Here is a 54876-nt window from a genome sequence, read left to right on the forward strand (position 1 = left end):
GGCCCTGCTGCTGCTGGGGCTGTGGCTGCGCGAACGCCAGCAGCGGCTGTGGCTGCGCGAGCGCGAGGCGCGGATCATGCGCGAGGCCAACGAACGGCTGGAAAGCCGGGTCGCCTCGCGCACCCGCGAGCTGGAGTCGGCCCAGGCCGAACTGGTGCAGGCCGGCAAGCTGGCCGCGCTGGGCACCATGGCGGCGGGCATTGCCCACGAACTCAACCAGCCGCTGGCCGGGATCCGCACCTACGCGGCCAGCGGCGCGCGGTTGATCGAGCGCGGACGCGAGGCGACGGCGGCCGACAACTTCCGGCGCATCCAGGCGCTGTCCGACCGGCTGGCCACGCTGATCCGCCAGCTCAAGCTGTTCGCCCGCAAGGGCGGCGCCCGCGAGCCGGTCGACCTGGCCGCCCGGCTCGATTTCGTGCTCGAGCTGCTCGACGACCGCCTGACGCGCCAGGGCGTGCGGCTGACGGTCGAGCGCCCGGAAGGCTCGGGGGGCGGGGTGTGGGTCGCCGGCGACGAGGTGCGGGTCGAGCAGCTGCTCACCAACCTGCTGCGCAACGCCCTCGATGCCCTGCGCGATGTCGCGTCGCCGCAGCTGACGGTCACCCTGGCGGTGGACGAGGCGCAGGTGATCCTGACGGTGGCGGACAACGGCCCGGGCATCGAGGCCGAGGTGCTCGAGCATCTCTTCGACCCCTTCTACACCACCAAGGCCGTGGGCGACGGGCTCGGCCTGGGGCTGTTCATCGCCTTCGGCATCGTTCAGGATCTCGCCGGCCGCATCCGGGCCGAGAACCGTCCGGCCGGGGAGGGTGGCGGGGCGCGCTTTCATGTGGAATTGCCGTGCGCCCGGCAGGCGACGCAGCGGCACAGCAACGAGGAAGCCCAGACATGAGTGAACTGCCGATCTGGCTGGTCGACGACGACCCCGGCGTGCGCGAGTCCCTGACCCAGTGGTTCGAGCTGGGCGAGCTGCCGGTACGGACCTTCGCCGCCAGCGAGGCGGCACTGGCCGCGCTCACCGCCGGCGAGCCCTGCGGCGTGCTGATCTCCGACGTCAAGATGCCCGGCATGGACGGGCTGGCGCTGCTCGAGGCGGTGCTGGCCGTCGATGCCGACCTGCCGGTGGTGCTGATCACCGGCCACGGCGACGTGCCGATGGCGGTGGATGCCATGCGCCAGGGCGCCTGGGACTTCATCGAGAAGCCCTTCGAGCCCGAACAGCTGGAGGAACAGGTCCAGCGAGCCCTCGAGCGGCGCCGACTGGGGCAGGAGAACCGGCGTCTGCGTCAGGCGCTGCGCCAGGGCGGGCTGGCCGGCCGGCTGCTGGGCGAGTCTTCGGGCATGCAGCGGCTGCGCGAGCAGATCGCCAACCTGGCGCCGACCCGGGCCAGCGTGCTGGTGCACGGCGAGACGGGCAGCGGCAAGGAGGTGGTCGCCCGTTGCCTCCACGAGTTCGGCCCCGGCGAGGCGACGCCCTTCGTGGCGCTCAACTGCGGGGCGATCGCCCCCGAGCTGATCGAGTCGGAACTGTTCGGCCACGAGCGGGGCGCCTTCACCGGCGCCCTGGAGACGCGGATCGGCAAGCTCGAACACGCCAGCGGCGGCACGCTGTTTCTCGACGAGGTCGAGTCGATGCCGCCGGCCGCCCAGGTCAAGCTGCTGCGGGCCCTGCAGGAGGGCGAGATCTCCCGGCTGGGCAGCAACCGGGTGATCCATCTGGACCTGCGCGTGGTGGCGGCGACCAAGGCCGACCTGCTCGCGCTCGCTGCCCGCGGCGAGTTCCGCGAGGATCTCTACTACCGGCTGGCGATCGCCGAGCTGAGCATCCCTGCGTTGCGCGAGCGTCGCGAGGACCTCGCGCTGCTGTTCAACCATTTCTGCCGCCAGGCCGCCGAGGTCCACCAGCGCGGCCAGCGCGAGGCGAGTGCCGAGCTGCTCGCCGCCCTGGCCCGGCACGACTGGCCCGGCAACCTGCGCGAGCTGCGCAATGCCGCGACGCGCTTCACCCTGGGGCTGGATATTCCGCAGCTGGGGGCCGACCCGCAGGCGGCGCCGAGTGCCGGCGGCTCGCTGGGCGATCAGGTGGCGGCCTTCGAGGCCTCGCTGCTGCGTGCCGCGCTGGCCCGCCATCACGGCAACATCCAGGCGGTGCTGGACGAGCTCGACCTGCCGCGGCGTACCCTCAACCAGAAGATGCACCGCTACGGGCTGCGCCGCGAGGCCTTCCTCGACACGCCCTCGGCGAGGTGACGCCGCGGCGTTCCTTGGGGGAAGCCGCACGGGCGACCTACACTGCAGGGACCTCGCCGTGACGAGGGGCGATGCCGGGCAACCAGGGACGCTCATCGCCGAGCCATGTGGGCTCCCGTTCATTTCCTTTCGCTGGTTCCGGCATGCCGGCCCCTTGTCGATGGCATTTTCATTGGCATTCAGGGAGGAGCGGCAATGACGGATGAATTCGCGGGGCTGATGCGCGAGCGTGCCTACGTCGGCGGCGACTGGGTCGACGCCGGCTCAGAGGCGCGCCAGGCGGTCGACGATCCGGCCACCGAGCAGACCATCGGCCACGTGCCCGACCTGGCGGCGGCGGACATCGATGCGGCGATCGACGCCGCGGTGAACGCCTTCGCCGACTGGCGCGACACCTCGCCACTGGAGCGCGCCGACACGCTGCTGGCGTGGTATCGGGGCATGACCGAACACCGCGAGGCGCTGGCACGGCTGATGACCCGGGAGCAGGGCAAGCCGCTGGCCGAGGCACGCGGCGAGGTCGACTATGCGGCGAGCTTCTTTCGCTGGTTCGCCGAGCAGGCTCGCCGCGCCGACGGCGAGACGATTCCCGCCGACCGGCCCGACGTCGCGCTGGGCACCGTTCAGGAGCCGGTCGGGGTGGCCGCGGTGATCACGCCGTGGAACTTCCCGCTGGCGATGATCACCCGCAAGGTCGGCGCGGCCCTGGCGGCGGGCTGTACCACCCTGGTCAACCCGGCCACCCAGACGCCGTTCTCGGCGCTGGCGCTGGCGGTGCTCGCCGAACGGGCGGGCCTGAATCGCGGCGAGTTCAACGTGGTCACCGGCAGCGGCAAGCGCTTCGCCGAGCGGGTCTGCGCCGACGACCGGGTCCGGGCGCTGTCGTTCACCGGCTCCACCCCGGTGGGCCGCGAGCTGCTGCGCCAGAGCGCCGACACCGTCAAGCGCACCGCCATGGAGCTGGGCGGCAACGCGCCGTTCATCATCTGCGACGACGCCGACCTCGACGAGGCGGTCGAGGGCGCGCTCGCCGCCAAGTTCCAGACCAGCGGCCAGGACTGCGTGGCGGCCAACCGCCTCTACGTGCATCGCTCGCTCTACGCGGATTTCGTCGAGCGCTTCACCGCGCGCATGAACGACATGGCGGTGGGCAACGGCTTCGACGAGAACAACGCCATCGGTCCGCTGATCAACCGCGACGCCGTCGACAAGGCCCGCTCGCTGGTCGACGATGCCCGCGACAAGGGCGCGCGAATCCTCGGTCGCGACCAGAGCGAGGCGCCGGGGCCGCGCTTCTTCATGCCCACCGTGATCGCCGACTTCACCCCCGGGATGCGCGTGGCCGGCGAGGAATCGTTCGCGCCGGTGGCGCCGATCTGCGCCTTCGATGACGACGACGCGGTGATCGCGGCCGCCAACGACACCATCTACGGCCTCGCCGCCTACGTCTACACCCACCGCGACGCGCGCATCCGCAAGTTCATGCGGCGGCTCGAATACGGCATGGTCGGCGTCAACACCATGGACATCACCGGGGCTCAGGTGCCGTTCGGCGGCGTCAAGCAGTCGGGCCTGGGCCGCGAGGGCGCCGATGCCGGCATGCAGGAATACCTCGAGACCAAGTACTACTGCGTCGGCGGCGTGCCCAGCCGCTGAACCGCGTCGTGCCATCATGGAGGAGGCAAGCATGGACACCATCGAACGTCTCGAATCGCAGGTCCGCGCCTACGTGCGCTCCTTTCCCAAAGTCTTTACAGAGGCCAAGGGCAACCGCCTGACCGCGACCGACGGCACCCGCTACCTGGATTTCTTCAGCGGCGCCGGGGCGCTCAACTACGGCCACAACGACGCGGCGATGAAGCGCGCGCTGCTCGACTACATCCAGCGCGACGGCATCAACCATGGCCTGGACATGGCCACCGAGGCCAAGGAGACCTTCCTCGCCACCTTCGAGGCGGTGATCCTCAAGCCCCGCGGCATGGACTACAAGCTGCAGTTCCCCGGACCCACCGGCACCAATGCGGTGGAGGCGGCGCTCAAGCTGGCGCGCAAGGTCAAGGGCCGCAGCCGCATCGTCCACTTCACCCATGGCTTTCACGGCATGACCCTGGGCTCCATGGCGGTCACCGCCAATGCCGCGGTGCGCGGCAGTGCCGGGGTGGGCCTCGACGACGCCGTGCTGATGCCCTACAGCCACTACTACGCCGACGGACGCGATACCGCGAAGGACTTCGAGGCGCTGCTCACTGACGACTTCAGCGGCGTCGACAAGCCGGCCGCGGTGATCGTCGAGACGGTGCAGGGCGAGGGCGGCATCAATGTCGCCGACGTCGCCTGGCTGCGCGAGATCGAGCGATTGTGCCGCGCACACGACATGCTGCTGATCGTCGACGACATCCAGGCCGGGATCGGCCGCACCGGGCCGTTCTTCTCCTTCGAGCCGGCCGGCATCTCGCCGGACATCGTCACCGTCGCCAAGTCGCTGTCCGGGATGGGGCTGCCGCTGGCGATGGCGCTGCTCAAGCCCGAGCTCGACGTCTGGGAGCCCGGCGAGCACACCGGCACCTTCCGCGGCAACAACCAGGCCTTCGTCACCGGCACCGCGGCGCTCGAGACCTACTGGCGCGACGACGCCCTGGAGCAGGAAACGCTGCGCAAGGGCGAGTACGTCCGCGAGCGGCTGGCCACGATCATGGCCGAGCACCGCCATTTCGAGGCCGAGGTGCGCGGGCGCGGGCTGTTCATCGGCCTGGCCTGCGAGCGTGCCGAGTTCGGCAACGCCATCATCGACAAGTGCTTCGAGCGCGGCCTGATCATGGAGACCACCGGCCAGGAGGACTGCGTGGTCAAGGTCATGCCGCCCTTGATCAGCACCGACGCCGACCTCGACGAGGGGCTGGCGATCATCGAGGACGCCATCGAGGCGGTGCTCGACAAGCACGGGCTGCTGACCCGCCCCTGACGCCCCTCATCCCGCCATCAGTGGTGCGGCGAGCCGGTCGATGCGCGTCCGCCATGCCTCCACCGTCCGGGCCGGCCAGGGCTCGGGCGTGCCCACCCCCCACACCGGCCCGGGCCAGGCGGCATCGTCGCGGCGCCGGACGATCACGTGGAAATGCAGCTGCGGCACCTGGTTGCCCAGCGTCGCCAGGTTGAGCTTGGCGCCGCCGAGCTCGGCCTTGAGCGCCTCGCCCAGTCGGGTGGCCTCGTGCCACAGCCGCGCCTGCTCGCTCTCGCTCAGATCACTGACCTCGACGATGGCCTCGCGGCGCGGTACCAGGATCAGCCAGGCGAAGCGGGCGTCGTTCATCAGGCGCACCTGACACAACGGCAGGTCGAGCAGCCAGTGCGTGTCCGTGGCCAGGCGCTCATCGAGCGTGAAGTCGGTCATGAGGATCTCCGTGCAGGGGCGATGTCGGCAAGCGTCGGCAAGAAATGGCCGATGGCGGCGTCCGGCATCGGCCATTTCCTGCCGGCCGATGCGCGTTCGTCAGGCGGAATGTTTGCAAGATCATGATTTTCAAGGCCATCGCGGGGATGGCAAGGCATTTGCAACGGTTCTGACGCTTCACACAATAACCGCCAATTCCCAACAGGAGAAACGGCATGCACAAGCGTCAGTTCCTCAAGTCGGCCATCGGGCTGGCTACCGCAGCGGCACTGGGTGTCTCGGCCGGCTCGGCCATGGCTCAGGAATCCCACAAGTACATCCTGAGCACCGCGACCACCGGCGGTACCTACTACCCGGTGGGCGTCGCGCTGTCGACGCTGATCAAGGTCAAGCTCGAGCCCAAGACCGGCATCTCGGTGTCGGCGATCAGCTCCGCCGGTTCCGGCGAGAACCTCAAGCTGATGGACGAGGATCAGGCGCAGTTCGGCATCCTGCAGGGCCTCTACGGCGCCTATGCCTGGAAGGGCACCGGCCCGGTTCCCAAGGCCTACAAGAACCTGCGCAGCGTGTCGATGCTGTGGCAGAACGTCGAGCACTTCGTGGTCAAGGACGACATGGTCGATTCCGGCACCATCGATGACATGACCAACCTCTATGGCGAGCCGTTCTCGATCGGCGCACGCAACTCCGGCACCGAGGGCTCCGGTCGCTACATCCTCGGCCAGTTGGGCATCGACCCGGAGAAGATGGACATCGCCTACCTGGGCTACGGCCCCAGCGCCGACGCCCTGCAGAACGGCACCATCAAGGGCATGAACATTCCGGCCGGCGCGCCGGCGGCGGCGGTGACCCGTGCCTATGCCAACGTCGGCGACGACATCACCACGCTGGCCTTCACCGACGAGCAGCTCAAGAAGGTCAACAGCGAGTTCGAGCTGTGGACCCCGTATGACATCCCGGCCGGCACCTATCCGAACCAGGACGAGGTGATCCACACCATCGCCCAGCCCAACATCCTGGCGGTGCGTGCCGACGTTCCGGCCGACGACGTCTACGCCATCACCAAGACCATGTACGAGAACCTGCCGTTCCTGCAGAACATCCACCCGGCGACCAAGGCCATGGCCATCGAGAAGGCGATCGCCGGCCTGCCGATGCCGCTGCACCCGGGGGCGGCTCGCTTCTTCAAGGAACAGGGCATCAAGATCCCCGATCGTCTGATCGCCGAGTGATCCAGCGGATCGCGGGGCCGCCCGGCTCCGCGATCCGGCCCTGGACGAGCGCCGCGGCACGCCGCGGCGTTCGTCGTCGATGTTCAGCCCTTCCGTTTTCAGGAGATCGCCGTGAGCGACCCGAACCTTGACTCGATCCGCGACGAGGAGGCCCAGGAGGCCGACGAGCGCCTGACGCATCCGTGGCTGGGGCGCCTGCTGTTCGCCTTCGCGATCGTCATCGCCCTGGTGCACCTCTATTTCAATACCTTCTCGACGCTGTCCACGCTGTGGACGAGCGCCATGCATTTCGGGCTGTTCGGTGCGCTGTGCGCGCTGTCGGTACCGCTGGCGCGACCGTCCGGCGCGGGGGCGCAGCGCGCGATCCTGGCCGTCGACGTGCTGCTGGCGGTGGCGGCGATCGGCTGCGCGCTCTACCTGATGGCCTTCGAGGACGCCCTGTATGACCGTGGCGTGACCTTCAACGCCAGCGACTGGGTGGTATCGATCCTGGCCGTGGGACTGATCCTCGAGTTCGCCCGGCGCACCACCGGCTGGTTCATCCCGGTGCTGTGCCTGATCGCGCTGACCTACGTGGCCTGGTGGGGCAAGTACGTCGGCGGCGTCTTCAACTTCCCCGGCCTGAGCTGGGAAACCGTGCTGTTCCGCAGCTACATCGGCGGCGAGGGCATGCTGGGCTCGATCGCCCGCATCTCCTGGTCGTACGTGTTCATGTTCATTCTCTTCGGCGCCTTCCTGGTCAAGTCGGGCGCCGGGGAGTTCATCATCGAGCTGGCGCGCTGCGCGGCCGGGCGCTTCGTCGGCGGCCCGGGCTTCGTGGCGGTGTTCTCCTCGGGCCTGATGGGCTCGGTGTCCGGCTCGGCGGTGGCCAATACCGTCTCCACCGGGGTCATCACCATCCCGCTGATGCGCAAGGCCGGCTTTCCGGCGCGCTTCGCCGCCGGCGTCGAGGCCTCGGCGTCGACCGGCGGCCAGCTGATGCCGCCGGTGATGGGGGCCGGGGCCTTCATCATGGCCTCCTACACTCAGGTCTCCTATCTGACCATCATCGGCGTCGCCGCGCTGCCGGCGCTGCTGTACTTCCTGTCGGTGGCGATGTTCGTGCGCATCGAGGCCAAGCGCAGCAACGCCCAGCATCTCGACGACCCCGATGCGCCGAAGATCGGCGAGGTGCTCAAGAACGGCTGGCACTTCCTGCTGCCGCTGATCGTGCTGGTGGCGGCGCTGATCTACGGCTTCACGCCCACCTACAGCGCCGGCATCGCCATCGTATCGGTGATCGTGGCGTCCTGGCTGTCCAGGCAGCCGATGACTCCGAAGCTGATCATTGAGGCCCTGGTGCAGGGCACCCGCAACATGATCACCACGGCGATCCTGCTGATCACCGTGGGGCTGATCGTCAACGTGGTCTCGACCACCGGTATCGGCAACACCTTCTCGCTGATGATCACCGACTGGGCGGGCGGCAGCCTGCTGGTGACCCTGGTGCTGATCGCCATCGCCTCGCTGATCCTGGGCATGGGGCTGCCGGTCACGGCGTCCTACATCGTGCTGGCGACGCTGTCGGCGCCGGCGCTCTACCACCTGATGGCGCACTCCCAGCTCGTCGACCTGCTGGTGGCCGGCGACCTGCCGCAGCAGGCCCAGGCGATCTTCATGCTCGCCGCCCCGGATCAGGTGCAGGCGCTGTCGGCGCCGATGAGCCCGGCGGACGCCCAGGCGCTGCTCGACAAGGTGCCGGACACCTTCTCCAGCCAGCTCTACGAGCAGGCGCTGTCGCCGCACTTCCTGACCATGTCGCTGGTCGCCGCGCACATGGTGATCTTCTGGCTGTCCCAGGATTCCAACGTCACGCCGCCGGTGTGCCTGACCGCCTTCGCCGCCGCGGCGATCGCCAACACGCCGCAGATGCGCACCGGCCTGACCGCCTGGAAGATCGCCAAGGGGCTCTACATCGTGCCGCTGCTGTTCGTGTGGTCGCCGCTGATCACCGGCACGCCGCTGGAGATGACCACCGTCTTCGTCATGGCGCTGTTCGGCATCTACGCCATCGTCGCCGGCCTGGAAGGCTATCTCGAGCATGAGCTGTCGTGGTGGCTGCGGCTGCTGATGTTCCCGATCGGCGCGCTGATGCTGTGGCCGCACGGCATGCTCGCCCTCGATCTGGTCGGGGTGGCGATCTTCGCCGCGGTGTTCGCCTGGAGCGTGCATCAGGGACGAACCCCGCGTGCGGCCACCTCGTGACCGGAGGGGAAGGGCTGGCGCTGGTGGTGATCGGTGCCGCCGCCGGCTTCATCAACGTGCTGGCGGCGGGGGGCTCGATGCTGACCCTGCCGCTGCTGATGTTCCTGGGGCTGCCGCCCCAGGTGGCCAACGGCACCAACCGGGTGAGCATCGCCCTGCAGAGCGTCAGCGCGGTGGGCAGTTTCCGTCGCGCCGGGGCGCGGGACCTGCGGATCGGCCTGCGGCTGTCGGTGCCGGCGGTGCTGGGCGCCCTGGGCGGTGCCTGGCTGGCGCTGGGCATCCCCGATGCCGTGTTCGAGACGGTGCTGGTGGTGGCCATGAGCGGGGCCTCGGTGATGCTGCTGCTGCCCCGGCCGACGCTGGACACCCGGGCGCTGACTCCTGAGCGGCTGACGCCGGCGGTGTACCTGGCGATGTTCGTAATCGGCCTCTACGGCGGCTTCATTCAGGTCGGCGTGGGCGTGCTGTTCATCGCCGTGCTCTACCGCATGCTCAGGATCGACCTGGCCCAGGTCAACGGGCTCAAGGTGCTCATCGTGCTGGTCTACACCCTGCCGGCGCTGGCGGTGTTCGTGCTCGACGGCCAGGTGCGCTGGGCCTACGGCCTGCTGCTGGCGATGGGCAGCATGAGCGGTGCCTGGCTGGCGGTGCGGGTCAACATGGGCCCGCGCGGTGCGAAGTGGGTTCGCAGGCTGACGCTGGCGATGATCGTGGCGATCATCCTGCGTCTGGTGCTGGGTTAGCCACGCCTCTTGTGGCACGAGTCGGGATCGGCGATAACAGGCGCAACACTCGTGCGAGGAGAACGCCATGAACAAGCTAGCGATCGCCCTGGCCCTGCTGATGCTGGCGGGCCTGGCGGGTTGCAACACCATGCACGGCTTCGGTCGTGACGTGCAGAAGGTGGGCTCGGAAATCGAGGAGGCCGCTTCCGGGAAGTAGCGGATCCAGCGGGCAGAATCCGCCCGAGCCTGTTAGGCTGGGGGGTGTGACGCCTTGTCACGCACCGGAACGGGGCCCGGATGATGGTCTCGCCGGTGACTTCATGGATCCGTTAGGGAGGACGCGAAATGAAGAAACTGACGGCACTGATGTTTCTGGCGCTGGTGAGTGTCAGCGTGCTGAGCGGCTGCAACACCATGCATGGCGCCGGCCAGGACATCGAAGAGGGCGGCGAGCAGATCCAGGAATCCGCCAGCTGAGGTGTCAGCACCCACGCCCGGCGGCTTGGCCGTCGGGCGGGTCGGCTTCCACTTCCCGTTCCTTGTCCCCGGCCTTCCTGCCCCCTTTCGCTGTGTCGCTCTCCCCATCTCCCGTTCAGGCTGACGCCTCGCCGCCGATCCGATAGCGGCGCTCCAGGCGTTCGAAGGCCAGGTCGCTGACGATCGCCAGCAGTCCCACCAGTACCGCCCCCTGAATCACGTAGGCGATGTTGTCGCCCACCAGCCCGGCGATGATCGGCGTGCCCAGGCTCTGGGCGCCGACCGTGGAGCCGATGGTGGCGGTACCGATGTTGATGATCACCGAGACCCGGACGCCGGCGATGATCACCCGCATCGCCAGCGGCAGTTCGACGCGCCAGAGAATCTGCCGGGCGCTCATGCCCGTGCCGCGGGCCGCCTCCAGGGTGTCGGCGGGCACGGTGCGCAGGCCGGTGATGGTGTTCTGCACCACCGGCAGCAGGCCGTAGAGCGTCAGGGCGACGATGGTCGGCACGAAGCCGAATCCGGCCAGCGGCACGACGATCGCCAGCACCGCCGCCGGCGGAAAGGTCTGGCCGATTGCCGCCAGCGCCGAGACCAGTGGCTCGAACTCGCGGCCCGTGCGGCGGGTGACGAACAGCCCCGCGGCCACACCCACGCTCACCGAGATCAGCGACGACACCAGCACCAGCACGAGATGATCGAGGGTCAGCCGCCAGAAGCTTTCGCGGGCATAGACGGCCGTCTCCAGCTGGGGAAAGGCGGCGTGGAACAGCGGCTCGAGGCGGCCCATGAACAGCACCAGCGCCACGAGCAGCACGGTCAGCAGCGGCAGCAGGGCGTCGCGGCGCCGCTCGGGCCGGAGCAGGGCCGACATCATGGCTGACGCCCCATGACCCCCTCGAGGGTCACCTCGCCGACCAGCCGCCCGGCGTCATCGATGACCGGCAGCACGCCCACGCGATACCAGACCATGCGCGACAGGGCTTCCTTCATGGTCATGCCCGGTGTCGCCGTCCAGTCATCGGTGACGGCCACGCTCGGCGCCACGTCTGTCGTCGGGCGGCCGCCGTGCAGGCAGGTCGGGTGCCCCTGTGCGTCGGTTTCCCAGTGGTGGGGCGCCTCGCTGGACATCGTCGCCGCCTGCTGGTACTGGTGCACCCAGCGCCGCGAGAGCAGCTTGAGCCCCAGGTCGGCCTTGCCGATGAAGTCGCTGACGAAGGACTCGGCTGGGGCGGTGAGCAGCTCGATGGGCCGGTCGTACTGGACCAGGCGGCCGGCGTCGAGCAGGGCGATGCGCGAGGCCAGCTTGAGCGCCTCGTCCATGTCGTGGGTGACGAAGATCACCGTCGTGCCGGTCTGTTCGTGGACGCGGCGCATCTCGTTCTGCAGTACCTCGCGGGTCAGCGGGTCGACGGCGCCGAAGGGCTCGTCCATCAGCAGCACTTCGGGGTCGGCGGCCAGCGCCCGGGCCACCCCCACGCGCTGGGCCTGGCCGCCGGAGAGCTGGTGCGGGTACTTGTCGCGGAACTCGCCGGCATCCAGGTGGAAGAGGTCGAGCAGCTCGTCGACCCGCGAGGCGATGCGTGCGCGCGGCCACTTGAGCAGGTTGGGGACCACGGCGATGTTGTCGGCCACCGTCCAGTGGGGGAACAGCCCGATCGACTGGATGGCGTAGCCGATCCGCCGGCGCAGCTGTTCCGCCGGCAGGCGGGTGACATCCTCGTCGCCGAGCAGGATGCGGCCCTGCGTCAGCGGGATCAGCCGGTTGATCATGCGCAGCGTGGTCGACTTGCCGCAGCCCGAGGGGCCGATCAGCACGCTGAACTCGCCGCGCTCGACGCGCAGCGAGATGTCGCTGACGACCGTCTTGTCGCCGTAGGTCTTGGTTAACCCTTGAAGCTCTATCATTCCTTCGGCTCTCGGTGGAGGCGTCGCTCAGCCGGCACCGGCGGGGCGGCTGACGGCGACCAGGATCTGCAGCAGAAAGTCGGCGACCACCGCCAGGGCGATGGTCGGCACCGCCCCCAGCAGCACCAGGTCGATGGCGTACTGGCCCAGCCCCTGGAAGATGAACGCGCCCAGCCCGCCGGCACCGATCAGCGCGGCCACCACGGTCAGGCCGATGGCCTGGACGGTGACGATGCGTAGCCCCGACAGGATCACCGGCAAAGCCAGCGGCACCTCGACGCGCCACAGGATCTGCCGGCGCGTCATGCCCATGCCGCGCGCCGCCTCGCGGGTCGCCGGGTCGACGCCGGCGAAACCGGCCTGGGTGTTGCGCACGATCGGCAGCAACGAGTAGAGGATCAGCGCGAGAATCGCCGGCGCGGCGCCGATGCCCGCCACGCCCAGCGCACCCAGCCAGGGCACGGCATCGCCGAGCGCCGACAGCGGCGCCACCAGCAGCGCGAACAGGGCGATCGAGGGAATCGTCTGGAAGACATTGAGCACGCTGAACAGTATCCCGCGTGTGGCAGGGCGGCGGTGCGCCAGCAGGCCCAGCGGCAGGCCGATCGCCAGGGTCGGCGCCAGCGCCAGCCCGACCAGGGTCAGGTGGGTGACGAACTGGGCGACGAAGGCGTCCTCGATGTTGAAGTATTCCCGCAGGATCGACAGTGCATTGAAGGTGCCGGCGGCGAACAGCGCCGCGACAGCGGCGATCACCAGGAGGCCGTAGCCGCTGCGGACCCACAGCGACGCGCCCAGACGCTGGAAGGCGTCGACGATCATCAGGCTGGTGCAGAATACCAGCACCCAGAAGGCCGCGCCCTGGGAGACCCGGGCCGCGGGCGAGGCGTCCGTCAGGGCGCGCTGGGCATAGTCGCCCAGCCCGTACAGCGTCAGCAGCAGGGCCAGCGGCGCGGCCACCAGCGTCAGGCGGGCGCCGCGACGTTCGCCCAGTGGGCGGACCAGGCAGGCCAGGGCGAGGGCGCCGGCCAGCGCCGCCAGCCCCAGCACCTGCCAGGCGCGCAGCGCCGTCAGCAGCGACACCGATTCCCCCGACACCAGCCGGTTGGGCGCCATGGCGGCGAACGGCAGCAGCACCGCGCCGGCCAGGCTCGCCACCAGCAGGGTGGCCAGCACCCGATTGGCGATGCGCCGCGGCTCGTCGTGTGCGTCGAGGCCCACGTGTCAGTCGAGGAAACCGTGGTCTTTCAGGTAGTCATGCGCCACCTGTTTGGCCGGCAGGCCCTGGACCTGGATCTGGCTGTTGAGTGTCTGCAGCGTCTCGCGATCCAGCGAGGCGAAGACCGGTTCGAACAGCCCGGGCAGGTCGGGGTGTTCCTTCAGGACCGCCTCGCGCATCACCACGGCCGGCTCGTAGACCATCTGCACGCCCTTCGTATCGTCCATCACCTTGAGGCCGGCGGGCTGAATGGCGCCGTCGGTGCCGTAGACCATCGCCGCGTTGGTGCCGCTGGTGCCTTCGGCCGCGGCGCGGATGGTCGCGGCGGTGTTGCCCCCCGAGAGCACCAGCAGCTGGTCCTGGGAGAGCGTGAAGTCGTAGGCCTTCTGGAAGCTGGGCAGGGCGGCGGCGCTCTCGACGAACTCGGCGGAGCCGGCCAGCTTGACGTCGCCGCCGTTGCGCACCCAGCGGCCGAAGTCCGCCATGGTGTCGAGGTCGTTGGCTTCGGCGATTGAGCGCTTCACGGCGATCGCCCAGGTGTTGTTGGCCGGGGCCGGCTTCAGCCAGACGATGCCGTGGTTCTCGCGGTCCCAGTCGCGCACCTTCTCGTAGCCGGCCTCGGCGTTCTTCCAGGCCGGGTCATCGGTGGTGCCGCTGAAGAAGGCGCCATTGCCGGTGTACTCGGGGTAGAGGTCGATCTCGCCCTCGAGCAGGGCCTTGCGCACGATGTTGGTGGGGCCGAGCTGCAGCTTGTTCTCCACCGGGTAGCCGGCGTCTTCCAGCAGTGCGACCATCATGTTGCCGAGCAGTGCCCCTTCGGTATCGATCTTCGACGCCACGCGCAGCGGCTCGGCCGCCACGGCCTGACCGGCCGCCAGCAGCGTGCCGGCCACGAGACCCAAGACATTGCCAATCCTGACCATGAGCTTCCATCCTCTTGTCGGTGAGGGGGTGCGATGAGCGATATCGTGCCTCAATCCCACTGAGCCTAGCCATCGACGACGGATGGCTCCACATTTCAGGACCTTATCGAGGGTGCCGTGCGGCGTCCAGCGGTTTGGCCGAGGTGCCGGCCATATGTGGCCGGGGCTGCTGGGACCACGAGGGGGAGACGGGGATGAATAGGCGCACCGCGATCGGAATGCTGGTCGCTGGCCTGCTGGGCGGCTGTGCCGGCTCGCCGAGGCACGAACCGGCCTCGGCACCGCCGCCGGTGAGTCAGGCGGAGGAGGCCTGCAATGCCGATGCCCTGGCCGACTGGGCCGGGCGCGACTACCGGGCCGCGATGACGACACGGGCCCGTGAGCTCGGCGGCGCCGACCGGGTACGGGTGATCCGTCCGGGGCAGGGCTACACCATGGACTACCGGCCGGATCGTCTGAACCTGCATCTGGACGAACAGGGACGCATCGTGCGCATCGACTGCGGCTGAACGTGCCCTGGGCTGTCAGGCAACGACGGCTTGCATTGCCGGCACTACGCCTCCACCTAGGGGAGACTACGATTTCGTGAAGGAGGCAGGCATGACCCGCGCTCGAGTTCTTGCCCATGGCACGCTGCACTGTTTTCCCATCGGCCTGCGGGATGCGCAGGGCAATCCGGTCAACGCCGAGGTCTCGGCGGTGGTGCATGACGGCGAACGGCTGATCCTGGCCAGCGACAAGCCGATTCCCGGCGAGGAGCGCTCAGCGGTCTTCGCCGTCGATGTCGACGGCGAGGGGCGGCCCGACGAGGCGTCGCTGGTCTACTTCACCCAGCCGCTGATCAAGCAAGCCACCAAGTACGAGGACTTCGCGCTGACCGCCGATGGCCGCCACGTGCTGGCGACCACCGGGTTCGACCGCATCGCCGAGGACAGTCACGCACTGAACGCCTACAACCACCTGCTGATCTGGCCGCTGGGCAATCCCGATGCCGTGTCCGTGGTCGACCCCGACCCGCGCGATGGTGTCGAGGGCTCGCTGGAGCTGCGCGCCAAGCTCGACGCGGCGATCGGCACGCCCTACTACAAGATCGAGGGGCTGGCGGCGATCCCCGGCGAGCGCGGCGATGGCCTGCTGCTGTTCGGGGTGCGCGAGCAGGGAAAACACCACGACAACTTCGAGTACGTGTGCCGTGTGGTCGGCGCTCACTACCGTGTCTCGGCGGCGGGAAACCTGACATTCGTCGACGAGCTGCGCAGCCTGTATCGCTTCGATCCGGAGCGTTTCGAGGCGGTACGCCATGTCTGCGGGCTGTCGAGCCTGGAATACGATCCCTACAATCACCGCCTGTACCTGCTGACCAGCTTCGAGACCGAACAGGACGGTGTCGAGCGCATCGGCGGCTACCTGTGGGTGATGAGCCTCGACGACTTCACCGCCGGGCGCGAGCCGCAGCTGGTCGGCGACGAGAGCGGCGCGGCGCTGGAATTCGAGCACAAGGCCGAGGGTCTGGCGGTGCTCGACGCCGCGCGGCTGTTCGTTGCCTATGACAATGACCGCCACCTGGGGCTGGGCGCGATCGACGCGCGCGATGAGCGCCATGCCAGCGAGGCGCCGTACACGGTGCTGGCCATGGACGCCTGATCAGTCGTATCGGGTCTGCCAGCGCTTGGTGGCAATCTGCTCCTTGAGCAGCTCGAGCACCTCGATCAGCACCTGCTCGGTGATGCGCTCGCTGCGCCGGTCGGTGACCAGCAGGATGTCCATGCCGCTGTCGGCGGCGCGGCGCAGTAGCTGCGAGAACTCCGGCGAGCGCAGGCCGCCGACCGCCTCGTGGATCAGCCGGCTGGCCAGGTCGCTGAGCGCCTGGTCCATGGCGCCGGCAACCTGACGGCCCATCGGCATGCGGTGCAGGCGCTGGATCTCCGGACTCTCCTGCAGGGTCCGGCCCACCAGGGCACTGACGTATCGGGCGATCAGCGCGCGGTTGTCGGCATAGAGGCCGTCGATCCCCGTCTCCAGCCGTTCGGCGATCTCCTCCACCAGTTGCGCCTTGCGCGGCGCCACCACCTCATCGGCGAGCCGCTGCGACAGGGTGTTGCTGTGGCGGACCTCTTCCTGAAGGCTGCCGAGCAGGCGCACCGCGACGCGATCGGAGACCTCCTCGAGCAGGATGTCATAGTACTTGCGCACCGCCTGGAACAGTGTCCAGCGGCGCACGTCGATCAGGTCCATCCGCTGCAGGCGGTGGAGCAGGGCGAACACGCGCAGCGCACGCAGCCAGCGAAAGCCGGCCAGCGGAATGCAGCCGAGCACGTCGTACCAGTGCACGAAGGGGTAGAAGAACCAGCGATGGTAGCGGCGCTCGGCGATCGCCACCGTCCAGCCGATCAGCACGTCGAGCACGTAGACGCTGACGAAGGCCAGATCGATGGTGAAGAAGTGCGCGTGGATGGTGTCGGCGTAGGCGGCCTCGAGGCGCGGGGCGACGGCGGCGAAGGCGGCGTGCAGCGGCGGCAGCAGGTAGAGGCTGTCGAACAGCAGCAGTGCCAGGTTGACGATGACCAGGGCGATGATCAGGCCGTCCCAGGCCAGGGCGAGCCGGTCCCGGAGCGATGCGGGCGACGTCATGCAGCCTCCTTGCGATGACGGGGGTGTCGGTCAGGGCGTGCGTTGGGCGTACTGGTGGTCGTGCTCGCGGGTGGCGCGCTCGGCCTGCTTGCGCATTTCCCGGCGCAGCGTGGCCTTCTCGAAGCGGCGCTTCTGCAACGCCGTGTCAAGACGCAGCGGCGGCACCTCGACCGGCTGGCCCTGCTTGTCGACCGCCACCATGGTCAGGTAGCAGCTGTTGGTGTGGCGGATCACCTTCTCCTGAATCGATTCGGCAATCACCTTGATGCCGATCTCCATCGAGGACCGCCCGACATGGTTGACCATGGCGAGGAAGGTGACCAGCTCGCCGACGTGGATCGGCTGCTTGAACAGTACCTGATCGACCGACAGGGTCACCACGTAGCTGCCGGAGTAGCGGCTGGCGCAGGCGTAGGCGACCTCGTCGAGCTTCTTGAGGATCGCGCCGCCGTGGACCTTGCCGCTGAAGTTGGCCATGTCGGGGGTCATCAGCACGGTCATGGTCAACTCGTGCTGGCGGGGCATGTCGTCGGGAGCCATGGGGAGCCTTCGTGTCGCAGGGTTTCCCTTAGGTGTAACACGTTTTGCCTCGAGACGGGGTGTCCGGGGTACCCGGTCCGGCGGGGAAAGGGCCGGGCCGCGGCAGGCGGCCCGGGGAGGGCGGCAAGGCGTCAGGGGATGAGGCTCAGCCCCAGGGCGATGATCACGCCGGTGATGACCAGCTGGATCAGGCAGAAGCCCATGATGTCCTTGGCCTTGAGCCCGGCGATGGCCAGCACCGGCAGCGCCCAGAAGGGCTGCAGAAGGTTGGTCCAGGCGTCGCCCCAGGCCACCGCCATGGCGATGCGCGGAATGTCCGCGCCCAGCGCCTGGGCCGCCGGCAGCATGACCGGGGCCTGCACCGCCCACTGGCCGCCCCCGGAGGGCACGAAGAGGTTGACCACCCCGGCGCTGATGAACGACCAGAACGGCAGGGTGTCGGCGCTGGCGATCGACACGAAGCCCTCGGAGAGCGTCTGGGCCAGGCCCGACTGCACCATGATCGCCATGATCCCGGCATAGAAGGGGAACTGGATGACGATGCCCGCACCGCCCTTGATGGCCTCGTGGAGGCTGTCGAGCAGGCGGCGCGGCGTGCGGTGCAGCACGATGGCCAGGAACAGGAACAGGAAGTTGACGATGTTGAGGTTGAGCCCGCCGCCGCGCAGCAGGAAGTGATCGAACAGGAACAGCAGGCCCGGGATGCCCACCAGCCAGGCCAGCGACTTGCTGTTCTCGAGGTGCTCGGCGGGACGGGTGATCACCGGACGCTCCTCGCCGGCGGACGTGCCGAGCCGCTCGGGGTCGACGTACACGCTCTCGGCCTCGTCGGGCAGCATCGCCCGGTTGACCAGCGGCACCACGATGAACAGCGCCACGACGATGGCCAGGTTGAACAGCGAGAAGATCGTCTCGCTGGTGGGGACCACGCCGATCTGGTCGGCCGTGAAGTGGCCCTCGGTGGCGATCACCAGCGGAATCGAGCCGGCCAGCCCGCCGTGCCAGACGACGAAGCCGGAATAGGCGCTGGCGATCAGCAGGCGGTAGTCGACACGGATCTGGCGGGCCAGCTCCTTGGCGAACAGCGCGCCCACCACCAGGCCGAAGCCCCAGTTGATCCAGCTGGCGGCCAGCGAGACCAGCGTGACCAGCACGATGGCCCGGGCGGGGGTGCCCGCTCGGGCGGCGAGACGGGCCAGCTGACGCTGCACGGGCGGCGAGCTGGCGAGCATGAAGCCGGTGATCAGCACCAGCAGCATCTGCATCGAGAAGGTCAGCAGGTTCCAGAAGCCATCGCCCCAGAAGCGCAGCACGGCCAGCGGCGTCTGGCGTTCCACGCCGATGGCGGCTGCGGCGGCGATCAGCGTCAGCAGCAGCACGAAGATGTAGGGGTCGGGCAGATAGCGCTCGACCAGTTTCACGGCCGGGCGTGAGAGTGTCTTGAGCATGGGGGTCTCGCTGCTTGTTGGTGTTTTTGCCGCGTCGCGCCTAGCGATAGCGCAACCGGCAGGGCGCGGTCAACGCGCCGCCGTGCGTCTTTGGTCGAGCGGCAGGTGCCAGCGCGTGCGGCGATAGTGCCGGTAGTAGGCGACCAGGGTCGCCGAGCGGGCCAGCGTGAACAGCGTGAAGGCCAGCCACAGGCCGTGATTGCCGAGCGCCAGCGGGCCGGTGGCCAGCCACCAGGCGGGCAGGTAGACCGCCAGGCCGACGAGGATGCTGTTGCGCATCTCTCGGGTAGCGGTGGCGCCGATGAACACCCCGTCGAACAGGTAGCTCCATACCGCCAGCACCGGCATCAGCACCATCCAGGGCAGGTAGGTCGCGGCGGTCTCGCGCACCGCCGGCAGGTCGGTGAGCAGCGCGATCAGGCCATGCCCGCCGAGGGCGAAGACGAGCATGGCCGCGACGCTGGTGAGCAGGGAAAAGCGCATCGCACCACCCACCGCGTCGCGAAACGCCGCGCCGTCGCCGCGGCCGATGGCCCGGCCGGTGAGCGCCTCGGCGGCGTGGGCGAAGCCGTCCAGGCCGTAGGAGGTGAGCATGATGAACTGCAGCAGCACGGCATTGGCGGCGAGGATCACGTCACCCTGACTGGCGCCCCGGGCGGTGAAGAAGGCCATGGCGAAGAGCAGCCCCAGGGTGCGCAGGAACAGCTGGCTGTTGACCTGGAACAGCTCGGCGTAGGCGGTCGGGCGCCACAGGCGTTCGCCGAGGAAATGCCCGCCGAGCGTGCGCAGCTGGCGCCGGACCAGCCACAGGCCCAGGCCCAGCGCCGTGTAGTCGGCGATCACCGTGGCCCAGGCGACGCCGTCGCTGGTCATCCCCAGGCCGGCCACGAACACCAGATCGAGAGCGATGTTGACGCTGTTGGTGGTGACCATGATCGTCAGCGTCACGCGGCTGTTCTGCTGGCCGAGGAACCAGCCGAGGATGGCGTAGTTGGCCAGCACCGCCGGGGCCGAGAGAAAGCGGATGGCGGCGTACTCGCGGGCCAGGGCGGTGGCCTCCTGGCTGCCGTCGAGCAGCCACAGGCCCAGCGTGGTCAGCGGCTGCGACAGCGCGATCAGCAGCGTGCCGATCAGCGCCGCCAGTAGCAGCGACTGGCCGAGCAGGTTGCGCACCGCGGTGTCGTCCTCGCGGCCCACGGCCTGGGAGGTCAGCCCGGTGGTGCCCATGCGCAGGAAGCCGAAGCCCCAGTAGAGAAAGCCGAACAGCGTCGCGCCCAGGGTTACCCCGGCGAGGAAGCGCGACTCCGGCAGGTGGCCGACCACGGCGGTGTCCACCAGGCCGAGCAGCGGCACGGTGATGTTGGAGAGAATGATCGGCCAGGCCAGCGTCCAGACGCGACGGGTGGCGGCAGCGCTCATGGGCGGGTGCGTTCCTGTGGGCAGACGGGTGGCAGGCGAGCGGGCCGGGGCCGCCCGGCGGGGCGGCTCCTCAGGGGCGGTTCAGGCCGCGGTGATGCGTTCGTACTTCTTCATCAGCGCGTCACGGGACTCGCGATGGTCGGGGTCCAGCGGGATGCAGTCCACCGGGCATACCTGCTGGCACTGCGGCTCGTCGAAATGACCGACGCACTCGGTGCACAGGCCGGGGTCGATCACGTAGATCTCCTCGCCCGGCGAGATGGCGCCGTTGGGGCATTCCGGCTCGCAGACATCGCAGTTGATGCATTCGTCGGTGATCATCAGGGCCATGGGTCATGTCCTCGCTGCGGCGGACGCGTCACGCATCGCGCGTTGTCTCGGTGTCGAAGTGCTCGCGCAGCGCTGCCGCGACCCGGGGATGCACGAGCCGGCTGACATCGCCGCCGAGACGCGCGATCTCGCGCACGATGGTGGCGGAAATGTAGGAGTTCTCGACCGCGGGGGTCAGAAACAGGCTCTCCACGTGCGGGGCCTGGGCACGGTTCATGTTGGCCAGCTGCAGCTCGTACTCGAAGTCCGAGACCGCCCGCAGGCCGCGCAGGATGATGCGGGCGCCCTGCTGGTCGAGCAGTTCGGTGAGCAGGCCGTGAAAGCCCACCACCGAGACGTTGTCGAGCTCGGCGACCACGTCCTCGGCCAGGTTGACGCGGGCATCGATGTCCAGCGTCGGGCGCTTGCCGGGGCTCGCCGCGACGGCCACCACGACCCTGTCGAAGATCCGTGCGGCGCGCTCGATCAGATCGAAGTGCCCGTTGGTGATCGGGTCGAAGGTGCCGGGGTAAACCACGATGTTCATGGGTGAATCCTGTCGCAAGGCCGGCCGCCCGTGACGGCGGCGGTAGTCACGGCCCGGCGCCTGGTGGCACCGGGCCCCTCAGGGTAGCCGATGGATGCTGCACCGGCAATCGCCTCCCGGCGCGTCAGTCGCCGAGCCGGCCGAAGGGGTTGTCCACCGCCAGCGAGACCGCGCGGGCATAGCCGGGAATATGGATGCCGCCGGACTCGACCGTCAGCTCCGGCCCCTCGAGCACGCCCTCGCCGAAGCGGTAGATGACCTCGAAGTCGGCCGCGTCGGCGCGTGCCAGATAGGTGTCGCGGCGGGTCTGCACGGCGGCGGCACGCTCGTGCCAGGCGTCGACGGCGGCCCGGCCGTGGCGCTGGATGAGCAGGCGTTCGGTGGCGTCCGGCGAGAGCAGCAGCCCGGTGGCGTTGTTGCCGCCGAAGCCCTTGGCGTTGAGGAAGGCGGCGTCGGCGCGGAAGGGCTGCGACTCGCGGAACAGGCGCAGGCGCTCGCCGTGCACGTCGTCGGCCACGGCGTCGAGGGTGGGGATGCCGGGGATGCGCTCATGGGCGAAGCTGCCCAGGGCGCTGGCCAGCTGGTCGCCGGCGGAGCTGCCCTGGGAGTGGCCGACGAACGCCTTGACGGCGGCCACCGGCCAGTCGTGAATGCCGTTGGCCCGTGCCACGCTGTCGAGGACATGGGACTCGGTCACGCGGTTCTTGGGCGTGCTGGTGGCGTGGGCGTGAATGAAGGTGCGCTCGCGCAGGCCGCGCTCGCCGAGGATCTCGCGGCCCAGTGATGCCGCCTTGCCCAGGGTGATGTAGTTGCCGATGCCGGGGGCCGAGATCGAGCGCTTCCAGCCGTCGGCATTGACGAACACCCCGGGCACCGCGCCGAGGATCTGCGCCCCGGTTTCCAGTGCCAGGGCGTCGTCCATCAGCAGCACGAACTGCGCCGATTCGGCGATGGTGAAGCCGCAGTTGCGGGCGAAGGGGCGGCAGGCGCGCTGGTAGTCGGCATCGGTGAGCAGGCTCAGGGCGTCGAGCGCCTTGAGGCTGTCGTCGTCGGCCAGCGCGCCCATGCTGCGAAAGCCCTCGATGATCTCGGGGGTGATCGGGGCGTCGCTGGTGCCCACCATCACCACCCGGCGCACGCCGCGGCGGATCTCCTCGATGCCCTGGCGCAGGTTGTAGAGGAAGGTCGCGCAGGCGCCCTGGATCGCGCCGGTGGCGCCGACGCTGCCCAGCACGTAGGCGTTGAGGAAGTCGGCGGGCATCTGGCCGTAGCCCAGCGGCATCTGCTTGGAGGTGGCGCGGTTGCCGGAGATGAAGCTCTTGAGCAGCCCGCCCCAGCCCTCGTCGTCGAGCTGGCCGATGGAGTTGCCGGCGTAGACGGCGATCTGGTCCGGGTCGAGGCGATCGCGCAGCGCCTCCCAGTCCAGGCCGCTCTGGCCCAGGCAGTCGCTGGCGCCGAACACCGCCATCGACAGCCCGCGCGGGTGATGCACGCTGCGATACAGGCGCTCGGGCGCGAAGCCGCTGGGCAGCTGGCCGGCGGCGCGAACCTGAGCCTGGCGATGGTCCGGAAGCAGTACCTCGAGGGCGCCCGGCGGCACGCTGACCTCGACCCGGCGGCTGTCCAGGTCACGCACCTGCCAGGTCTCCGGCAGGACCTCGGGCAGCTGGCGGCGACGCATCTGGAAGGTCAGCGGCGTGTCGAGGGCCAGCTGGGCGCGGCGGTTGGCGGGGATGCCCTCGGCGTTGAAGGCCTCGTCCTCGATGCGGCGGATCAGGGTATGGTCGAGTACCGTCTGGCGAAAGCGATCGGCCACGCCAGCCGTGTCGAGGCGGTTACCGTGACTGTCCTGCCAGGAGCCGTCCTCCTGGCGGGCCACCAGGTGCATCATGGCGGCCAGGCCGACCACGGTGCGCTGCTGTTCCTCGGCGGACAAGGCATCGAGCACCGTGCGGCGGAACGCCTGGTGGCCCGAGGTTCTGCCGGCGGCATTGACACCGCCCATGCCGACAATCACCGGTAACTGTGACAAGCCGCATCCCTCGTTGTGCAATGGAGTCTACGAAAAGCTGACAGCAACGGGCCGTCAGGGTTGCATGGGCGCCGCGGGGGACAGGGGCGGGCACGCCATGCCGGGTCTGGGACGCGATGATAGCACTCGCGTTGCAGCGGCGTCATGCCGGCCGCCTTGGCGGGCAGGCGAGCCGGCTTGGTAGACTGGGCGCGTTTCTCGACCCAGAGACTGCCATGCACGCCAATTCCCGTATCGTCACCTCCCGTCAGTCCGGCCCGCACGAGGACCTGGCGCGACGCGTCGCCCGCGCCCTGGATCACCCCTGGCGCAAGCCGATCGCCGATCACACCCGGCACGCCTTCGACCGGGCGCAGGACTGGCTGGCCGCGCAGGGGCGCCCGCTGCTGCTCGATGCCGGCTGCGGCGTGGGGCTTTCCACCCGGGCACTGGCCGCTCGTCATCCGGACCGGGCGGTGATCGGCGTCGATCGCAGCGCGGCGCGGCTGGAGCGCGAGCACGGCGCGCTGCCCGACAACGCCCTGCTGGTGCGCGCCGACCTGGTCGACTTCTGGCGTCTGGCGCTGGGGGCCGGCTGGCAGCCGGAGCGCCATTACCTGCTGTATCCCAATCCCTACCCGAAGGCCTCGCAGCTCAAGCTGCGCTGGCACGGCCATCCGGTCTTCCCGGCGATCCTCGCCCTGGGCGGGCGTCTCGAGCTGCGCTCCAACTGGGCACTGTACCTGGAGGAGTTCGCCCTGGCGCTGCAGCACGCCGGCGAGCCGCGGCCGGCGGTGGTCCGCCATGACCCGCAGGGCGACTACCTGACGCCCTTCGAGCGCAAGTACGCACAAAGCGGGCAGCCGCTCTGGCGGCTGACCGCCACGTTGCCCCACGCACCGCAGCGGCTGCCCTGACCCCGCTCAGCGCGACAGCCGCGTGCTGAGTTCCGCCTCGAGCCAGCGGGCGACCGGCCCCTGGCCGGCATCGCGGCGACGCACCAGCTCCACGCTGACGCCGGGCGGCTCGGGCAGGTCGTCGAGAGTCAGGCGGCGGACCAGCGAGCGGTACATCGGGTAGTCGGCGATGTGGGTCGGCACCAGCGCCCAGCCGATGCCCTGGGTGACCAGCTCGGCGATCGCGTAGTAGCTGTTGAGCTGCCAGATGCGCGGCGACAGGCGCGCGCTGCGATTGCCGCCCAGCGGCGAGGCCACCACCAGCTGGCGATGGCGGCTGAGCGTCGACAGCCGCACCGGGGTGGCGGTGGCGAGCGGGTGGTCATGGGCGACGATGGCGGTCTGCGCCAGGCGGGCGATCTGGCGCACGCCGAGCTGGGGTGGCAGCGAAGGCTGGCTGAACAGCACGCCCAGGTCGGCGGTGCCGTCGGCGACCCAGCTGGGGATGTCGGCCTGGGCGCCGTTGAGCAGTGACAGTTCCAGGTTCGGCCAGCGCTCGGCCAGCACCAGCAGGGTGTCCATCAGCGGCGGGTAGGGCAGCGCCTCGTCGACGGCCAGGGTCAGGTGCGACTCCTCGCCGCCGGCCAGAGTGCGGGCGCGGGCCTCGAGCTGGTCGCACTGACGCAGGATCTCGCGGGCCTCGCGGACCAGCGCCTGCCCCTCGCCGGTCAGCACCGGCGTGCGGCCGCGCCGGTCGAACAGCGTCACGCCCAGGTCGAGTTCGAGATGGGCGACGGCGGTGCTGACCGCCGACTGGGCACGGCCCAGGTGGCGGGCACCCGCCGAGAAGGAGCCGTGTTCGGCACAGGCGAGGAGCACTTCCAGCTGATCGAGGGTCCAGCGCATGGGCGTCCTATCAGGTTTTCAGATGAAATCTAACTCGAATCCATCGCCATGATGCCCAGAATAAGCCCCAGGGTCGAGGCCGTGCGGGCCTCGCGACAGGATCTCGAGAGGTGAGGATGCGCTCCTGGAGGGAACGAGTGGTGCATACGCTGCTGTTCGAGGCCGGCGGCCTGGTGATGGTGACGCCGCTGGCCAGCTGGCTGACCGGTCACGGCATGGACGAGATGGGCGCCCTGGCGGTGGGGCTGGCCACGGCGGCGATGGCCTGGAACCTGGTCTGGAATCGCGGCTTCGATGCGCTGGTGCCGACACGGCGTCGCAGCGTCGGGCAGCGCTTCACCCAGGCCTTCGGCTTCGAGCTCGGACTGCTGGTGATGACCCTGCCGGTGGTGGCCTGGTGGATGGGCATCAGCCTGGAGGAGGCGTTCTGGCTGGACCTCGGCTTCATGCTGTTCTTCCTGGTCTACGCCATGCTCTTCAATACCCTGTTCGATCGGGCGATGCGCCGGCGTCTAGCGGGAGGCGACTGATGGCCTATCTGTACCTGCTGCTGGCGATCGTCGCCGAAGTCCTCGGTACCACCGCGCTCAAGGCCTCGCGGGAGTTCACCCGGCTGTGGCCCAGCGTGGGGGTGGTGGTCGGCTACGGCCTGGCGTTCTACCTGCTCACCCTGGTGCTGCGCAGCCTGCCCGTGGGCGTCGCCTATGCCGTCTGGGCCGGGCTGGGCATCGTGCTGGTGTCGCTGCTCGGCGTGGTGTGGTTCGGCGAGCGGCTCGATACGCCGGCGGTAGTGGGCATGGGCCTGATCATCGCCGGGGTGGTGGTGATTCAGGTATTTTCCCGGGTCTCGGCCCACTAGGCTTTGCCTGAAAACTGGCTGCGCTCGCCAACTTTCCGGGCCAACCCTGGGCTGAGTAGCTTTCACCGTTCACGGAGCCGTCATGTCGCGTCGTCTGTCCCTGCTGGTCGTGGTGTTGTGTCTGGTGATGCCGGGGCCGTTCGCCCGGGCGTCGGGGTTCGAGCATGTCGCGCGGCTGGCCGGGCAGGGGTTTCGCCTCGGCGCCCGGGCCGAGCTGCTGGATTCCGGCCGGGTGCTGGGCGCCATCGCGCCCCGCCGTGCGCTCTCGCCGGCCTCGGTATCCAAGCTCTACACGGCGGCCGCGGCACTCGACCGCTGGGGACCGCAGCACCGCTTCACCACCCGGCTGGTGTCGACCGGGACGATCGATGACGACGGCGTGCTGCACGGCGACCTGGTGCTCGAGGGCGGCGGCGATCCGGCGCTGGTCTCCGAGGACCTGTGGCGGCTGATCCAGCGATTGCGCCAGCGCGGCATCACGGCGGTCCGGGGGCAGCTGGTGGTCAGCCAGTGGCGCTTCGGCCCGGTCGAGTGCGTGACCACCGACCGCTGCCGGGCCGCCTCGCGGGCCGACAACGCCTACAGCGCGCGGCTCTCCTCGGCGGCGGTCAACTACGCCAGCTGGTGCCTCGACGTGCTGCCGGGGCGCGGGGTGGGCGGCGCGGCGCGGATCCTCAGCTGCAACACGGTCGAGCCCGCCACCCGCGTCGACAATCGCGTGACTACCGTCGCCCGGGGCGGCGAGTCGCGGCTCGATGCCGAACGGGTCACCGACGAGCGGGGCGACGTGCTGGTGGTCAGCGGCACCATCGCCCGGGACTCCCGCCCGCGGGCGCTCTACCGGGCCAGCTCCGACCCGGCCGAGCAGACCGCCCGGACCCTGCAGTCGATGCTCGAGCGGGCCGGGATCCAGGTCTCCGGCGGCACGGCGGTGAGCCGCACCCGGCCCCCCGCGGCGGCGACCCCGCTCGCCGAGGTCGACGGCAAGCCGCTGCAGACGCTGCTGCAGCGCATGCTCGACTACTCGAACAACTTCATGGCCGACACCCTGAGCCTGGACCTGGCCGACACGCCGCGGGCCACGCTGCCCCAGGCCGGCCAGGCGGTGGCCGGCTTCGCCCGGGGCCTGCCGGGGCACGGCCCGCTGGTGCTGCACAGCGGCAGCGGCCTGACCCCGGAGAACCGCACCTCGGCGCAGGGCGTGACCACCCTGCTGGCGGCCCTGTACCGGCGGCCGGCGCTGTTCCCGGCCTTCCTGGCCGGGCTGCAGCTGCCGGTCAACGGGCCGATGCACTTCATCCGCCGTGGCGACCCGCGGTTCCAGGACCACGTGATGCTCAAGACCGGCACGCTCAACCGGCCCGTCGCGGTCCGCGCGCTGGGCGGCTACTTCCGCACCGCGAGCGGCCGCTGGGGGGCGTTCAGCGTGCTGATCAACGGCACGGCGAGCACGCCCTACCTGGCCTGGTCCACGGTGCTGGATGCGGTTTCCGCGGACCTGGCGGCGATGATTCGCGCGCATTGAACCGCCGGCCGTCCCGCGCTTGACAGGCGCCGGCCGCCGCGGCCAACTCGGCCCATGCTGCCCCGCAGGGGCATCGCGCCACCCTGGAGGACGCCGCATGACGCAGATGCAATGGGAACGCCTGCTCGAGCCGGGCCGGCTCAACGACAAGCCGCGTGGCTCGCGCGGCGAGGTCGGCCGCAGCCCGTTCCACAAGGATCACGACCGGATCGTCTTCGCCGGCTCGTTCCGGCGCCTGGGCCGCAAGACCCAGGTGCATCCGCTCACCGACAACGACCATATCCATACCCGGCTGACCCACTCGCTGGAGGTGGGCTGCGTGGGCCGCTCGCTGGGCATGATCGTCGGCGAGCAGCTGCGCGAGCGGCTGCCGGCGTGGATCACCCCGGCCGACCTGGGGGTGATCGTCCAGGCGGCCTGCCTGGGCCACGACATCGGCAACCCGCCGTTCGGCCATGCCGGCGAGTACGCCATCCGCGACTGGTTCAAGCGCGCCGAGAGCGACGGCAGCGGGCTGCTCGAGGGGCTCACCGACACCCAGCGCGCCGACCTGCTGACCTACGAGGGCAATGCCCAGGGCTTTCGCATCGTCACCCAGATCGAATACAACCAGTTCCGGGGCGGCATGCGCCTGACCGCGGCGACGCTGGGTACCCTGCTCAAGTACCCGTGGACGGTGGAGCACGGCGGCCGCACCGGCAAGTTCGGGGCCTATCAGTCCGAGCGCGAGCCGCTGGCCGAGGTGGCCGAGACCCTGGGGCTGCGGCGTCGGGCCGAGTGGGCCTGGTGCCGGCATCCGCTGGCCTATCTGGTCGAGGCGGCGGACGACATCTGCTACGCGCTGCTGGATCTCGAGGACGGTCTGGAGATGGGCATCCTGCGCTTCGACGAGGTGGCGGGCATCCTGATCCAGATCGCCGGCGGCGAGCCCGCCGAGTACGCCGCGCTGGGCGGAGGCGTGTCGCAGCGCCGCCGTATCGCGGCGTTGCGCGGGGCGGCCATGGAGCGTGCCGTGAACGACGTCGGCGAGGTGTTCGTCCAGCACGAGACGGCGCTTCTCAACGGCGCGCTCACCGAGGACCTGCTCGAGCTCTGTCACCCCGACCTCGACTGGGGCGTCAAGGCGGCCAAGCAGCTCGCCCGGGAGCGCATCTTCCAGAACGAGCGCAAGGCCAAGCTGGAGATCGGCGCCCACACCACCCTCGGCATCCTGCTCGAGGCGTTCATCGGCGCGGCCCACGAGCTGCACCATCAGGGCCGCTCGACCTTCAAGCACCAGCGCGTGCTGGCGCTGATCGGCGAGAACACGCCGCGGCCGACCTGGCCGCTCTACGCCAGCTACCGACGCATGCTCGACTTCATCGGCGGCATGACCGACCACTACGCGGTCGAGCTGGCTCAGGAGATGGGCGGGCGTCTCAAGGGCGAGTAGTCCCGGCGACGGCGTGGTCTGTCAGGCGCCGTGTTGGACCTGTGGGCTACACAAGGGTTTATGCTGGGGCGGAGCCATGAGACATCACAGGGAGGCGATATGCTCGAGGAACTCGTCGCGTCCTGGGCCGGCATGGTCTGGGAGATCTTCTGGGGCCTGGCGCTGGGCTTTCTGCTTTCGGGGGTGATCCGTGCCTGGATTCCCGCCGAGCTGGTGGGCGACAAGCTGGGCCGGGCCACGCCGCGCTCGCTGTCGCTGGCCACGGGGGTGGGGGCACTGTCGTCGAGCTGTTCCTACGCGGCGGCCAGCATGGCGCGCACGCTGATCATGAAGGGCGCCGCCTGGGCCAACGCCATGGCCTTCATGGTCGCCAGCACCAATCTGGTGTTCGAGATCCTGATCGTGCTGTTCTCGCTGCTGGGCCTGGCTTTCGTGCTCGGCGAGCTGGTCGGCGGGCTGATCTTCATCGTGGTGATGGCGGTGCTGGTGCGGCTGCTGGTGCCCGACGCGGTGATCGCCGCCGCGCGCGAGAACGCCGGCCATGATGCCGACGGTGGCGGGCACGAGCACCATCACGATCATGGCGACCACGACCACGACCACGACCACGACCACGGCAGTCATTCCGGCCACGGCGAGAGCGCCTTCCTGCGCAAGCTGCGTACCGCCGCCGCGCATTTCCACATGGACGTGACGATGGTCGGCAAGGACATCCTGATCGGCGTGACGGTGGCGGCGATCCTCTCGATACTCGTGCCCAACGAGGTGTGGCGCTCGGTATTCCTCACCGAGGGCGACAACCCCGGCTTCGGGGTGCTGCTGTGGAACGCCGTGGCCGGCAGCATCATCGCCGTGCTGGCCTTCGTCTGCTCGGTGGGCAACATCGTGCTGGCCGCGGTGCTGTGGAAGGGCGGCATCTCCTTCGGCGGGGTGATCGCCTTCATCCTCTCCGACCTGATCACCCTGCCGATGCTCTCGGTCTACCGGCGCTACTATGGCTGGAAGGCCGCCGGCTGGATGGCGCTGGTGTTCTTCCTGGGGGCGATCGTGACCGCGCTGTGCCTGGACTACGGCTTCGCCCTCCTGGGCTGGCTGCCCGAGGGCGAGCGTCAGGTCAGCCTGGGCCGCGACGTCTTCGGCTGGAACTACGTGACGCTGCTCAACGTGGTGCTGCTGCCCGTGGCACTGGCGGCGTTCTTCTGGGGCCGCCGCCAGGGCGGCGGGCATTGCCACTGAACGCCCGGGGCCGGTGGACGGCCCGGCTCGGCCTGCTGCTGGCCGGGCTGCTGGCCATCGGCGTGGCCGGGGCGCAGCCTGACGCTCCGCCTTCGGCGTCTGCCGACGCGTTCGATCACTACACCCTGGCGCTGACCTGGCATCCGGGGTTCTGCGCGAGCCGGCGTTCGCCGCCCCGGGAGTGCCGCGAGCCACGCCTGCGCGAGGCCGCCGGCGAGGGCTTCGTGCTGCACGGGCTGTGGCCGTCGCGTCCGGAGCGGGTCGCCGAGGCCGGCGTGAGCCGCCGGCAGTGGCGGGCCGAGGGCTGCTTCGGCGAGTCGCCACGGCCCGACGGCGGCTTCTGTCGGGCGCATGCGCCCTTCGAGCTGCCCGCGTCGCTTGCCGCGCGGCTCGACCGGGCGATGCCGGGGCGGGCGAGCTGTCTCGATCGCCACGAATACGCCAAGCACGCCGCCTGCCTGGCGATCGCCCCGACCGACTACTTCGCCACGGCACTCGAGTTGCTGGCGGCGGTCAACGCCAGCGCCTTCGCCGACTTCGTGGTGATCCACCAGGGCGGTGTCGTGGCGCGCAATGACCTGATCGCGGCCTTCGAGGCGGCCTTCGGCGAGGGAAGGGGCCGGGCGTTGCAGCTGGTCTGCGCCGGTCGCGGCAACCGGCGGCTGACCGAGGTGCGCATCGGCATCCGGGCGGCGGCACTGGACGGTTTCCCCGCGGCGGGCAGCCTGGTGGCGTTGCGCCGGGGACGCTGTGCGTCGCGGGTACGGGTGACGGCGGTCCGGGACTGATCAGATCGAGGGGGTCTCGCGGCGGCGGTCGTCGAGCAGGGCGCCACGCCGGCGCAGGGCCTGGGCGACGCGGTCATGGGTGGCCGGGTCGAGCGGCCCCAGCGGCGTGTCGATCAGCCGCCGGGTCAGGTTCTCGCCGTTGACCACATCCAGCCCCGGCGGCGCCTTTTCGAGATCGATGCGCCAGCCCGGCAGCACCAGCACGCCGCGTACCGGGATGTCGGCGTTGCACTCTCGCGCCAGCCAGTGGCGCATCCATTCCGCCGCCTGGCGTGTCTTGCGCAGCGGCTGACGCTCGCTCCACCCGGGGAAGCGCAGGCGCTGGCTCTCCACCGCCACATCGCACTGGGGCTGGCCGCTGGCGTCCAGCGGAAAGGTGCGGGCCCGGGTCTCGATGACGAAGACGCCGTGGGGCGTCAGCGCCACATGATCGATGGTGAAGGTGTCGCTGGGGATGTCGTGGAAGACGAAGTAGGGGTGATCCTCCGGGCGAATCAGGCGCTCCAGCTCCTGGCCCACCGCCAGCTCGCAGGCCAGGCCCAGCTTGAGGCGGCGGATGCGCTGGAAGTCGCGGATCAGCAGCAGGCAGAACAGCAGGACCAGGGCCGAGCAGATCAGGCCGTAGACGGCCCACTCCAGCCAGATCGAGGCGTCGGTGACGATCATCCGCCCCATGCCGTAGGTCAGCGGGGCGAGAATCACGATCGGCCCCAGTGCCCCGTTGAGGAACAGCCCGGTGAAGGCGTGGTCGAGGCGATCGCGCAGCGCCTGGCCCGGTTCGCGCAGGGGATGGGCATCGATCGGCGAGCGGATGCGCGCGTCGTGCAGGTTGCGCAGGGCCAGGACGATGGCCGCGGTGGCGCCCAGCGGCGCGAGGAAGATCAACGGAATCAGGTATTCCAGCCAGGGCATCTCAGCCATCCTTGCCACCCGGAAAGACGAGGGCCCATTCTAGCCAAGCCCGGCGTGGCCGACCATGCGCCGCTAGGCGGAACGTGCGGTTCCGCTGTAGGCCACCACCCGGTTGCGCCCCTGCACCCGGGCGCTGTCCAGCGCCAGCTCGGCCTGCTGCATCCATTCGCCCGGCCGGTTCAGGGTGGTGTGGCATTCGGCCAGGCCGATGCTGAGCGTGCAGGGCAGCAGGCTCTCGCCCTGGGCCTCGGGCTTGAGGAAGGCCTCGCGCAGCCCGTCGAGCTGCGTGAGCGCCCGGTCCAGGGGCGTCTCGTCCAGCAGCAGGCCGAAGGTCGTGGCGCCGTGGCGGGCCAGCAGGGCCTCCTCGCCCAGCGTCTCCTGCAGGAAGCGCGCCGTGCGACGCAGGACCTGGTCGCCCATGGCGTGACCGAAGGTGTCGTTGATGCGCTGGAAGTGGTCGATCTCCAGCAGCGCCAGGCACAGGGGGGGCCGGCCGGTATCGAAATGGCTCTCGATCACCCGCTCCCAGTGGGCACGGTTGTAGAGGCCGGTGAGGGCGTCGGTGCGCCGCTGGCGGGTTTCGCGGCGCTTCTGCTCGACCAGCTGACAGGCCTGACGGTAGCTGCGCCAGCCGATCATCAACGGATAGAGCAGCAGCAGCGGCAGGGCGCCCAGCAGGGCGAGCGGCGTGGGCAGCAGCTGCCAGTCGAGTGTCGGCCAGATCAGGGCGCCCACGCCGCCGCCGGCCAGCCAGGCCAGGGAGCCGGCGGCCAGCAGGCGGGGGCCGCCGACGGCGAGGGTGCCGAGGTTGTAGAGCGCGATCAGCACCGCGCCGGGGATCGGCGCGAAGTCGACGGCGGCGACCCAGAAGCCGGTCAGCAGGCCGTCGATCAGCAGGCAGTGACGTTCGGTGCGATGCGGATCGCGCACCCGGGTGGCCAGGTAGCGGGCCAGATGCGGCCAGCCCAGGCCGTTGAGTGCCAGCAGCATCCACCACGGCCACGCCGGCGGCACCGCCCGCCAGGCGGCGGCCACGGCGAGCATGCCCAGCGCCAGGCCGACGATCCGGGCCGGGTAGAGGCGTCGGGCAAGCGCCTGACGGGGGTGGCGGGAGGACGCGGTGATGGGGAGCATCGGTGACATCCGTTCGCGGCGCTGGTACTTGCCATCAGTGTGTGAGACGTTTTTACCTTGACGCAAAAACTCGCGACTCGCCAGTCGCCACTCGTCGTATGCCCTTGCCCGATCATGCTTTCGCGGCCCCTGAGGTCGCCTCTCCTGCACCGGCCGCGCCACTGGCCGCCCTGCGCGCCTTCATCGAGCGCCATCCCCGGCTGATGGTGCTGACCGGGGCGGGGGTGAGCACCGGCTGCGGCATTCCCGATTACCGTGATGCCAGCGGTGCCTGGAAACGTTCGCCGCCGGTTCGTCACCAGGCGTTCATGGCCAGCCCGGCGACCCGTCAGCGCTACTGGGCGCGCAGCCTGATCGGCTTTCGTGCCATCCAGCAGGCGCGCCCGGGGCCGGCGCACCGGGCGCTGGCCGCGCTCGAGGCGCGCGGTCGGGTCACCGCGCTGGTCACCCAGAACGTCGACGGGCTGCACCAGCGCGCCGGATCACGGCGGGTCATCGATCTGCACGGCCGGGCCGAGATCGTGCGCTGCATGGGATGCGGTGCGCAGCGCATGCGCCACGACCTGCATGCCGAGCTGGCCGGGGCGAACCCGCACTGGCTGTCGCTGGAGGCGAAGGTGGGGCCGGACGGCGACGCCGACCTGGACGGGCTCGACTTCTCGACCTTCCGGGGGCCGGCCTGCCCGCGCTGCGGCGACGGCATCTGGAAGCCCGACGTGGTGTTCTTCGGCGACAGCGTGCCCCGCGCGCGGGTCGCGGCGGCCTTCGCCGCCCTCGAGGCCGCCGATGCGCTGCTCGTGGTCGGCTCCTCGCTGATGGTCCAGTCGGGCTACCGCTTCGCGCGCCAGGCCGCCCGGGCCGGCCAGCCGATCGCCTGCATCAACCGCGGCCGGACCCGCGCCGATGATCTCTACGCCCTGAAGGTCGATGCCCCGGTGGACGCTACCCTGACCGATCTGTTGGCGCCGGGGTGACGCGGCTCCCTTTGGGGGCGGCCGTCAATGCAAGGCGCCCGTGCCGATGGCACGGGCGCGTATCCTGATTCCGCGGTAAACGTCTCAGCGGCTCGGCGGGGCCATGAACTCCGGTCCCACCGGATCGGTAATATGGGTCTCGAGGATACGATCGATCTCGGTCAGGTCGTCCCGGCTCAGTTTCCAGCCGTCGATGGCATCGAGCGGGTCCATCTGATCGGGGCGCCGTCCGCCCCACAGGGCGATGCCGTTGGCGTGGCTGTCGAGCAGCCAGCGCACGGCGAGCTCGAGCACGCGCTTGCCGTGCCGCTCGCGGGCCAGCTCGTCGAGTGCGGCGACCGCCGCCAGATACTGATCGAAGCGCGGCTGCTGGAACTTGGGATCGGACTGGCGCAGGTCGTCGCCCTGAAAGCGCGACTCGCGGGACATCTTGCCGCTCAGCAGGCCGCGACACAGCGCGCCATAGGTGAGCATGGCCAGGTTCTCGCGCTCGGCGTAGGGGATGATGTCGCGCTCGGCCTCGCGCTCGAAGAGGTTGAGCGGCGGCTGAACGGTGTGCAGTGGCGCGACCTCGCGAAATGCCCGGCACTGTTCGGGCGAGAAGTTGCTGACGCCGATGGCGCGGATCTTGCCGGCCTGATGGAGCCGCTGCAGGGCGCCGGCGGTCTCCTCCATGGGCGTCTTCGGGTCCGGCCAGTGCACCTGATAGATATCGAGGGTGTCGGTGCGCAGTCGGCGCAGCGAGTCCTCGACCTCCTGCTCGATGCGACGCGCCGTGGCGTTGCGCACCACCCCGTCGATGCCGTCGCCCCATTCCAGCGCCACCTTGGTGGCGAGCACCACGTCGTTGCGTCGTCCGCCGTCGGCGAGTGCCTTGCCGACGACTTCCTCGGCATGACCGAAGCCATAGGCCGGGGCGGTATCGATCAGCGTGACGCCCTTGTCGAGCGCGGCATGAATGGTGCGGATCGCCTGGTCATCGTCGGTGCCGCCCCATTGCTTGCCGCCCATCGCCCAGGTGCCGAGGCCGATGCGCGTCGGAGTCAGGTCGGTGCCGGGAATGCGGAGGGTTTCCATGCGTGTCTCCCTGTGACGGTGTCCCTGAATGCCCTCAGGCTGGGTCGCGAGGCCGGGTTTGGCAAGTACCGAGTCGGCCTCGTGACATCAGGGCCGGGAGACGGGGGCCACCGGCACCTCGATACGCCCCGGAGAGGCCGCATCGCCGGTGAGCACGGGAACCGGTTTGGGCGAGGTGTAGAGCAGCCGTCCGTCGGCGCGGATCGACGCGCTCAGCACGTAGCGCCGCCCGCCCTCGATGGCGTTGTCGTCGTAGCGCAGCACCACCGGAATCGGCCCGCCGCCGAGCCGCGTGTAGGTGGCCTCGGCCACTGTGGCCGCCTTGGCGCCGGCCTCGCGCAGGGTAACCGTGAGTTCGGCATTGCGCGGCAGCGCCAGGGGCTGGTCGCTGACGATGCGGGCCTCGAGGTTGGCGAAGCGCGGTGTCAGGGCGCAGGCGGTCAAGGCGAGCAGCACGGCGCCGGTGGCGAGAAGGCGGCACAGCGAGCCGGACGAGCGGGGCATGGGCATCTCCGAAGGCGGTGGAAACGGCAGTGCGGGGGCGTGGCGGCGCTCAGCCGCCGGCCAGCTTGACGGTATAGCCCCGCGACTCGAGCTCGGCCTTGAGGCTCTGGCGATGATCGCCCTGGATCTCGATCACCCCGTCCTTGACCGCGCCGCCGGTGCCGCAGCGCTTCTTGAGCGCCTTGGCCAGGGCCTTGAGCTCGTCGTGTACCAGCGGCACACCGCTCACGGTGGTCACGCCCTTGCCCTTGCGCCCGCTGATCTCGCGGCGGAGGCGCACGACGCCGTCGAGGGTGGCGAGGCGCGCGGCCTCGGCGTCATCGGCACAGCGGCACTCGGCGATGGGCTGGCGGCAGTCGGGACAGGTCTCGCCATGCTCGGTGGAGTAGACGAGACCGCGCAGCTGGTCCTGAAGGGAGGCCATGCGGCGGCTCCTGTTGGCGGCGATGGATGAGTCTCGATGATAGCGCATCCCGCGCCGACGCGGCGATCGCCGCGCCGGCAAGGCATGCAGCGCCCTACCGGGCCAGGGCCGCCGGCGGCTCGAGGTGCGCGGCCAGGCCGGCGAGCAGGCCAGGGAGCTCGCGCATGTCGTGCATGGCGATCGCTCCCGGCGGGGTGACTTCGGTGTCCGGGAAGCGGTTGATGTGGATGACGTGCATCCCGGCGCTCAGGCCGGCGGCGACCCCCACGGCGGCATCGTCGATGACCACGCACCGCGATGGCGCGTGGCCCATGCCGAGGGCGGCGTGACGGAACAGGCCCGGGTCGGGCTTCCAGCAGTTCAGGGTATAGCCGCTGTAGAGCCGATCGCCGAAGTGCGGGCGCAGCCGGGTGCTGTCGAGAGCGTTGCGGATCTTGTGTTCGGGGCCGTTGGAGGCCACGCAGCGCGGATGATGCGCCAGTCGCTCGAGGGTCTCGCGGACGTGGGGGATGGGCTGGAGCTCACTGGCCATGCGTCGCGCCAGCGTGGCGCGCATCTCGGCCTCCGTGGCGGCGCGGACGCCGGGGTCGAGGGTGCCGTGGCGGCGTTCCAGCTCGGCGACGATGGTCATGAAGCGGACGCCGCGGAACTCCTCCATGTATTGCCGGGCAACGAAGGGAAGGCCGGCACGGTTGAGTGCGTCGGCCATCACTTCCGCGAGGAGCGGTTCGCTGTCCACCAGGGTGCCATCGCAGTCAAACAGCAGACAGAAGGGTTGGTGCATGGGTCGTGTCTCTTGCGGCCAGCCCTGGCGTGGGGCTCTTGTCTCCATTTATCGGCAGGGACGGCACGCGGTTGAGCATGATGTTGCGGACTTAAAGAACGCTGTTTCTTAATACTCTAGCTCATCGTGGCGAATTTGTCGCCCGGCGGGCCGCCGACGCCCCGTCGGAGGGCGCGATGCCGTCGCGCGTGGTCTCGTCCGGCGTGTCGCCCGGGTGCAGGACGACCCGGTTGCGGCCCTGGCGCTTGGCGGTATAGGCCGTGAGATCGGCGTCGTGGATCAGGCGGTCGATGTCCACGGCGCGGTCTTCCGTCGGCAGACAGCTGGCGACACCGATGCTGGCGGTCAGAGGCAGCGGCGGGACTGCCGCGTCGGGCAGCCGCAGTGGCGTGGCGGCGATCGTCGCGCGGATCCGCTCGGCGACATCGACTGCCTGCGCGGGCGAGGTCGCCGGCAGCAGGAGCACGAATTCCTCGCCACCGTAGCGGGCGAGCAGGTCGCCGGGGCGGCGACACTGCTGCAGCCGTGCGGCCACCTTGGCGATGGCCCGGTCGCCGGCGCGATGCCCGAAGGTGTCGTTGATCCGCTTGAAATGGTCGATGTCGATGAACAGCAGGCTCGCCGGCTGCTTGTGGCGGTGATGACGCCTCAGGCTGCGCAGGCCTTCATGGAGGAAATGACGTCGGTTGGCCAGGCCGGTGAGGCTGTCGGTGACGGCCTGGTGTTCCATGCGGCAGCGGTAGCGATACAGGCGCCAGTAGAGGGACTCGACGAAGCCGCGCAACGCCAGCACGGGGGGCAGGCTGACCAGCATGTAGGCCAGGTAGACCCGGCGATCGAAGTCGTCGTAGCCGCCCAGCCAGGCGACCAGTAGGGGGAACAGGGTGATCGCCGAGAGCACCAGGGTCGACAGGCGCAGCGACTGGCCGAGCAGCAGGAAGGGCATGAAGATGAAGAAGTACAGGAAGCCGCCCATGCCGTAGGCCCGGCCGTGCTCGAACAGGCTGAGAACGTCCAGGAAGCTGGCCTCGACGAACAGCGGCACCGCCAGGGTGGCGGTGCGCGACCATCGGCTGTGAATGCCGTGGCGCGTGGCCAGTGCCCAGGCCAGCACCGCCCCGGCCTCCGCCACCCGGTGGCCGATGGCGTCACCGGCGTGGTCGGCGTCGAGGGCGAAGTCCCAGCTGATGTTGCACAGCACGAAAAGGGCGGTCAGGCACAGCGAGCCGACCGTGAAGCGCGTGTAGTCGCGTGCCTTGGCCCGGCGGTAGTCGACGTCGCCCTGGGCATGCCAGAGCGCCGCCAGGCGGCGAGTGTAGTCGCCGAGGCGTGCGGTATCGGCCGACAGCCCGCAAGAGCGCATGATCGGTTCCCTGCTGTGGGCCCATGTGAGAAGTCTCCGGGGGCGTTATTGTCGTGGCCACGGCAATGCGTCGCGCTGTCGAGTATAGCCCAGGTTATACAGAGCGGACCTCGGCCGAAAGGATGAGGTCAGTCGTGCCGAGCGTGCCAGGCGGCCTCGTTGACCAGACTGATCGGTCGCTCGCCACGCAGCGCCCGGGCGATGTTGTCGACCGCCCGCTGGGCCATGGCGTCGCGGGTCTCGACGGTCGCCGAGCCAATGTGCGGCAGCGCGACCACGTTGGCCATCCGCGGCAGCGGCGAATCGGCCGGCAGCGGCTCCTGCGCGAAGACGTCCAGGCCCGCGGCGCGAATCTCGCCGGCCTCGAGGGCGGCGATCAGTGCCGGCTCGTCGACCACCTTGCCGCGGGCGATGTTGACGAAGATCGCGCTCGGCTTCATGCGCGCGAACTGCGCGGCGCCGAACAGGTGGGTGGTCTCGGCGGTCAGCGGCACGGTGACGCAGACGAAGTCGGCCTCGGCGAGCAGTTCGTCGAGCTCGCGGCGCCGGGCGCCGAGTTCGCGTTCCAGCTCGGGCTTGGGCGAGGCGTTGGAGTAGAGCACCGGCATGCCGAAGCCCAGGGCGCCGCGACGCGCCACGGCGGCGCCGATGCGTCCCAGGCCGACCATGCCCAGGGTCTTGCCATGCACGTCGCTGCCGAACTGCGCCTCGCCGATACTCGCCTGCCAGTCGCCGCGCCTGACGAAGTCGGCCAGCTCCACGACCCGTCGGGCGGTGGCCATGATCAGCGCGAAGCCGGTGTCGGCGGTGGTCTCGGTGAGCACGTCCGGGGTGTTGCACAGCAGGATGTCGCGACGGGTCAGCTCGTCGATCGGGTAGTTGTCGACGCCCACCGAGATGCTGGCGATGGCTTCCAGGTGCGGGGCGTCGTCGAGCAGCGCCGGGGTGATCGGCAGGCCGGCGCCGACCAGCCCGTGGGCCTCGCGCAGCGCCTCGCGGAAGGCCGGGTCGTCGGGCGAGTCGAGCTCGGGGAAGTAGTCGACGCGGAAGTGCTCGCTGAGCTGTTCCAGGTGGTGCTGCTTGAGACGGCGAAAGGCGGTGATGCGTTTCTTCATGATGGCTCCGGGTATGGGGTCGGGAGGGGCATTCACGCCGGTGTCGGCAGTGTGGCCGCCGGGCGGCGCCCCGGCATGCCCTTCAGGGTATCGCATGTTCCGTGTCTGCCGCGCCCGCCCTGTTGCCGGTGGCCGATGGCCTGTCGCCTGCCGGGCAGGCGACAGGCGGGTCTCAGGCCTCGACGTCGATGTTATGCCCCAGGGCCCCCTGGGGACGCGGGCTGCGCTGAACACCGTCGTCCTGGTCGCCGTCGTTGTCGGGCCTGGCGGCCGGCTGGGGCTGGGATGCCGCCTGAGCCTGAGCCGCCTGCTGGAGGAGCGCGTGATTGGCTGCGTTGATATTCATGAGACTTGTCCTGTGTTGCGTCGTGAATGTTGGCGTTGCCGCCGCCCCTGAGCGTGCTCGTCTTGTCTTAACGCAACATTAGACGTCGTGAATGGGGACGCCGCCGCCGCGGGGGCGGATCGCCGAGGCGCCCTCAGTCCAGCGGCGGCAGATCGGCCTCGAGCTCGGTGAGTCGCGCGCGATGGGGCAGGCCTTCCATGTCGCCGCGGACCTGCACCGCCCGGGCGCCGATCAGGTTGCCGCGGCGTACTGCGGTGCGCGGGGAGAGGCCGTCGAGCAGGGCGCTGACCACCCCCACCGCGAAGCCGTCGCCGGCGCCTACGGTGTCGATGACCTCGGCGACCGGGAAGCCCTCGATGGTGAAGTGCTGTGTGGCATCGCGATAGTAGCCGCCTTCCGGCCCCAGCTTGATGATCACCGCCCGGGCGCCGCGATCGAGATAGAAACCGGCGATGTCGTGGGCGGAGTCCAGCCCGGTCAGCCGCCGCCCCTCGGCGAGGCCGGGCAGCACCCAGTCGGCGCGACTCGCCAGATCGTTGAGCGTATCGCGCATCTCGGCGTCGCTGCCCCACAGGCCGGGTCGCAGGTTGGGGTCGAACGAGATACCGACGCCGGCGGTGCGGGCCCGCTCGAGCATGTGGAAGGCCAGCTCGCGGGCCGAGGCCGACAGGGCCGGCGGGATGCCGGTGGCATGCAGGTGGCGGGCGGCGGCGAAGTCCACCGCCTGCGCGTCCGCGGGCGAGAAAAAGCTGGCGGCGCTGCCGCGGCGCACGTACTCGACATGCGGATCGGAACCGTCGTCGACGCGTGCCTTGAACACCAGGCCGGTGGCATGATCCGGATCGCGCGTCAGGTGGCGGCAGTCCAGCCCCTCGGCCTCCAGGGTACGGCGAATATAGGTGCCGAAGCTGTCGTCGCCGACCCGGCTCAGCCAGCCGACATGGAAGCCCAGCCGCGCCAGGCCGATCGCGACGTTGGTGTCGGCGCCGGCGATGCCGCGCCGGAAGCGCGCCACCTCGGCCAGGTCGCCGGGCGTCTCGGCGACGAACAGCGTCATCGCCTCGCCGAAGGTGAGAATCTCGGGAGGGGTGGGGCGGGAAGTCATCATGGGTCCTCGGCGGCCGGCTGCGCTGTGTACGACCCACCGGCACGATCGGGGCCCGCTGCTGGTTCGGGCCACGGGGCGAGGGGCTGGCGTGGAGAAGCGGCGGCACGATGGCGGCGGTCGTGTGAAAACGCTAAGCGTTCCCATCGTAGGTGGCGAGGCGCGAAGGCAACAATCCAGCGCCGGTTAGACATTCGTCGCATGTCGGCCCCGGCCCGGTCGGCGCGAAGCCCGGCATGCAGCGGTTTCCTGGCGATCGTCGGCAAGGCCGGTACCGCGGCTCGTTTGACGCCGGTCAACGGCTGACGAATAATTGCTTAGCCTTCTCAGCTTATGCCTGCTTCAATTGTGACCGGCACGTAACACGGCGGGTCGGCCGGCCGGGCTGAAGGCTGGCGGTGTTCCCTGTCGTGAACATCGTCTCCCACCGCTGTCAGCCATCAAGGACACGTCATGAACGCAATCTGGATCGCCGTTTTCGGCGTCGTGTGTTTCGTGATGGGCTTTCGATTCTATTCGAAGTTCATCGCCGAACGCATCTATCGCCTCGACCCCGACTTCCAGACGCCCGCGCACACCTATCGCGACGGCGTCGACTACGTGCCCACCAACAAGTGGATCCTCTGGGGCCACCACTTCACCTCGGTGGCCGGGGCCGCGCCGATCGTCGGCCCCGCCATCGCCATCTACTGGGGCTGGCTGCCGGCCATCCTCTGGGTGGTACTGGGCACGGTCTTCGCCGCCGGCGTGCACGACTTCGGCGCCATCGTGCTGTCGAGCCGCCACAAGGGCCACTCGATCGGCACCCTGGCCAACCGGCTCATCGGTCAGCGGGCCAAGCTGCTGTTCCTGTTCATCATTCTGATTCTGGTGCTGATGATCAACGCGGTCTTCGCGTGGGTCATCGCCAAGCTGTTCATCACCTTCCCGTCGAGCGTGCTCTCGGTGTTCATCCAGATCCCGCTGGCGGTGTGGATCGGCTATCGCGTCTATCGGCATTCGGGCTCGATGCTGCTGCCCTCGGTGGTGGCGCTGGTGGTCATGTACGGGGCGGCGCTGCTGGCCAGCGAGGTTCCCGCCCTGCAGATCGACCTGGTGAGCTGGTTCGGCGGCGCGGATGCGTCGGTCGTCGGCGGCTTCGACGGCACCTCGATGGCCTTCCTGGTGTGGATCGTGGTGCTGATGGTCTACGTCTACGTCGCCTCCACGCTGCCGGTCTGGAAGCTGCTGCAGCCGCGTGACTACATCAACTCCCACCAGCTGGTCGTCGGCCTGGCGCTGCTCTACCTGGGCCTGCTGTTCGGGGCGCCGGACATGACCGCGCCGGCGGTCAACGGCGAGGCCGACATCGCCTGGTACCCGCTGCTGTTCATCACCATCGCCTGCGGGGCGATCTCCGGGTTCCACGGGCTGGTCGGCTCGGGGACCACCTCCAAGCAGCTCGACAAGGAAACCGACGCCCGGCTGATCGGCTACGGCGGCGCGCTCGGCGAGGGCATGCTGGCGATGGTGGCGATCATCGCCGTGGGCACGCTGTTTGCCAGCGGCGCCGACTTCACCGCCACCTATTCCAGCTTCTCGGCGGCCGGCTCCAGCGGCCTGGGCTCGTTCGTCAAGGGTGCCGGCCAGCTGGCGGCCAACCTGGGCATTCCCACCCAGATGGGCTCGACGCTGGTGGCGGTGATCGTGGTCAGCTTCGCGGCCACCACCCTGGACACCGCGGTGCGCCTGATGCGCTACATCATCGCCGAGCTGGGCACCGAGTACGGCATGCCGGTACTGGCCCGCAAGCACGTGGCGACCAGCATCGCCGTGGTCTCCAGCGCGGCGCTGGTGATCCTGCCGGAAGGCCCCAACGGCTTCGGCTCCGGCGGCTACCTGCTGTGGCCGCTGTTCGGTACCAGCAACCAGCTGCTGGCGGGCATCACCCTGATGCTGGTGTCGGTATGGCTCAAGCGCCAGGGGCGGCCGGTGGTCTTCACCCTGGCACCGATGCTGTTCCTGCTGGTCATGACCCTGTGGGCCATGGGGCAGCAGGTGATCTTCACCTGGTCCGGCTTCGGGGACGCTCCGCGCAACCTGCTGCTGTTCAGCTTCGGCAGCCTGATCCTGGTCTTCACGCTGTGGATCCTGCTGGAGGCGTCGCGCAGCTTCCGTCAGGGGGCCGGCGAACGTCTGGATGCGTTGAGCGATGAGTCGCGCTGATCGTGACGGCGACGCGCCCGCCGGCTGGCGGGCGCGGATCGGCCGGGTCATCCAGGGCTACGATGCGGTGCTGAGCCTGCCGCATCGTCAGGAGATCGCGCGCGAGCTGCAGGACGAGGAGGACCTGTTCATGTTGCTGTGCTTCTGCGACATGATGGGCATTCCCAACCCCGTCAGCGACATGACGCTCGAGCTCTACCCCTACATGCTCGAGCGGTTCCACGAGTGGCACCGGCGCCAGGGCATCCCGCGCTCGCCGCTGGACAGCTTCCGCTGCTGCTAGCCATTCGCCACCCGACGAGGAGTCCGACATGGCCAGAAGCCTGTTCTTCGGCGGCAAGGGCGGCGTCGGCAAGACCAGCTGCGCCACCGCCTATGCGCTGAACTGCGCGGCCGCGGGGCAGAAGACCCTGCTGGTGTCCACCGACCCCGCCCACAACCTGGCCGATCTGTTCGGCCGGGCGCCGGGGGCCACCCCGACCCGCATGCGCCCCGACCTCGACGTGGTCGAGCTCGATCCCGACCGCGAGACACAGCGCTATCTCGATCAGGTCAAGGACACGATCCGGCCGCTGGTCAGCGGCGAGCGCAGCACCACGGTGTTCCGTCAGCTGGATCTGGCGCGTCACGCGCCGGGCACCGAGGAGGCGGCACTGTTCGACGCCCTGGTGGGGCTGTTGCTCGAGACCGGCCGGGACTACGACCGGCTGATCTTCGATACCGCCCCCGGGGGGCACACCGTGCGCCTGCTGGCGCTGCCCGAGATCATGGGCGCCTGGGTCGACGGCCTGATGCAGCGCCGGCGCAAGGTGCGCAGCGACTACAAGGCGTGGCTGGGTGATGGCGAGGTGGTCGACGACCCGATCCAGGAGGCCTTGATGCGCCGTCGCGGCCGTCTGGCCGCGGCCCGCGAGCACCTGACCTGCGGCGCGCATTCGGCGGTGGTGCTGGTCGCCAACCCCGAGCGCCTGCCGACCCTGGAGACGGCGCGCACCCGCGAGCTGCTCGAGGCCCATGGCCTGCACGTCGGCGCGCTGGTGGTCAACAAGTGCCTGCCGGAAGACGTCGACAGCACCTGGCTGACCAACTGGCGCGACGAACAGCGGCCGTGGCGCGAGCAGCTCGCCGCCACCTTCGCCGACCGGCCGGTGCTCGAGATCAGCCATCAGCCGCATGCGCCGGCGTCCTGTGACGACCTGCAACCGCTGAGCGATGCCCTGCGGGGGCTCGACCCCTGGCAGGCCCACGACTGAGCGAGTGCCCGCGTCCGTGAAACAGCGAGGCCCCGCCATCCGGCGGGGCCTCGCTGTTTTCGGGGCAGGGCGCCGTCATGGCGCGGTATGGCCTTCGTTCAGGCGTCGGCCACGTACACCGTGCGCACGTTGAGGAACTCGCCGAAGCCGTACTCGCTCTGCTCGCGACCGTAGCCGCTGCGCTTGACGCCGCCGAAGGGCAGCTCGTCGAAGGGCGTGGTGGGGCGGTTGACGAAGCTCATGCCCACGTCGAGGCGACGGGCCACCGCCTCGGCGCGCTCGAGGTCCTGGCCGACCACGGTGCCGCCCAGGCCATAGGGGCTGTGGTTGGCCAGTTCGATGGCGTGCTCGACGTTGTCGGCGGTGATCACCGCGGCGACCGGGCCGAACAGCTCCTCGTCGAAGGCCGGGTTGCCCGGGGCGACGTTGGTCAGCACGGTGGGCGCGTACCAGGCGCCGGGGCGCTCGAGAACCTGGCCGCCTGTCTCGATCTGGGCGCCGTGCTGCACCGCGCGCTTGACCTGATCGTGGAGGTCGTCGCGCAGGTCCTTGCGCGACATCGGGCCGATGTCGGTGTCCTCGTCGAGCGGGTTGCCGATGCGCAGCTTCTGGACCTGGTCGACGAGGCGCTCGGTGAAGCGCTCGACCATCGACTCGACCACGATCAGGCGCTTGGAGGCCGCGCAGCTCTGGCCGGTGTTGTCGAAGCGCCCGTTGATGGCAATCTCCACGGCCTTGTCGACATCGGCGTCGTCGAGCACGATCAGCGGGTCGATGCCGCCGAGCTCGAGCACGCTGGGCTTGATCAGCTCACCAGCCTGCCTGGCCACGGCGCGGCCGGCTTCCTCGCTGCCGGTCAGCGTGACCCCGCAGACGATCGGGTCGCGCAGGATGCCCTCGATCGCGCTGGAGGAGACCGGCAGCCAGGTGAAGGTGCCTTCCTCGAAGCCGGCATCGTGGAACAGCTGGGTGATCAGCTTGGCGCTGCCGGGGACGTTGGAGGCGTGCTTGAGCAGGCAGGCGTTGCCGCCGGCGAGGTTGGGCGCGGCGAAGCGCACCACCTGATAGAGCGGGTAGTTCCAGGGCATGATGCCGAGCACCGCGCCCATCGGGTCGCGGACCACCTCGGCCTTTTGCGCGCCGGGCACCTGCTTGGGCTTGGGGGCCATGAATTCCTCGGCATGATCGGCGTAGAAGCGCACGATCGCCGCCGAGATTTTCGTCTCGGCGATCACGCCGGAGAACTTCTTGCCCATCTCCCGGCAGATCACCTCGCCGATGTCGGCCTGGCGCTGCTCGATCAGGTCGGCGACGGCATGGAGCTTCCTGGCGCGCTCGGCGACCGTCAGCCGGCGCAGTTCGTCGTAGCCGCGGCGCGTGGCGTCCAGCTTGTCGCGGACGCCCTGTTCGTCGAGCATCTCGTGCTGCCCGATGACCTCATCGGTGGCCGGGTTGACGGCGGTGAGGGTATTGCGGCTCATCACGTTCTCCTTGGTGACGTGCGTGAATGCATCCTTTCTCGCGTCCTCAGTGTAGACAGTGGCGACGGGCCCGATAGCCTTCAAGGGCGTGGCAGGCGGGAGCGGTTTCGGGCAAAGTCCGTACACGGGCCCGGCGATCCGGGCGAGGCGACGTATCACAGGGAGGCGTGATGACGAGACGATTCGGCGGGCGGCGGTTGGGCGACCTTCTGCTGGGCCTCGGATTGCTGGTGCTGAGCGGGCTGGTGAGCGGTGGCGCGCTGGCGGCGACGGGCGGTGATGACTGCGATCGGCTGGTGCGCCCCGGGGAAAGCCTGCAGGACGCGATCGACGGGCTGCCCGACAACGGTGCGCCGCAGACCGTGTGCCTGGCGGCGGGGGACTTCCGCCTGTCGGACATGGTCACGCTCGAGCGCGACCATGTGACCCTGCGCGGCCAGGGCGCACAGGCCACCCGGCTGGGCCTGGCGGAGGGCGTGGTCAGCCCGGTGCTGGTGCTCGGCGAGGCGCGTCGCCAGGTGCCGGGCAAGCCGATCCACGACGTCACGGTCAGCGACCTGGCGATTCGCGGCAGCGGTGCCGGCGGTCCGGAGTTCCGCGAGGATCTGTCCTATCTCAGCAACAGTGCGCTGATCGTGCGGCGCGGCGATGGCGTGACCCTGCGTCGGCTGGACATCCGCGACTGCCGCAGCGCCTGCCTGCTGACCGAGTACCACAGCCGTGACGTGACCATCGAGGACAATCACCTGGCCGGGGCCCAGTGGGACGGCCTGTCGCTCAATCGGGCGGGGGCCACGCGGGTCGTCGGCAACACCATCGAGCACAACGTCGCCGCGGGCATTACCGTCGAATACCTGCGCGATGGCGAGGTCATCGACAACCGGCTCCTCGACAACGGTTCCCACGGGATCTACCTGGCGGATGCCGAACACAATGTGTTCCGTGACAACCTGTTCCGCGGCAATCGCCAGGCCGGGGTGTTCCTGACCTGCTCGATTCGTCACCGCAACCCGGTGGAGTGCTGGGAGGACAGCTTCAGCCGCGACAACGTCTTCCGCAACAACCGCTTCGTCGACAACGGCCACGGCTTCCAGGTCTCGCTGGACGATGCCGCCAACTGCCGCGGCTTCGACACCCCGCCCAATCTCTCGCAGGGCGATACCTTCCACAACAGCCCCAACGACGAGCCGTCGTGGGAGCGCTATGGGCACTGCATTCGCTACGATGGCAGCCGGGAGGCCGCGCCGGATGGGTGAGGGAGGCCCTCGGACGCGTCAGGAGCGCCGCGGCGGGCGCGCCGTCAGGCGCCGGGAGTTGGCCATGGTGCGTCGGTGCAGCGGGTGCAGGATCCGCTGGCTGGATTCCCACCAGCAGGGCAGGCGGCCAGTGCAGGCATCCACCCAGGTCTCGTGCCAGACGGCGGCCAGCTCGACCCCGGCCTCCCACTTCTCGGTCACCATGCGCTGGTTCTCGTCCAGCAACGGCAGGCTGGTCGGTGGCTGGGTCAGCCACAGCTGCTGGCGCAGGGCGATCGTGGCCAGGGCGCTGGCCCAGGTTTCGGCGGCCATGACACCCGCTCGCCAGGGAGCAAGCGAGGGCGCGCGGTCGATCGGGAACAGGGGGGCTGGCATGAACGAGTACCTGGTTGGCGGGTGGCCTTTATGGCCGATGATACCGCAATGGCCGGCTGCTGGCTGGGGGCATCGCGCAGACTCGGCTAGGCTGGAGGCGGAAACGGCCGCTGCAGTGCGCGGTCGTCGCCCACTGTCACGGAAGGAGTGAGCGTCATGAGAGAGAGCACCCTGTGGTCGCTGATCAGCGCGGGAACGGCGATCGCCGCCGGTATCGCGGTACGCAACGGGACCCGCAAGGTCTACGAACGGAAGGTCGGCAAGGCGCCGCTCGACCCCTACGAGCGCGACGTGCGCTGGCGTGACGCCCTGGTGTGGGGAGCCGCATCCGGCATCCTGGTGGGGGTGGCGCGGGTGGCGGGGCGTCGGCTGGGCAGCGAGGCGCTGCATCGGGCGCAGCGTCGCCGGCGCTCGCGGTCGCTGCCGCGACGCCCGCTGGACGGCACGGCGGGGCCCCTCGGTGGCCGGGGCGGTCGGGACTGACGGTCGATCGGGCCGGCTCATGGGGCGAACAGCGCCACCAGCCAGTCGATGAAGACCCGCAGCCGCGGCGTCAGGTGGCGATGGTGGGGGTAGAGGATGGTCATCGGCAGGGGCGGCAGGCGATGGTCGGGCAGCAGTTCCACCAGGGTGCCTGCCGCGAGCTGGCGCGAGACGTGGTAACGCGGCACCTGGATGATTCCGTAGCCCGCTTCGCAGGCCGCCACATAGGCCTCGCCGTGGTTGACCGCCAGGTCGGCCGGCAGGTCCAGGGGCTGTTCGCGTCCCGCCACCGGAAAGGCCAGCGGGTCCGGCCGCCCGGTGGTGGGGGACTGGTAGGCGACGCAGCGATGCCCCGCCAGCTGCTCCAGCGAGGTGGGGCGGCCGTGACGGGCCACGTAGGCGGCACTGGCGCAGGTCACCTGCTCCAGGGGCGGCAGGGGGCGGGCCACCAGCGTCGAATCCTTGAGCTCACCGATGCGCACCACGCAGTCCACTCCCTCGGCCACCAGGTCGACCCGCCGGTCGCCGCTGCCGACCTCGAGCTGGATCTCCGGGTAGCGGGCGTGGAAGTCGGGCAGCGCGGGCAGCACCACCAGCCGGCTCAGCGAGGCCGGCAGGTCGATGCGCAGCCGCCCCCGCGGGCGATGCGCCGCCTGGGCGAGGGCTCCCTCGGCCTCCTCGATCTGGAGCAGGATCTCGCGGCAGTGGCGATAGTAGGAGTCCCCGTCCAGGGTCGGGCTCACCTGACGCGTGGTACGCTGCAGCAGACGCACCCCGAGATGGCTCTCGAGCCGCTTGATCAGCATGCTGGCCGAGGCGCGGGACATGTCGAGCTGCTCCGCCGCCCGGGTGAAGCTGCCCAGCTCCACGACCCGGGTGAACAGCTGCATCGCCTGAAGTCGGTCCATGACCGGGATCGCCCTCGCTGCATTCAATATTGTTCATTGAGGCTGAACAGTATTGTCACGCCAGGGGTATTTATCAACGACAGTGCGCCCAATAGGCTGAGGTCGAACCGCATGGGACCCTCGTGGCCGGCAGGCCGGACTCCCCGATACCTCGGAGCGCGCGATGTTGCACAAGGACCTTTCCCTGTCGGCCCTGACGGCCGGCTTCCTGGCGGTGCTGGTCTCCTATTCCGGCCCGCTGATCATCTTCTTCCAGGCCGCCCAGAGCGCCGACATCTCGCCGGCGATGATGACCTCCTGGGTCTGGGCGATCTCGATCGGCGCGGCGATCTCGGGCATCGGGCTGAGCCTGTGGCTCAAGGTTCCGGTGGTCACCGCCTGGTCGGCGCCGGGTACCGCGCTGCTGGTCACGCTGTTTCCCGGGATCTCCCTCAACGAGGCGGTCGGCGCCTATCTCACCGCCGCCGTGCTCCTGCTGCTGATCGGGCTCAGCGGCGGCTTCGACCGGCTGCTGCGGCTCATCCCCCGCGGCCTCGCCGGGGCGATGATGGCCGGGATCCTGTTCCGCTTCGGGGTCGGCATCTTCGACGCGGTGGCGTCGGCGCCGGCCCTGGCGCTGGGCATGGTCGCTGCCTACCTGGTGCTCAAGCGCCTGTGCCCGCGTTATTCCCTGGTGCTGCTGCTGGGGGTCGGCATTGCCCTGTCGGCCGCCCTGGAGGGCGCCAGCCTGGACGGCGTGAGCCTGTCGCTGGCCTCGCCCACGCTGATCGTTCCGGCGTGGTCCTGGCATGCCACCCTGAGCCTGGCGCTGCCGCTGGTGCTGGTCAGTCTCACCGGCCAGTTCCTGCCGGGCATGACCATCATGCGCAACGCCGGCTACACTACGCCGGCGCGTCCGATCATCACGGTCACCGGGCTGACCTCGCTGGCCACCGCCTGCTTCGGAGGCATCACCACCGTGATCGCGGCGATCACCGCGGCGCTGTGCACCAGCCCGGAGGCCCATGACGACCACGACAAGCGCTATGTGGCCGGGGTCGCCAACGGCGTCTTCTACCTGATCGGCGGGACCCTGGCGGGCACCATCGTGGCGCTGTTCACCGCGCTGCCCGGCACCTTCATCGCCGTGCTGGCGGGGCTGGCCCTGGTGGGCGCCATCGGCAGCAATCTCGAGACGGCGGTCACCGCCGGCGACCATCGCGAGGCCTCGCTGCTCACCTTCCTGGCCACCGCCTCGGGGATGTCCTTCCTGGGGTTGAGCTCGGCCTTCTGGGGCGTGGTGATCGGCGGCGCCGCCTATCTGGTGCTGCACAAGTCCTGGCGGGCCCCGGCTCGCCAGCCCCTGCCCCGGGCCGAGCGCTCGACAGGCTCATGATTTACGCTGAACCCCCCAGCAGATGACCACTCAGCAAGAGGAGAGCATCATGAACCGGATCGTATTCATCACCGGCGCGACGTCAGGCTTCGGTCGCGCCTGCGCCTGGCGTTTCGCCGAGGCCGGCTGGTCGCTGGTGCTGACCGGGCGCCGGGAAGAACGGCTGACCGAGCTGCAGGCGCAGCTGAAGGACAAGGTGCCGGTGCACACGGCGGTCCTCGACGTGCGCGACAGCCAGGCGGTCAAGCAGGTGGTCGGCGCACTGCCCGAGGCGTTCCGCGACGTCACCTGCCTGGTCAACAACGCGGGCCTGGCACTGGCTCCGCAGCCCGCCCAGGCGGTGGACCTCGATGACTGGCAGACCATGATCGACACCAATGTCAGCGGCCTGGTCAACGTCACCCATGCGCTGCTGCCGACCCTGATCGGGCAGGGCGCCGGTGCCAGCATCATCAACCTGGGCTCGGTGGCCGCCGACACGCCCTATCCGGGCAACCATGTCTATGGCGCCACCAAGGCCTTCGTCCGCCAGTTCAGCTACAACCTGCGCTGCGACCTGCTGGGCACCGGGGTGCGGGTCACCGACATCGCGCCGGGCCTGGCCGAGACGGAGTTCACCCTGGTGCGTACCGGCGGCGACCGGGCGACCCACGACAAGCTCTACGGCTCGACCACGCCGCTGACGGCCGAGGACATCGCCGAGCAGATCTTCCATGTCGCCACCCTGCCCGCGCACGTCAACATCAACCGCCTGGAGGTGATGCCGGTCCGCCAGGCCTGGGGCGGGTTCGCCATCGACCGCGACTGAGGCAGTGCCGGGCTTGCGCGCGAGCGTCTCCCGCTGGGCGGGAGGCGCTTTAGACTAAAGTCTAAATCTTTGGCATACTGTCGGCATACATCACCGACAGAGGCTCCTGCATGACCGCCCAGACCGCCACCGCTTCCCGTCCGTCCCTGGCCCGCCGCTTCGGGCGCTCGGCCTATCGCCTGCTCGAGCGCCTGACCGAGAGCGCCTATGAAGGCTACCGCCGCCAGCTGATGGGCCTCTACGGCATCGACTGATGCCGGTGCGTCGCGCCGCTACGGCGGCGCCTGCCTTTCCCCTTCCTGCCTTCTCGCTTTCTTCCTTTTCAGGGCTTTTCCCGACCTGACTCGACACCTTCGTGTCGTTGGCTAGATCCAGCCCAGCAGCTGCCACCATAGATAATCCAGCGGCCACAGCAGCACCAGGCTGATGGCGGCCATGATCAGGCATACCCGTGCCGCGTCGCGCAGGCGCAGTCCCGCCGCCAGCAGTCCGACCACCAGCGGCGGCCCCTGGTAGGGCAGCAGCACCGTGGAGAAGCCCACCACCTGGGTCATGGCGACCGCATCCGGCGACCAGCCGGTGATCGCGGCCAGTTCCGTCGCCATGGGCGTCAGGATCGCCGGCACGCCGGGCAGGGTGACGAAGGTACCCAGCGTCATGGCCAGGCCGCTGAGCAGGCCGAAGGTCGCGGCATCGCCGGTATCGGACAGCGGCAGCACGGCGAGCAGGTAGTGGGCGACCCGTTCGCCCAGCCCGCTGTGATGGGCCAGCGCGCCCAGGCTGACGATGCCGGCGACGTAGATCAGCGGCTCGACGTTCAGCGACTTCAGCGGCCTGTCGGCCATCAGGCCACTGCCCGGGAACAGGCAGACCAGGGCGATCGCCAGGCCGATCCAGGCCGGCGAGATGCCGTGCCAGGCGTCGCTGAGCCACAGCGTCACGGCCAGCAGCAGCAGCAGGCCCAGGCGGCGTTCCGGGCGGCTCAGCGGCGTGCGGCCGTTTGTGGCCCTGTCGGGCGCCGCGGCGCTGGGCGCGGGGGCGCGGTCGGGATAGAGCCTGAGCATCACGATGACCAGCAGCACGGTCTTCAGGGCGCCGAGCACCGGGAAGTGCAGCAGCAGATAGCTGCTGTAGGTGGGTGGCTCGCCGAGCACCGCCTCGACGGCCCCCATCAGCACGTTGTTGGGGACGTTGGCCGGCAGGATGGCATAGGTGGGCAGGAAGGTGCCCAGGATGCCGCCGAGGATGACGCCGGTCCGGCCCGGGCGGCCTTCCTGATAGCCCAGATGGTCGGCCAGGGTGATCAGGATCGGTACCAGCAGTACCACGCGCCCCATGCCCGAGGGCATGACGAAGGCCATGGCCAGACCCAGCGCCACCACGCCGCTCACCGCGCCGGCGTAGGACCCCTGCAGATGCGGGCCGACCCGGGCCGCCACGGTGGCGCCCAGGCCGGTGTGCTGGATCGCCGCGCCGATCGCCAGCCCGGAGAACACCAGCCAGGTCGCCGCCGAGGCGAAACCGGCGAAGACCGTGTCGGGCGGGGCGACGCCGGCGACGGTACACAGCGTGAAGAAGGCCAGGGCGGTCAGCCACTGCGGCAGCCAGCCGGTTGCCCACAGCGCGATCGCCAGCACGATGACGCTCGCCGCCCGGACCATGTCGGAGGCGCCGGGCGCCAGCAGCAGGAACGCCCCCACCGCGACGATGGCGGTCAGGCTGACGAGGTGGCGAGGCGACAGGCGGGAGGGCTCGGCGGACATGGCGGCTCCGGTGGCGGCGATGAAGGGCGCAGAGTCTAGCAGGCGAACCGCCGCCGCGGCACCTCGTCAGGGGCGTCGCGCGTCGTGTCCTGTGCGTGGCGCCGGCCACAGCTCGAGCAGCGCCGCGGCGATCACCAGCAGCGCCCCCAGACCGGTCCGCAGGCCGAAGGGCTCGCCGGCGAGCAGCGCCGCGGAGAGCACGCCGATGAGCACCTCGCTCATCAGCAGGATTCCCAGGCGCGCCGGCTCCAGGCGGCTCGTGGCCCACAGCAGGGCGCTCAGCGACAGCGCCCACCACAGCCCGCCGGCGGCCAGGGCCCAGCCGATCAGCGCGGGCCATTCGGAGGCCGCCGGGAGGGGCGGCCGGGAGGGCAGCCAGAGCGCCAGCGCCCCGGCGGCCAGCGTCGCCCCCGCGCAGAACACGGCATTGCCCGCCAGCGCGCCGGTGGTCTCGCCGCGCAGGCGAATGCCGGTCGAGGCGAGCGCCCACAGCAGGCCCGACGCCAGCCCCAGCCAGTCGCCCACCCCGCGGGGCCACGGCAGCGCGCCGTCGTCGCCGAGCACCAGCACCAGGCCGGCGAGGCCCACGCCGATGGCCGCGTAGCGGGGCCAGGGCGTCGGCCAGCCCAGCCCCAGCCGCGCGATCAGCGTGCTCCATACCGGCGTCAGGTAGAACAGCAGGATCACGTTGGCGACCCGACCGTGGACCAGGCCGATCGAGTACATGACGAAGGCCGCGCCGCCGAGCGCGATCGCCGCCAGCGACAGCGGGTCGGCGGCGCGCAGGCGGCGACGATGGACCACCGCGAAGGGGGTCAGCAGCAGCGTCGCCAGGGCGACGATCAGCAGCGATCCCCAGGCGCCGGGAAGCAGGCCGTCCAGGCGTCGCACCGGGATCCAGTAGAGCCCCCAGAGGGCCCCGGTGAGGATGACGATCAGGCTGGCCAGGGCGGTCTGTCGGCGAAGGCTCATCGGCACGCCTCATGACGTTGCGGCGAAAACGGGGCGGCGGTGTCCGGACTCAGGGCGTCCGGCAGTTGTTGCGGTAGCGGCGGGAGTCGCTGCCCAGGGCCAGGTGCTCGTTGGCCTTGTTGTAGAAGAAGGCGGCACTCTCGCCGCCGGCCAGGCGGTATGTCCCGCAGATGCCGTAGCCCTTGTTGACCTCGTGCATGGCGGTCACCTCGACGGCGTCCCGGGTATCGAGCGCGGTGGCGATGGATTCGGCGATATGGTCGTCGAGCCGGCTTTCGTTGAAGGCCTGGCCGCCGAAGATCACGGCCGCGGTGAGCAGGAGAACGAGGGAGGGAACGATCAGGTTGTGCATGGCGGGCCTCGATGGCGAGGGGAAGGCGATGGGGCGCCGCCGGGTCCCCGGCGGCGAGGCGTGGCGGTCGGCTCAGTTGACCCGCGGGTCGAGCTCGCCGCGCGCGTAGCGCTCGAACATCGCTTCCAGGCCGAGCGGCTTGATCTTGCTGGCGTTGCCGGCGGTGCCGAAGGCCTCGAAGCGGGCCACGCAGACGTCGCGCATCGCCGCGACGGTCTCCTTGAGGTACTTGCGCGGGTCGAACTCGGCCGGATTGTGGGCGAGGAAGCGGCGCACCGCGCCGGTGGAGGCCAGACGCAGGTCGGTGTCGATGTTGACCTTGCGCACGCCGTGCTTGATGCCCTCGACGATTTCCTCGACCGGCACGCCGTAGGTCTCGGGAATCCGGCCACCGTGCTCGTTGATGATCTCCAGCCACTCCTGGGGGACCGAGCTGGAGCCGTGCATCACCAGGTGGGTGTTGGGGATGCGCTCGTGAATCTGCCGGATGCGGGCGATCGACAGGGTGTCGCCGGTGGGCGGCCGGGTGAACTTGTAGGCACCGTGGCTGGTGCCGATGGCGATCGCCAGGGCGTCGACGTGGGTCGCGGCGACGAAGGCGGCCGCTTCCTCGGGGTCGGTGAGCAGCTGATCGTGGGACAGCGTGCCCTCGGCGCCGACGCCGTCCTCCTCGCCGGCCTGGCCGGTCTCCAGGCTGCCCAGGCAGCCCAGCTCGCCCTCGACGGACACGCCGCAGGCATGCGCCATCTCGACGGTGCGCCGGGTGACGTCGACGTTGTAGTCGTAGTCGGCGGGCGTCTTGCCGTCGTCCTTCAGCGAGCCGTCCATCATCACCGAGGAGAAGCCCAGCTGGATGGAACGCTGGCAGACGGCGGGCGAGGTGCCGTGGTCCTGGTGCATGACCACCGGGATGTGCGGGAACTCCTCGATCGCGGCCAGGATCAGGTGGCGCAGGAAGGGCGCGCCGGCGTACTTGCGGGCGCCG

57 protein-coding genes (2 of these 57 running past the window's edge) are annotated in these 54876 nt (G+C 69.9%); 27 read left to right on the top strand and 30 right to left on the bottom strand.

Going from position 1 to position 54876, the window contains the following annotated elements:
- From KGQ91_RS06105 to ectB, 4 genes are all read left to right on the top strand, one after another.
- Positions 1–895, top strand: the 3' portion of a protein-coding gene (locus KGQ91_RS06105; protein WP_224420540.1) for a sensor histidine kinase. The gene continues 953 nt to the left of window position 1, outside the view; the window shows 895 of its 1848 coding nt (coding positions 954–1848); its start codon lies off the left edge, out of view; the stop codon is at positions 893–895.
- Complete coding sequence (locus tag KGQ91_RS06110) at positions 892–2253, top strand: sigma-54-dependent transcriptional regulator (RefSeq protein WP_224420541.1); 1362 nt, start codon at positions 892–894, stop codon at positions 2251–2253. Before KGQ91_RS06105 ends, KGQ91_RS06110 begins: the two co-directional genes overlap by 4 nt.
- Positions 2254–2448: 195 nt before the next feature.
- A complete protein-coding gene (locus KGQ91_RS06115) occupies positions 2449–3909 on the top strand; it encodes an NAD-dependent succinate-semialdehyde dehydrogenase (protein ID WP_377172677.1) in 1461 nt (486 codons plus the stop codon).
- 31 nt (positions 3910–3940) lie between these two features.
- Positions 3941–5215 carry a diaminobutyrate--2-oxoglutarate transaminase gene (gene ectB / locus KGQ91_RS06120; RefSeq protein WP_224420542.1) on the top strand — a complete coding sequence of 425 codons (1275 nt, stop codon included), beginning with the start codon at positions 3941–3943 and terminating at the stop codon, positions 5213–5215.
- A 6-nt stretch (positions 5216–5221) separates the two neighbouring features.
- On the opposite strand, the gene KGQ91_RS06125 is transcribed toward ectB, so the two are convergent.
- Entirely contained in the window at positions 5222–5644 is a 423-nt protein-coding gene (locus tag KGQ91_RS06125) for an HIT domain-containing protein (RefSeq protein WP_224420543.1), read from the bottom strand.
- Between the two features lie 215 nt (positions 5645–5859).
- Here KGQ91_RS06125 and KGQ91_RS06130 point away from each other — a divergent pair, with 215 nt between their 5' ends.
- The 5 genes from KGQ91_RS06130 (at position 5860) to KGQ91_RS06150 (ending at position 10322) form a co-directional block, all read left to right on the top strand.
- Positions 5860–6876 (top strand): TAXI family TRAP transporter solute-binding subunit, encoded by a 1017-nt coding sequence (locus KGQ91_RS06130; protein WP_224420544.1) that lies wholly within the window; start codon positions 5860–5862, stop codon positions 6874–6876.
- A gap of 111 nt (positions 6877–6987) precedes the next feature.
- On the top strand, positions 6988–9120 hold the full coding sequence (locus KGQ91_RS06135) for a TRAP transporter permease (protein ID WP_224420545.1): 2133 nt from the start codon (positions 6988–6990) through the stop codon (positions 9118–9120).
- Complete coding sequence (locus KGQ91_RS06140; protein ID WP_224420546.1) at positions 9117–9863, top strand: sulfite exporter TauE/SafE family protein; 747 nt, start codon at positions 9117–9119, stop codon at positions 9861–9863. The genes KGQ91_RS06135 and KGQ91_RS06140 overlap by 4 nt, the downstream gene beginning before the upstream one ends.
- 67 nt (positions 9864–9930) lie before the next feature.
- Positions 9931–10062 carry an entericidin A/B family lipoprotein gene (locus tag KGQ91_RS06145; protein ID WP_163648184.1) on the top strand — a complete coding sequence of 44 codons (132 nt, stop codon included), beginning with the start codon at positions 9931–9933 and terminating at the stop codon, positions 10060–10062.
- 128 nt (positions 10063–10190) lie between these two features.
- Entirely contained in the window at positions 10191–10322 is a 132-nt protein-coding gene (locus KGQ91_RS06150; protein WP_224420547.1) for an entericidin A/B family lipoprotein, read from the top strand.
- Between the two features lie 115 nt (positions 10323–10437).
- Here KGQ91_RS06150 and KGQ91_RS06155 read toward each other — a convergent pair whose 3' ends face one another.
- Genes KGQ91_RS06155 through osmF form a run of 4 tightly spaced genes read right to left on the bottom strand, consistent with a single transcriptional unit; the run spans position 10438 to position 14375 of the window.
- Entirely contained in the window at positions 10438–11202 is a 765-nt protein-coding gene (locus KGQ91_RS06155) for an ABC transporter permease (protein WP_338140527.1), read from the bottom strand.
- Positions 11199–12233: an ABC transporter ATP-binding protein gene (locus KGQ91_RS06160; RefSeq protein WP_224420548.1), complete on the bottom strand. Its 1035-nt coding sequence runs from the start codon at positions 12231–12233 to the stop codon at positions 11199–11201. The genes KGQ91_RS06155 and KGQ91_RS06160 overlap by 4 nt, the downstream gene beginning before the upstream one ends.
- Positions 12234–12260: 27 nt before the next feature.
- On the bottom strand, positions 12261–13454 hold the full coding sequence (locus KGQ91_RS06165) for an ABC transporter permease (RefSeq protein WP_224420549.1): 1194 nt from the start codon (positions 13452–13454) through the stop codon (positions 12261–12263).
- A gap of 3 nt (positions 13455–13457) precedes the next feature.
- Positions 13458–14375, bottom strand: a complete 918-nt coding sequence (osmF, locus tag KGQ91_RS06170; RefSeq protein WP_224415857.1) for a glycine betaine ABC transporter substrate-binding protein OsmF — start codon at positions 14373–14375, stop codon at positions 13458–13460.
- Between the two features lie 194 nt (positions 14376–14569).
- On the opposite strand from osmF, the gene KGQ91_RS06175 reads away from it, so the two are divergent.
- Both KGQ91_RS06175 and KGQ91_RS06180 read left to right on the top strand, forming a co-directional pair.
- Positions 14570–14884, top strand: a complete 315-nt coding sequence (locus KGQ91_RS06175; protein WP_224415856.1) for an I78 family peptidase inhibitor — start codon at positions 14570–14572, stop codon at positions 14882–14884.
- 91 nt (positions 14885–14975) lie between these two features.
- A complete protein-coding gene (locus KGQ91_RS06180; RefSeq protein ID WP_224415855.1) occupies positions 14976–16019 on the top strand; it encodes a hypothetical protein in 1044 nt (347 codons plus the stop codon).
- On the opposite strand, the gene KGQ91_RS06185 is transcribed toward KGQ91_RS06180, so the two are convergent.
- From KGQ91_RS06185 to KGQ91_RS06215, 7 genes are all read right to left on the bottom strand, one after another.
- Positions 16020–17006, bottom strand: a complete 987-nt coding sequence (locus tag KGQ91_RS06185; protein ID WP_224415854.1) for an ion transporter — start codon at positions 17004–17006, stop codon at positions 16020–16022.
- A gap of 30 nt (positions 17007–17036) precedes the next feature.
- Complete coding sequence (locus tag KGQ91_RS06190; RefSeq protein WP_224415853.1) at positions 17037–17546, bottom strand: acyl-CoA thioesterase; 510 nt, start codon at positions 17544–17546, stop codon at positions 17037–17039.
- A 131-nt stretch (positions 17547–17677) separates the two neighbouring features.
- Entirely contained in the window at positions 17678–18994 is a 1317-nt protein-coding gene (locus tag KGQ91_RS06195) for a short-chain fatty acid transporter (RefSeq protein WP_224420550.1), read from the bottom strand.
- A 69-nt stretch (positions 18995–19063) separates the two neighbouring features.
- On the bottom strand, positions 19064–20413 hold the full coding sequence (locus KGQ91_RS06200) for an MATE family efflux transporter (protein ID WP_224415851.1): 1350 nt from the start codon (positions 20411–20413) through the stop codon (positions 19064–19066).
- A gap of 81 nt (positions 20414–20494) precedes the next feature.
- A complete protein-coding gene (locus tag KGQ91_RS06205) occupies positions 20495–20743 on the bottom strand; it encodes a YfhL family 4Fe-4S dicluster ferredoxin (RefSeq protein WP_224420551.1) in 249 nt (82 codons plus the stop codon).
- Positions 20744–20771: 28 nt separating this feature from the next.
- Positions 20772–21269, bottom strand: a complete 498-nt coding sequence (gene coaD / locus KGQ91_RS06210) for a pantetheine-phosphate adenylyltransferase (protein WP_224420552.1) — start codon at positions 21267–21269, stop codon at positions 20772–20774.
- Positions 21270–21393: 124 nt separating this feature from the next.
- A complete protein-coding gene (locus KGQ91_RS06215; RefSeq protein ID WP_224421384.1) occupies positions 21394–23274 on the bottom strand; it encodes a beta-ketoacyl synthase in 1881 nt (626 codons plus the stop codon).
- A 242-nt stretch (positions 23275–23516) separates the two neighbouring features.
- On the opposite strand from KGQ91_RS06215, the gene trmB reads away from it, so the two are divergent.
- The gene (trmB, locus tag KGQ91_RS06220; protein ID WP_163648194.1) at positions 23517–24197 is read left to right on the top strand and encodes a tRNA (guanine(46)-N(7))-methyltransferase TrmB; all 681 of its coding nucleotides are present in this window, start codon (positions 23517–23519) and stop codon (positions 24195–24197) included.
- Between the two features lie 6 nt (positions 24198–24203).
- Here trmB and KGQ91_RS06225 read toward each other — a convergent pair whose 3' ends face one another.
- Complete coding sequence (locus KGQ91_RS06225; protein WP_224420553.1) at positions 24204–25082, bottom strand: LysR family transcriptional regulator; 879 nt, start codon at positions 25080–25082, stop codon at positions 24204–24206.
- Between the two features lie 116 nt (positions 25083–25198).
- On the opposite strand from KGQ91_RS06225, the gene KGQ91_RS06230 reads away from it, so the two are divergent.
- The 6 genes from KGQ91_RS06230 (at position 25199) to KGQ91_RS06255 (ending at position 30922) form a co-directional block, all read left to right on the top strand.
- Positions 25199–25612: a PACE efflux transporter gene (locus KGQ91_RS06230; protein WP_224420554.1), complete on the top strand. Its 414-nt coding sequence runs from the start codon at positions 25199–25201 to the stop codon at positions 25610–25612.
- Positions 25609–25941: an SMR family transporter gene (locus tag KGQ91_RS06235; protein WP_224421385.1), complete on the top strand. Its 333-nt coding sequence runs from the start codon at positions 25609–25611 to the stop codon at positions 25939–25941. The genes KGQ91_RS06230 and KGQ91_RS06235 overlap by 4 nt, the downstream gene beginning before the upstream one ends.
- Before the next feature lie 82 nt (positions 25942–26023).
- Positions 26024–27466, top strand: coding sequence for a D-alanyl-D-alanine carboxypeptidase/D-alanyl-D-alanine endopeptidase (gene dacB, locus KGQ91_RS06240; RefSeq protein ID WP_224420555.1), 1443 nt, complete (start codon positions 26024–26026; stop codon positions 27464–27466).
- A gap of 97 nt (positions 27467–27563) precedes the next feature.
- Entirely contained in the window at positions 27564–28898 is a 1335-nt protein-coding gene (locus KGQ91_RS06245; RefSeq protein ID WP_224420556.1) for a deoxyguanosinetriphosphate triphosphohydrolase, read from the top strand.
- A 99-nt stretch (positions 28899–28997) separates the two neighbouring features.
- Positions 28998–30134 (top strand): permease, encoded by a 1137-nt coding sequence (locus KGQ91_RS06250; RefSeq protein ID WP_224420557.1) that lies wholly within the window; start codon positions 28998–29000, stop codon positions 30132–30134.
- Entirely contained in the window at positions 30125–30922 is a 798-nt protein-coding gene (locus KGQ91_RS06255) for a ribonuclease T2 family protein (RefSeq protein WP_224420558.1), read from the top strand. Before KGQ91_RS06250 ends, KGQ91_RS06255 begins: the two co-directional genes overlap by 10 nt.
- Here KGQ91_RS06255 and KGQ91_RS06260 read toward each other — a convergent pair whose 3' ends face one another.
- Together KGQ91_RS06260 and KGQ91_RS06265 are read right to left on the bottom strand one after the other, a co-directional pair.
- The gene (locus KGQ91_RS06260; protein ID WP_224421386.1) at positions 30923–31834 is read right to left on the bottom strand and encodes a nuclease-related domain-containing protein; all 912 of its coding nucleotides are present in this window, start codon (positions 31832–31834) and stop codon (positions 30923–30925) included.
- 72 nt (positions 31835–31906) lie between these two features.
- A complete protein-coding gene (locus tag KGQ91_RS06265; protein WP_224420559.1) occupies positions 31907–32968 on the bottom strand; it encodes a diguanylate cyclase in 1062 nt (353 codons plus the stop codon).
- A 104-nt stretch (positions 32969–33072) separates the two neighbouring features.
- Here KGQ91_RS06265 and KGQ91_RS06270 point away from each other — a divergent pair, with 104 nt between their 5' ends.
- Positions 33073–33942, top strand: a complete 870-nt coding sequence (locus KGQ91_RS06270; RefSeq protein ID WP_377172665.1) for an NAD-dependent protein deacetylase — start codon at positions 33073–33075, stop codon at positions 33940–33942.
- A gap of 84 nt (positions 33943–34026) precedes the next feature.
- Here the strand turns inward: KGQ91_RS06270 and KGQ91_RS06275 are convergent, their stop codons facing one another.
- The 8 genes from KGQ91_RS06275 to KGQ91_RS06310 all read right to left on the bottom strand — a co-directional run bounded on the left by KGQ91_RS06275 (position 34027) and on the right by KGQ91_RS06310 (position 40663).
- A complete protein-coding gene (locus KGQ91_RS06275) occupies positions 34027–35019 on the bottom strand; it encodes an aldo/keto reductase (protein WP_224420560.1) in 993 nt (330 codons plus the stop codon).
- 87 nt (positions 35020–35106) lie between these two features.
- On the bottom strand, positions 35107–35523 hold the full coding sequence (locus tag KGQ91_RS06280) for a YbaY family lipoprotein (RefSeq protein WP_224420561.1): 417 nt from the start codon (positions 35521–35523) through the stop codon (positions 35107–35109).
- A 49-nt stretch (positions 35524–35572) separates the two neighbouring features.
- Positions 35573–35947 carry a translation initiation factor Sui1 gene (locus KGQ91_RS06285; RefSeq protein ID WP_224420562.1) on the bottom strand — a complete coding sequence of 125 codons (375 nt, stop codon included), beginning with the start codon at positions 35945–35947 and terminating at the stop codon, positions 35573–35575.
- 94 nt (positions 35948–36041) lie between these two features.
- Positions 36042–36731: an HAD-IA family hydrolase gene (locus KGQ91_RS06290; protein ID WP_224420563.1), complete on the bottom strand. Its 690-nt coding sequence runs from the start codon at positions 36729–36731 to the stop codon at positions 36042–36044.
- Positions 36732–36852: 121 nt separating this feature from the next.
- The gene (locus KGQ91_RS06295; RefSeq protein WP_224420564.1) at positions 36853–38094 is read right to left on the bottom strand and encodes a GGDEF domain-containing protein; all 1242 of its coding nucleotides are present in this window, start codon (positions 38092–38094) and stop codon (positions 36853–36855) included.
- A 128-nt stretch (positions 38095–38222) separates the two neighbouring features.
- On the bottom strand, positions 38223–39209 hold the full coding sequence (locus KGQ91_RS06300) for a 2-hydroxyacid dehydrogenase (protein ID WP_224420565.1): 987 nt from the start codon (positions 39207–39209) through the stop codon (positions 38223–38225).
- 172 nt (positions 39210–39381) lie between these two features.
- Positions 39382–39555 carry a hypothetical protein gene (locus KGQ91_RS06305; protein ID WP_224420566.1) on the bottom strand — a complete coding sequence of 58 codons (174 nt, stop codon included), beginning with the start codon at positions 39553–39555 and terminating at the stop codon, positions 39382–39384.
- A gap of 133 nt (positions 39556–39688) precedes the next feature.
- Positions 39689–40663, bottom strand: a complete 975-nt coding sequence (locus tag KGQ91_RS06310; RefSeq protein ID WP_377172661.1) for a sugar kinase — start codon at positions 40661–40663, stop codon at positions 39689–39691.
- Between the two features lie 450 nt (positions 40664–41113).
- Here KGQ91_RS06310 and KGQ91_RS06315 point away from each other — a divergent pair, with 450 nt between their 5' ends.
- The 3 genes from KGQ91_RS06315 to KGQ91_RS06325 are packed head-to-tail and all read left to right on the top strand — an operon-like array spanning position 41114 to position 44118.
- Positions 41114–42865, top strand: a complete 1752-nt coding sequence (locus tag KGQ91_RS06315; RefSeq protein ID WP_224420567.1) for a carbon starvation CstA family protein — start codon at positions 41114–41116, stop codon at positions 42863–42865.
- A complete protein-coding gene (locus tag KGQ91_RS06320) occupies positions 42852–43148 on the top strand; it encodes a cory-CC-star protein (protein WP_224420568.1) in 297 nt (98 codons plus the stop codon). Before KGQ91_RS06315 ends, KGQ91_RS06320 begins: the two co-directional genes overlap by 14 nt.
- 28 nt (positions 43149–43176) lie before the next feature.
- Complete coding sequence (locus KGQ91_RS06325) at positions 43177–44118, top strand: ArsA family ATPase (RefSeq protein WP_224420569.1); 942 nt, start codon at positions 43177–43179, stop codon at positions 44116–44118.
- Positions 44119–44216: 98 nt separating this feature from the next.
- Here the strand turns inward: KGQ91_RS06325 and KGQ91_RS06330 are convergent, their stop codons facing one another.
- The gene (locus KGQ91_RS06330; RefSeq protein WP_224420570.1) at positions 44217–45599 is read right to left on the bottom strand and encodes an NAD-dependent succinate-semialdehyde dehydrogenase; all 1383 of its coding nucleotides are present in this window, start codon (positions 45597–45599) and stop codon (positions 44217–44219) included.
- A gap of 170 nt (positions 45600–45769) precedes the next feature.
- Between KGQ91_RS06330 and KGQ91_RS06335 the strand changes: the two genes are divergently transcribed.
- Positions 45770–46855 carry a right-handed parallel beta-helix repeat-containing protein gene (locus KGQ91_RS06335; protein ID WP_224420571.1) on the top strand — a complete coding sequence of 362 codons (1086 nt, stop codon included), beginning with the start codon at positions 45770–45772 and terminating at the stop codon, positions 46853–46855.
- A gap of 18 nt (positions 46856–46873) precedes the next feature.
- Here KGQ91_RS06335 and KGQ91_RS06340 read toward each other — a convergent pair whose 3' ends face one another.
- Positions 46874–47167, bottom strand: a complete 294-nt coding sequence (locus tag KGQ91_RS06340) for a hypothetical protein (RefSeq protein WP_224420572.1) — start codon at positions 47165–47167, stop codon at positions 46874–46876.
- Positions 47168–47386: 219 nt separating this feature from the next.
- On the opposite strand from KGQ91_RS06340, the gene KGQ91_RS06345 reads away from it, so the two are divergent.
- Positions 47387–47713, top strand: coding sequence for a DUF4235 domain-containing protein (locus KGQ91_RS06345; RefSeq protein ID WP_163648218.1), 327 nt, complete (start codon positions 47387–47389; stop codon positions 47711–47713).
- Between the two features lie 17 nt (positions 47714–47730).
- On the opposite strand, the gene KGQ91_RS06350 is transcribed toward KGQ91_RS06345, so the two are convergent.
- Positions 47731–48621 (bottom strand): LysR family transcriptional regulator, encoded by an 891-nt coding sequence (locus tag KGQ91_RS06350; protein WP_163648219.1) that lies wholly within the window; start codon positions 48619–48621, stop codon positions 47731–47733.
- A 163-nt stretch (positions 48622–48784) separates the two neighbouring features.
- Here KGQ91_RS06350 and KGQ91_RS06355 point away from each other — a divergent pair, with 163 nt between their 5' ends.
- From KGQ91_RS06355 to KGQ91_RS06365, 3 genes are all read left to right on the top strand, one after another.
- Entirely contained in the window at positions 48785–49996 is a 1212-nt protein-coding gene (locus KGQ91_RS06355) for a benzoate/H(+) symporter BenE family transporter (RefSeq protein WP_163648220.1), read from the top strand.
- Between the two features lie 49 nt (positions 49997–50045).
- Positions 50046–50804, top strand: a complete 759-nt coding sequence (locus KGQ91_RS06360) for an SDR family NAD(P)-dependent oxidoreductase (protein WP_163648221.1) — start codon at positions 50046–50048, stop codon at positions 50802–50804.
- Positions 50805–50914: 110 nt separating this feature from the next.
- A complete protein-coding gene (locus KGQ91_RS06365) occupies positions 50915–51058 on the top strand; it encodes a hypothetical protein (RefSeq protein WP_163648222.1) in 144 nt (47 codons plus the stop codon).
- A gap of 111 nt (positions 51059–51169) precedes the next feature.
- Here KGQ91_RS06365 and KGQ91_RS06370 read toward each other — a convergent pair whose 3' ends face one another.
- The 4 genes from KGQ91_RS06370 to fba form a co-directional block, all read right to left on the bottom strand.
- The gene (locus tag KGQ91_RS06370) at positions 51170–52567 is read right to left on the bottom strand and encodes an SLC13 family permease (protein WP_224420573.1); all 1398 of its coding nucleotides are present in this window, start codon (positions 52565–52567) and stop codon (positions 51170–51172) included.
- 66 nt (positions 52568–52633) lie between these two features.
- On the bottom strand, positions 52634–53539 hold the full coding sequence (locus tag KGQ91_RS06375) for a DMT family transporter (RefSeq protein ID WP_163648224.1): 906 nt from the start codon (positions 53537–53539) through the stop codon (positions 52634–52636).
- A gap of 49 nt (positions 53540–53588) precedes the next feature.
- The gene (locus tag KGQ91_RS06380) at positions 53589–53891 is read right to left on the bottom strand and encodes a hypothetical protein (RefSeq protein ID WP_163648225.1); all 303 of its coding nucleotides are present in this window, start codon (positions 53889–53891) and stop codon (positions 53589–53591) included.
- A gap of 72 nt (positions 53892–53963) precedes the next feature.
- Positions 53964–54876 carry the 3' portion of a class II fructose-bisphosphate aldolase gene (gene fba / locus KGQ91_RS06385; protein WP_163648226.1) on the bottom strand. The gene runs 152 nt beyond the window's last position, so the window shows 913 of its 1065 coding nt (coding positions 153–1065); its start codon lies beyond the right edge, outside the window; its stop codon occupies positions 53964–53966.

The sequence above is a fragment of the Modicisalibacter tunisiensis genome (assembly GCF_020148005.1).
GTDB lineage: Bacteria > Pseudomonadota > Gammaproteobacteria > Pseudomonadales > Halomonadaceae > Modicisalibacter > Modicisalibacter tunisiensis.

Coding starts and splice junctions, on each gene's coding strand:
- KGQ91_RS06380 (WP_163648225.1), bottom strand. CDS start 53,891: ATGCACAACCTGATCGTTCCCTCCCTCGTTCTCCTGCTCACCGCGGCC.
- KGQ91_RS06245 (WP_224420556.1), top strand. CDS start 27,564: ATGACGCAGATGCAATGGGAACGCCTGCTCGAGCCGGGCCGGCTCAAC.
- KGQ91_RS06125 (WP_224420543.1), bottom strand. CDS start 5,644: ATGACCGACTTCACGCTCGATGAGCGCCTGGCCACGGACACGCACTGG.
- KGQ91_RS06310 (WP_377172661.1), bottom strand. CDS start 40,663: ATGATGACTTCCCGCCCCACCCCTCCCGAGATTCTCACCTTCGGCGAG.
- KGQ91_RS06280 (WP_224420561.1), bottom strand. CDS start 35,523: ATGCCCCGCTCGTCCGGCTCGCTGTGCCGCCTTCTCGCCACCGGCGCC.
- KGQ91_RS06295 (WP_224420564.1), bottom strand. CDS start 38,094: ATGCGCTCTTGCGGGCTGTCGGCCGATACCGCACGCCTCGGCGACTAC.
- KGQ91_RS06230 (WP_224420554.1), top strand. CDS start 25,199: ATGCGCTCCTGGAGGGAACGAGTGGTGCATACGCTGCTGTTCGAGGCC.
- KGQ91_RS06260 (WP_224421386.1), bottom strand. CDS start 31,834: ATGCCCTGGCTGGAATACCTGATTCCGTTGATCTTCCTCGCGCCGCTG.
- KGQ91_RS06250 (WP_224420557.1), top strand. CDS start 28,998: ATGCTCGAGGAACTCGTCGCGTCCTGGGCCGGCATGGTCTGGGAGATC.
- KGQ91_RS06285 (WP_224420562.1), bottom strand. CDS start 35,947: ATGGCCTCCCTTCAGGACCAGCTGCGCGGTCTCGTCTACTCCACCGAG.
- KGQ91_RS06330 (WP_224420570.1), bottom strand. CDS start 45,599: ATGAGCCGCAATACCCTCACCGCCGTCAACCCGGCCACCGATGAGGTC.
- KGQ91_RS06340 (WP_224420572.1), bottom strand. CDS start 47,167: ATGGCCGCCGAAACCTGGGCCAGCGCCCTGGCCACGATCGCCCTGCGC.
- KGQ91_RS06225 (WP_224420553.1), bottom strand. CDS start 25,082: ATGCGCTGGACCCTCGATCAGCTGGAAGTGCTCCTCGCCTGTGCCGAA.
- KGQ91_RS06320 (WP_224420568.1), top strand. CDS start 42,852: ATGAGTCGCGCTGATCGTGACGGCGACGCGCCCGCCGGCTGGCGGGCG.
- KGQ91_RS06365 (WP_163648222.1), top strand. CDS start 50,915: ATGACCGCCCAGACCGCCACCGCTTCCCGTCCGTCCCTGGCCCGCCGC.
- coaD (WP_224420552.1), bottom strand. CDS start 21,269: ATGAACATCGTGGTTTACCCCGGCACCTTCGACCCGATCACCAACGGG.
- KGQ91_RS06185 (WP_224415854.1), bottom strand. CDS start 17,006: ATGACGTCGCCCGCATCGCTCCGGGACCGGCTCGCCCTGGCCTGGGAC.
- KGQ91_RS06375 (WP_163648224.1), bottom strand. CDS start 53,539: ATGAGCCTTCGCCGACAGACCGCCCTGGCCAGCCTGATCGTCATCCTC.
- KGQ91_RS06355 (WP_163648220.1), top strand. CDS start 48,785: ATGTTGCACAAGGACCTTTCCCTGTCGGCCCTGACGGCCGGCTTCCTG.
- KGQ91_RS06325 (WP_224420569.1), top strand. CDS start 43,177: ATGGCCAGAAGCCTGTTCTTCGGCGGCAAGGGCGGCGTCGGCAAGACC.
- KGQ91_RS06215 (WP_224421384.1), bottom strand. CDS start 23,274: ATGGGCGGTGTCAATGCCGCCGGCAGAACCTCGGGCCACCAGGCGTTC.
- KGQ91_RS06345 (WP_163648218.1), top strand. CDS start 47,387: ATGAGAGAGAGCACCCTGTGGTCGCTGATCAGCGCGGGAACGGCGATC.
- KGQ91_RS06275 (WP_224420560.1), bottom strand. CDS start 35,019: ATGGAAACCCTCCGCATTCCCGGCACCGACCTGACTCCGACGCGCATC.
- KGQ91_RS06130 (WP_224420544.1), top strand. CDS start 5,860: ATGCACAAGCGTCAGTTCCTCAAGTCGGCCATCGGGCTGGCTACCGCA.
- KGQ91_RS06175 (WP_224415856.1), top strand. CDS start 14,570: ATGAATAGGCGCACCGCGATCGGAATGCTGGTCGCTGGCCTGCTGGGC.
- KGQ91_RS06370 (WP_224420573.1), bottom strand. CDS start 52,567: ATGTCCGCCGAGCCCTCCCGCCTGTCGCCTCGCCACCTCGTCAGCCTG.
- ectB (WP_224420542.1), top strand. CDS start 3,941: ATGGACACCATCGAACGTCTCGAATCGCAGGTCCGCGCCTACGTGCGC.
- KGQ91_RS06315 (WP_224420567.1), top strand. CDS start 41,114: ATGAACGCAATCTGGATCGCCGTTTTCGGCGTCGTGTGTTTCGTGATG.
- KGQ91_RS06265 (WP_224420559.1), bottom strand. CDS start 32,968: ATGCTCCCCATCACCGCGTCCTCCCGCCACCCCCGTCAGGCGCTTGCC.
- KGQ91_RS06160 (WP_224420548.1), bottom strand. CDS start 12,233: ATGATAGAGCTTCAAGGGTTAACCAAGACCTACGGCGACAAGACGGTC.
- KGQ91_RS06180 (WP_224415855.1), top strand. CDS start 14,976: ATGACCCGCGCTCGAGTTCTTGCCCATGGCACGCTGCACTGTTTTCCC.
- KGQ91_RS06200 (WP_224415851.1), bottom strand. CDS start 20,413: ATGAGCGCTGCCGCCACCCGTCGCGTCTGGACGCTGGCCTGGCCGATC.
- trmB (WP_163648194.1), top strand. CDS start 23,517: ATGCACGCCAATTCCCGTATCGTCACCTCCCGTCAGTCCGGCCCGCAC.
- KGQ91_RS06110 (WP_224420541.1), top strand. CDS start 892: ATGAGTGAACTGCCGATCTGGCTGGTCGACGACGACCCCGGCGTGCGC.
- KGQ91_RS06350 (WP_163648219.1), bottom strand. CDS start 48,621: ATGGACCGACTTCAGGCGATGCAGCTGTTCACCCGGGTCGTGGAGCTG.
- KGQ91_RS06305 (WP_224420566.1), bottom strand. CDS start 39,555: ATGAATATCAACGCAGCCAATCACGCGCTCCTCCAGCAGGCGGCTCAG.
- KGQ91_RS06300 (WP_224420565.1), bottom strand. CDS start 39,209: ATGAAGAAACGCATCACCGCCTTTCGCCGTCTCAAGCAGCACCACCTG.
- dacB (WP_224420555.1), top strand. CDS start 26,024: ATGTCGCGTCGTCTGTCCCTGCTGGTCGTGGTGTTGTGTCTGGTGATG.
- KGQ91_RS06335 (WP_224420571.1), top strand. CDS start 45,770: ATGACGAGACGATTCGGCGGGCGGCGGTTGGGCGACCTTCTGCTGGGC.
- KGQ91_RS06145 (WP_163648184.1), top strand. CDS start 9,931: ATGAACAAGCTAGCGATCGCCCTGGCCCTGCTGATGCTGGCGGGCCTG.
- osmF (WP_224415857.1), bottom strand. CDS start 14,375: ATGGTCAGGATTGGCAATGTCTTGGGTCTCGTGGCCGGCACGCTGCTG.
- KGQ91_RS06190 (WP_224415853.1), bottom strand. CDS start 17,546: ATGGCTCCCGACGACATGCCCCGCCAGCACGAGTTGACCATGACCGTG.
- KGQ91_RS06150 (WP_224420547.1), top strand. CDS start 10,191: ATGAAGAAACTGACGGCACTGATGTTTCTGGCGCTGGTGAGTGTCAGC.
- KGQ91_RS06115 (WP_377172677.1), top strand. CDS start 2,449: ATGACGGATGAATTCGCGGGGCTGATGCGCGAGCGTGCCTACGTCGGC.
- KGQ91_RS06360 (WP_163648221.1), top strand. CDS start 50,046: ATGAACCGGATCGTATTCATCACCGGCGCGACGTCAGGCTTCGGTCGC.
- KGQ91_RS06155 (WP_338140527.1), bottom strand. CDS start 11,202: ATGATGTCGGCCCTGCTCCGGCCCGAGCGGCGCCGCGACGCCCTGCTG.
- KGQ91_RS06290 (WP_224420563.1), bottom strand. CDS start 36,731: ATGCACCAACCCTTCTGTCTGCTGTTTGACTGCGATGGCACCCTGGTG.
- KGQ91_RS06205 (WP_224420551.1), bottom strand. CDS start 20,743: ATGGCCCTGATGATCACCGACGAATGCATCAACTGCGATGTCTGCGAG.
- KGQ91_RS06195 (WP_224420550.1), bottom strand. CDS start 18,994: ATGCTCAAGACACTCTCACGCCCGGCCGTGAAACTGGTCGAGCGCTAT.